Below are 57671 nucleotides of genomic sequence, written 5' to 3'. Positions count from 1 at the left end.
GTCGTCATGATGGAAACCCGCAACGCGTTCGAAGTGGACGTCGGCACGTTCGAGAACACGCTCGACTACCGCATCGACAAGTTCAGCGAATTCCCGGACGTCGTCGAGAAACACAAGGACGAACTGAAGGGCAAGACCGTCGTGACCTTTTGCACGGGCGGCATCCGCTGCGAAAAGGCGGCGATCCACATGCAGAACATCGGCTACGACCGCGTCTACCAGCTCGACGGCGGCATCCTGAAATACTTCGAGGAAGTGGGCGGCGACCACTACGCGGGCGACTGCTTCGTGTTCGACTACCGTACCGCGCTCAATCCCAAGCTGGAACCGACGGAAACCGTGCAGTGTTTTGCCTGCCGCGCCGTTGTCACGCCGCGGCAGCAACTGGCGCCGGAGTATGTGGTGGGGAAATCGTGTCCGCATTGCGCGGAGGGATAAACCAAGGGCCGCAAACGCGGCCCTTTTAACAGCCACCGGGCGTCGGTCGATAGCCGACGCGCGGACGCGATGCGTCACGCGCCACGTCTCCCTTGCGGGCCAAGCGCGCCTAGTTGCTTGGGCCATCAACTGCGCAAACACCGCATTTCTTGCTTCTACCCGGCCAGTGTGGCGAGCGCTATCAGCAGGTCGGCTCGAAAAAAGGACGGACGGCTGTTCTCGCCTGATTGACAGGCGGCTTAGCATCTTGAAGCGTCAGCGCGTTCGTGACATGCAAACCATGTCGCTGACACTTGATTACTACTCGTCAACGATTTCGCGCACCTGACCCGTCGCAACATTTCGCCCCCCCCATAACATCACTTCCTTTCCGACTGAGAGCTTCGGAAGGGCCAATCCGCGATAAAGGATTTTTACCGGGACTTAGTAGATTGAGCTTAATTCAAGGCGTTGCCCTTCCAGCAGCAATCGACAGTCGAATCCCTCGTTATCGACGAACAGCGGACAAGCGTAGCACGGTCCTTCAACCACCTTATTGCGACCGCCTTCCGCAGCCGTCGAGAAGCGAACATTAATAATGGCATCCGGTTTCATCGTAAGAATCTCATTGGAGGCAAGGCGGGTGATCCATTATATGTGGAAGCACGTAACCGATCCGTTGGAATTACCCAAGCCGGGATGCTAACCAGAACTGGGGATGGGCTTCATACGTGACGAACTGGCCGACAGACGCAGTATCCGCCCCATTCAACGCCATCAATGATATCGATCGGAAAACCTTGGGGATCGCGGTCGACTTCTCGCTACAATCCGAACGCGTCATCACATCGCTAGTTACAAGGTGACCCGACGAACGTGTCTGCTGACCCAGCAGGCGCGTGAAAACAGCTGATTTCGACTATCGTGAAATCCGGCGTTGATTTTATTCTGTCGGATCGACCGCACGACCTATCGGTTCAGTGCTTAATTAAGCAGCTTATAACACTGACGCTCCGTCCCCCGATAGTTTGCACGAACAACAATGTGCGTAGTCTTATCGGTTTCGTACCAATATGTACAACCCGGGTGAGGAGAGTCCACGAATTTATAAAGGATTATCGAATTACTCAAGACTTCTTTCACGCAGTTTCTGGGATGACACCAAGCCGGGTCAAAGTATTCCCCTATGCGACCATCGATGTACTCTCCAACAAATGCGGCATGACGGTGCTCCCAATTTGGCCTATCGTAAAAGTCATAGCCGTACTTCGACGCGCAACCCAACAGTGCGACCACAATAAGCAACGCGTACAGCGAGTTTCGACATAATTTTATCATTTTCTACCCCATAGCTTCCCTTCGTTTTGCAAATAAACACGGGAGTATAGCGATCACTAATGGCTGTGTATGTAAATGCAACCGGCGTCACCATTGCCCCCAATTATTAATTTCCGAAAATTCAATCAGTCCTCGATTAAATACTGAATAGTGCAACTGAGATACAGCGTTTATGCCGGGCATTTTATTTAGTGCCACGCTCAGCGAGCCACCTTGCGTGCTTGCATCAGCCGCGCCACATCCAGAATTCGATTCAAGCCAATTGTATTATTTCTGTACGAAGAAATTGGAATGCGACCGTCGCGGGCCGCGCCAGGTATATAACAGTTAGACCCGGGCCTCCCGCACGCGATATTCATTTCGCTAATATTTCGGCAAGAAGAATAAGCCGCCCTTGATCGCGCAACATCACCTGTACGAAGAACGGACGACCGTGCTCGCCTGGTGTCTTAATCGATGTTGGGCCTGGATGGCAGTGGGAGAATCGAGGTCTTCTTTATCGAGAAGCACTACCTATTCCGTTGACGACGATGGGAACCTGAATTAATGCAGGTTCCTTTAGCCAACTGCCTCGTACATACGAGACCTTATAGTGTAGCGGAATTTTGCAGAAGAAATTTCACCAATTATCGCTGGTGGTATTTCTAACTCAACCGTGATGGAAGGCCGAGGGCGCCGCGGCGGCCGCGCCCGTCAGGCCAGTTTTTTGACTGTCCCAATCGCGAATGCGATATGAAACGCTGGATCGTTCGGTGACGCCCGGTCAGGCCAGGTGATGCGGTACGTTGGTGCCGGTCGCGCTGCCGACGATCTCGGCGATCTTGGTGTCGATCACGCCCGGGTCGATCGCATAAGCCGCGCTCTGCAAGTCGACAATCGTGCCGATGAATGCCTTGGCCTGGACGTTCGCCGCCGTGCCCGAATAGGCTGCGATCTCGGCGGGCTGGTCGACGTGCGCCGTGAATGACGTCGCCACGGCCACGCGGCCGTCGTAGACGAGCTTGTCGCTGTTCTGCGCCCCGCTAGCGATGGTGGTGACGACGTTGTCGACGGTGATCGTGTGGTTGTTCAGCAAATTGACCCAGTAATCCACACCTGCCTGCTCGCCGGCCCGGCCGAACAGGTTGTGGTAGACAGCCTGCACGACGCCCGTGTTGTCCAGCCCCGCATACGTGTCCTTGTATTCCTGCGAGCCGGCAAATGCCGCGGAAATCTGCTGCACGCCATCGGGATTGGTCGTCAGCACGTTCTCCCAGTACGCCAGCCCCTTCGGATCCGCGGGGCGGCTGAAGTATGCAATATACAACTGTTCCACTGTCTGTTCGATCGTCGTTGCCATCATTGCCTCCATGTCAAAATGTGAGGAAATGGTACATGAATCGGCACAGCAGTGGCGCCACGAACACAGCTGTGCCAGCCCATGTTCCGCATGGATACTATTTCTTAGAGGAAGTGGTCACTTACTGCATTTTGGAAAATGTTAATTCCACGCAATTTGCATATGCGCAACGATTTTGCGACGTAAGTGGAGGCGGAGAGACGGCAGCGCCGGGATGGCGCCGCCGCGCACTCAGTGGAAGTAAGCGGCGACTTCGCGCACGGCGCCGCTGTCGAGCGTGCCGGCTGCGGCACGCAGGCGCAGGACGGCGATCAGGTACGTGTAGCGGGCCTGGGCCAGGTCGCGCTGGCTCGTGTACAGCTGCTGCTGGGCGTTCAGCAGGTCGAGGTTGATGCGTACGCCGCCCTTAATGCTCTGCTCGGTGGCCTTCATGAGCAGCTTGCCGGAGGCGACGGCTTTTTCCAGCGCCTCGATCTTGTGCACGCTGGACACCACCAGGCTGTGGGCCTTGCGCAGTTCCACCAGCACCTTGCTCGTGCGCACGTCCACGTCCGACTGGGCCTTGGCATAGTTCGCGGCCGCCTGGCGCGTAGCGGCATTGATCGCCCCGCCCTGATAGATGGGGATGTTGACCTGCAGGCCCACGGTGCGGTTCACCGAATTCTGCGTGTACGTGTTGATCGATTCCGCGTCGCCCCGGCTATAGGCCGCGACGAAGTCCACGCGCGGATAATGGCCGGCGCGGTTACGGCTGATGTCGAGACGGGCATTCTCGGCCGCCAGGCGCGCGGCTGCCAGTTCCGGATTGTGCTCGCGCGCGATCTTTTCCCAGTCCTCGAAGGTGCCGGGCGTGATCGTCACCGGATGGAATTCGTCGCGCAGATGATCGAGCGGCCCCGGATCCATGCCGATGATGGCGGCCAGCGTTTCGCGCGCCGCCACGGCATTGTCCTTCGCCTCCGTCAGCTGGGCCTCGGAGAGGTCGAGCCGCGCCTGGGTCTCCAGCATGTCCGTCTTGGTGCCCTCGCCTTTTTCGAACAGGCGTTGGTTTACATGCATCATTTCTTGATACATATTGCGCGAGACTTCGGACAGCGCAACCTGGTCGTCGGCGAACAGCACGTCCATGTAAGCGCTGACGGCGCGCACCGTGACTTCGTCGGTGCTCGCCTCGAACGCGGCCTCGCCCTGCTCCGCCTGGACCTTGCCCTGGCGGTAGCGCGCGATGCCTTCCAGGTTCAGGATCGGCTGGCGCAGCTGCACGACGTCCGAGCGGCTGATGTAGCGCGGGTGGTCGATCACCCGCACCTTCTGGCCGATGACGTTCTTTTCCAGCGTGTCCGTATCGGCGACGTTGCGGCTGGCCGAGAAACTGGCCGACACGCTGGGCAGCAGGTTGGAGCGACCGAGGATGCGGTTTTCCTTGGCCGCTTCCTTGTCGTAGAAGCTCATGCGGTAGGTCGGGTCGTTCTTCAGCGCGGCCTCGTACGCTTGCTGCAGCGTAACCGCACCGGCCTGGCCGGCCGCCAGCGCGGCGACCAGGGCAATGACACCGCGGCGCAACGCGCGTTCTGTGATCGTCGGGCGGTCCAAGCTCACTCCTCCGCCATCGACGACCGGGCGCGGTCGAAGATCGGTTTCAGCAGATAGTTGATCGGCGTACGCTCGCCCGTCTTGACGAACAGTTCCACCGGCATGCCGGGACGCACGTCCATGTGGTGCTCGGCGATCATCTTCTGGCCGGCCGGCGTCACCCGCACGCGCACCTTGTAGTAAGGCGCGCCGGTGCGCTCGTCGACGCTGCGGTCGGCCGCCACTTCCTCGACCTGGCCTTCGATGTGCGGGGTCTTGTTGACGTTGAACGCCGAGAAGATCAGCTCGGTCTTGAGGCCCCGGTGGACGCGGTCGACAAGGTTGACGGCCAGATTGCCTTCGATGACGAGCGGATCGTTCGTCGGAACGATTTCCATCATCTTGAAGCCGGGCTGGACCACGCCACCCTGGGTGAACACGGCCAGGCCCGTCACGGTGCCGTCGACGGGCGACTTGACCTCGACGTTGTCGACTTCGAATTTCTGGCCTTCCATGCGGGCGCCGAGCGCCTCGGCCTCCCGTTCGACGTCTGACAGCTGGGTCCGCACTTCCTTCTGGTAGTCCTGGGTACGCTGGGCCTTGCGCAGGCTCAGCTCGAGCACCTGGCGGCGCGAACGGCCGATGTTGCCGATGTCTTCCGAGATCTGGCCGCTCAGCTGGGCGTAGGTCCGTTCCAGGTCGAGCAGACGGTTACGCGCCACATAGCCTTCCTTGGCGAGGTCGCGCATGCCGTCCAGCTGCTCCTTGAGGTAGCCCATCTCGGCCTTCTTGCTGTCGCGCGCTTCTTCCAGGCTCTTGATCTGATCCTTGAGGCCGGCGATGTTTTCGTCCACACTGCCCAGCTCGTTCTGCAGCGACATCCGGCGCGACGTGAACAGCTGGCTCTGCAGGGCCATCAACTCGGCGATACGCGGCTCGTTCTTGCGCCGTTCCAATTCGTCCGGGAACGTGATCGTTTTCAGGCCGTCGCGTTCCGCAATCAGGCGCGCCTCGCTGGCGCGCGCCGTCAGGTATTGCGCTTCGCTCGTCTCGTAGGCCGACTTGGCCAGCACGCCATTCATGCGCACGAGCACCTGCCCCGCCTTGACGACGTCGCCGTCCTTGACGAGGATTTCCTTGACGATGCCGCCCATCTGGTGCTGGATCGCCTTGCGGTTCGATTCCTTGGCAACCGTACCCGACAGCGGTACGCCCTTGTCCAGCGGCGCGAACAAGGCCCAGGCGAGGAAGCCGCCGAGCCCAAGCACGACGATCAACCAGCCGATGCGGCTGAATGCGCGTGCATCCGTGTTTACTTCCAGCGGCGTCACGTCATGTGAGACGACTTCCGCCACGTCGTTTTTCAGCAATTTCATTGTTGTCCTTCTCGGGTCATCACCGCTACGCGTCAGGCTGCGGCAGTCGTGCCGCCCGGCTGGGCGCCGGCGGCGGCGCGCTGCTGCTGCGCCGCCTGCTGGGCCGCCAGGGCTTTCTGGTTCGCTTCGTTGAGCGCCGCCAGCACGTCCTTGGTGGGGCCGAACATCTGCACCGCGCCGTCGTTCATCAGCAGCAGCTTGGTCGTGGAACTGATCGCGCTCGGACGGTGCGTGATCAGCACGATCGTCTTGCCGCGCTGACGCAGGTCGAGCACGGCGTTCACGAGGGCCTGTTCGCCCACGTCGTCCAGGTTCGAGTTCGGCTCGTCCAGCACGATCAGGGCAGGATCGCCGTACATGGCACGCGCCAGGCCGAGGCGCTGCTTCTGGCCGCCGGACAGGCCGGCACCACCGTCGCCCAGCTTGGTGTCATAGCCTTCAGGGAAGTGCAGGATCAGGTCGTGCACGCCGGCGCGCTTGGCCGCCAGCACGACTTTTTCCGAATCGATCTCGCCGAAGCGGGCGATGTTCTCGGCGACCGTGCCGCTGAACAGCTCGATGTCCTGCGGCAGGTAGCCGACGTGAGGACCGAGCTCGGCCTTGTTCCAGGCATAGATGTCGGCGCCGTCCAGGCGCACCTTGCCCACCATCGTGGGCCACACGCCCACCATCAGCCGTGCCAGGGTCGACTTGCCCGAGCCGCTCGGCCCGATCACGCCCAGCACGTCGCCGGGCTGGATCGCGAACGAGACGCCCTTGACCACCGGGCTGCGCACGCCCGGCGGCGCGGCATGCACGCCTTCCACGCTCAGGCGACCTTCCGGCTTCGGCAATTCCATGCCGGCTTCGCGGGCCGGGTTGGTTTCCAGCAGCAAGGTCAGGCGATCGAACGCGCTGCGTGTGCTGCCCCAGCTCTTCCACACGCCGATCAACTGCTGCACCGGCGCCAGCGTGCGGCCCAGCAGGATCGAAGCGGCGATCATCATGCCGGAGGTGATCTTATTGTCGAGCACGAGCAGCGCGCCAAGGCCCAGCACCGACGACGACAGTCCCATCTGGAAGAACTTGGTAACGGCAGTGATGGTGCCGGCCTTCTGGCTGGCCTGCGCCTGCAGGGTCAAGAACTTGCCATGCAGCTTGAACCAGCGCGCCATCAGGTTCGGCAGCATGCCCATCGATTCGATGACCTCGGCGTTGCGCAGGTTGTTGGTGGCGGCCGTGTTGGACGCAATCGCCATGCTGTTGGCTTCCTTCAGCGGCTGGTAGGTCACGCGTTCGTTGACGATCGCCAGGATCACCAGCACGACGACGCCGCACGTCGCGAACACGCCCAGCCAGGGCTCGAAGAAGTAAATGACGATCAGGTAGATCGGGAACCAGGGCGCATCGAAGAAGGCAAACAGCGCGTTACCGGTGAGGAACTGGCGCAAGGTCGTCAAGTCGGACAATGCCTGGCCGGCGTTGCTGCCAGCCTGCTTGAGGTTTTGCTCGAAGGCGGCCGTGTACAGGCGCTTGTTGAGCCGCATGTCGAACTGCGCACCCACACGCACCAGCACGAACGAACGGATCAGCTCCAGCGCCGACGAGAACAGGTAACCGCCGAGCATCATCAACGTGAGCATCAGCAACGTGATCTCGTTGCGGCTCGACAGGACGCGGTCGTAGACCTGCAGCATGTAGAGCGAAGGAATCAGCGCGAGCAGGTTGATGATCGCGCTGAACGTCCCCACCGTGTAGAACGTGCCTTTGAAACTGAGCAGGATGCGCCCAATCTCGGTTTTTGGATTCAGGAATTTTTTCATGTATCTCGCGTGACAGGTCAAGGGCCGCCATTTCGACGCTTAGGCATAGAAAATGGCCTGCGTGCACATTATCCACGAAAAAACATAAAAAATGTGATCCACGTCACATTTTTTGACTCGAACATTCTAAAAGAGTCGCGTTCAGGGCACAAGACAACGGACGGTAAAGAAAAAACCCCGCCTTCTTGCGAAGGCGGGGTTCTCGGCTAACGACTTGCCCTTGCGGGCCGGTCAATTAGGCGGTGGTGCTCGACGTGATGATGCCGTTGCTGTCCAGGTGCAGGGACGAAGCGTCGACACCGGTCAGGATGATGGTGAAGACTTCGCCAGCGGTGCCAGCGACGTTCGAGCTGTAAGCGTGGTTTTCGATCTGCAGCTGGGCATCGCCACCTTGCTGGCTGACGAAGATTTCCAGTGCAGCGTCGTTGGCGGTCACGCCGTTGGCGCCGATTGCACCTTGAACCAGCGTAAAGCCTTTGCCGACGGCCAGTGCGTCCGTGCCTTGCAGGCCGAATGCGCCGATGGTCGCGTCGGTCTTGGCGGTCACGAAGACGTCCGAAGCAGCGGTACCGAACGAAGCGGCGTGAGCGGCGTCCAGCGTGACGACGCTATAGCCCTTGTCGGTCAGCAGCTTGGCGGCTGCGTCGCTGGTTGCTTGCAGGCCAGCCAGGGTGTTGACGTTGGCGGTAGCGGTCTGCAGGGCGGCGACGTCTTTTGCCAGGGCAGCGATCGCATCGCTGGCGGTTTTCGCGGTGCCCATGTCGGTAGCCAGCTTGGAGATCAGCGGGTTGAAGTCATCGCCCGAAGCGGTTTCAGCATCGACCAGGGCCTTGAAGCTGGTGTACGCATTCATGTCCGTCGCTTTCAGGACAGCCAGTTCGGTCTGGATCTGCGCGACGGTCGGGGTTGCGCTCGATGCCACGGTGTTCGGCGTGGTGGCGTTGATCTGGGCCGAGATGGCAGCGATCAGTTGCGCTTCGGTATCGCCGGTGGCGCCGACGACGCCAGTCGAATCCGGAGCGACGTCCAGCAGGTTGACGCCCAGGTGCGCATTGTCCACGTTCGTCTGTGCCTTCGACACGCCGATGGTAGCCGTGTTTTCGGTGTTGAACGAGGCGATCAGGTCGGTCAGGCCGGTGTACTTGGTTGCGTCGACGCCGTCAGCGATCGTGGCTTTGCCGTTGACATCGATGGTTGCCAGAACGACCGGCGTGCCACCCTTGACATACGACAGGCTGGTGCCATCGCTGGTCACGCTGGTGTTGGCGTCGCCGCCATTGTTCACGGAGAACGCGGCTTCCTTGGCGACCAGGTCAGCATGTGCCGAGGTTTCAGCCTTCTGAGCAGCCGTCAGGGCGGTCTGCGCGGCGGTCAGGGTCGACTCAGCGGAGGTCAGGCCGGTCACTTTCGAGATTGCGGTGTTGTCGTCCGACACGACCTTCTGAGCAGCGTTCAGAGCATCAGCGTTGGCCGATTCCTGCGAAGCGACCAGGGCGTCACGCACGGTCTGCGACGTGGTGTTGGTGAACAGGGTGGTCGATGCGCCCGAGGTGTCGGCGGTCAGGTCGGCGGCGATCTTGGTCACTGCGGTGGACTGAGCGGTTGCGACGCCGGCGGCGTCCAGCTTCAGGCCGCCCAGGAAGCTGTCCACGGCGGCGTGGGCGGCGTTCAGCGTGTTCAGTGCACCTGCGACGGTGAACGGGGTGCCGGCGGCCACTGCGGCGGCGACGCTGGTGTTCAGAGCGGCCGGAGCGGTCGCAGCTTGCAGCGAGGCGTTGTCGGTCACGCCAGCCAGGAAGGTCTTGGCGACCTTGTTGGCGTCGCCGCCGCTGTAGCCGGTTTTTTCCGCGTCGGTGTCGACGGCCGCGGTGAAGGCTGCAGCAGCGGTCACCTTGTTGTTGTAGGCGGTCATGTCGGAACCTTGTGCGCCTTGGGCGATTGCGGTCACGACTGCGTCGATGGTGAGGGTGCCCTTGTCCAGCAGGTCGGCCCAGTAAGCCTTGCCTGCGTCTTCGGCAGCGCGGCCGAACAGGTTCATGTAGACGGTGTTGACGATCTGTGCGTTGGTCTGGTTGGCGAAGGTAGCCTTGTATTCATCCGAACCAGCGAAAGCAGCCGACACGGCAGCGGTGCTACCAGCAGCTGCTTCGACGGTGGTTTCCCAGAAAGCCAGACCACCCGGGTCAGCCGGACGGTTGAAGTACGCCACGTACAGCTTTTGAATGTCGTTGTAGTAAGTCGTTGCCATTATTGCTCCAATGTAGATCGATCGATCAGTAGATGTATATCAAACAGCAGGCTCTGAAGTGTGTCTGCCGCCCAACGCTCCGCATCATGACAGATGCAACACACACGAAGATGTGACGATCATCACATTTGCGGACGATTGTGTTCTGTCGTGAAGTTTTGAACAGCCAATCAGGGACAACATTATCCGAGAGACTTGAATTGAATGCAAGAATACGGGTCTTTTAGCGCTTTGGAGCATAAAAACTCGCGAATACTCACGCCCATCGGCATGTTTTTTTATGAATTGATCAGCGAAATCGTATTTAATCGGATACGTTTTGAAACAAAATTCCGACAATCGTTTTGTTGCGATAAAACGTCAAAAAAAAACTCCGGCTTGACCGGAGTTTTTTTGTCCATATGGCGGCGCTCAGTGTGCGGGCCGTTCCCAATATGTCACGCCGTTGACCGTGCGCTTATCGTCCAGGCGCCCGTCGAAGATATAGGCCGCCGATCCGCCGTTCTGGCTGCTCAGCAGGCCCTGCACATTGATATAGCCGACCCGGCCCGCGGCGGCATCGCCAAACAGCCGGCCGTCCGCACCGACGACGCCCGTCGCCTGCAGTTTCGCGTTGCCGGCCTGGCTCGCCAGATCGGCACTCGTGGCAAAACTCTGTTTCCCGAAATCGACGCTCAGCGTGCCATTGCTCAGCGTCGCCGGCGTTTCCACGCGATACGTCGGCGTGTAATCCGTATAGACGAACGCTTCGCTGCTGCGCAACTGAAAGCCGATGCTGCCATTGTTCGGCGCCACATAGGTATCGGGGCCACGCGTGCGCAAGAGCGCATAATTGCCGCTCAATGCGAGCAAATCGTTGTCGTCCCGGATATTCGTCAAGTTGAAGTTGGGCGGCCTGCTCGCGACCACTTGCCAACGCCCCCACACGATGCCGCGGTCCGGCAATGCGATCGTTGCCGGTGCCGGCGTCGGCGTCGGCGTCACGACCGGAGGCGGCAATACGGGCGGCGCCGGGGTCTTGTTGATCGCATCGTTCAGGCTGACCGTCTTCTGCGCATCGAGATTCGGCTGTCCCGTCGCGGAATTGGCCCCGCCGCCCGTGCCATGGGCAAGCGGCTCGTCCGAGCGCGGCGGCGATACCTGATCGGGCGACAGCGGGCTGCTCTGCAGCAGTTGCGGCGTGACCTGGCCGCGCTGCAACTGCAGCAGCTGGCCACGCTGGGCCGCGCTCAGTTCGCGGCTGGCGCTACCCGTGCAGGGGCCCGCGCCGTCCCGACGGCAGCTGTCGGCGAAACCGCTCATCACGATGGCGCCGGAAATGACGGCCACGCGCGACGTGTCGTTGTCGGTGAACACGGTGAAGTCCGTGCCGCGCACGCCGATGGCCGCGACCGGGGTATTGAAACGGAAATTCTGGCGCGCCTGCTTGACGGCCGTACCCGACTTGCTGCGCGCCACGCCGCTCAGCAACTCCAATTTGACCTGGGTATTCGCCGGGTTCTTCGTGTCCACGTGATAGGTGACGATCCGGGCCTTCGTGTTCGGGCGCAGGATGAACAGGCCATTGTCGATCGTCTTCACGTACAGGAAGCCGTCGGCCCCCGTGCTCAGCATCTGCCCCTCGCCGACCGGCGCCCCGTCGACGGCCGGCTGCTCGGCCACGTTGGCCTTGCCGGCCACGAAAATGACCTTGCCGGCCTCAGCCGCCTGAGCCAGATGAGCCATGCAAGCAATTGCGCCAAGGATAATTACACGCCACATACATTTCCCCTTTTCGCCAAATTTAGCTTGCCTAACCGCGCAACATCTGTGATAACCGTCACATTGTAAGCCCTCTCGGCCATTTACCGTCAATTTTTAAGACGAGTTGTTGACAAAGAATAATGATATTCGTTAAGTTGTGACGCTATACTCCTTGCTTCCCCAAAAAAAAAGATAACAATTCGATCGTCCACGGCGCACCTTCCCCGATGTCTTTCTCTTCCGCCACGCCCGTGCCCGCGCGCGCCGGACGCGCTCGGCTGCGCTGGCTGATCGCCGCGGCGGCCGTCCTGCTGACCGTCGCGGCGCAATGGCTGCCGCTCCCCACTGGCGCGTTCCTGCCCGGCGAGTGGATGCGCGACGCCTTCATTCGGATGCGCGTCGTCATGGCCCCGGAACCGCGGGTGCTGGTGGTGGACATCGACGAAGCGAGCCTGAACAAGGTCGGCCCCTGGCCCTGGCCCCGCGCGCGCGTCGCCGACCTCGTCGAGATCCTGCTGACGACCTACCATGCGCGCGGCGTCGCGCTCGACATCCTGCTGCCCGAGGCGGCCGACGCCGAAGGCGACACCCGCCTTGCCCTGCTGGCCCGCCACGGTCCCGTCGTGCCGGCCCAGGCCTTCGATTTCAGCCGGACGCGTGCGTTACCGGTACGCGTGGGGACGCTCGGCGGCGCCGAGGCCGGCATCGCCGGCGGCGTACACGCCACAGGCTACATCGGCAATTATCCGACGCTGGCCGGCGCCGCCCGCGTGGGCGCCATCGGGTTCATTCCGGACCCGGACGGCGCGCTGCGCCGGCTGCCGTTGTACACGGAATATGAAGGCCGGCACTACCCGGCGCTGGCGCTGGCCCTCGTCGATTGCTGCGCCGGCAAGGGACCGATGGCGCTGCCGACCACCGGCATGATGCGCGTCGACTTCGCGCGCGACTGGAATGCCTATACGGTCGTGAGCGCGGCCGACATCCTCGACGGCACGCTCGATCCGGCCGGCGCAAGCGGCCGCCTCGTCATCGTCGGGTCGTCGTCGCTGGGCATGGCGGATCGCGTGTCCACGCCGCTCGCGGCGAACCGTCCCGGCCTGGGCGTGCACGCGACCATGCTGTCGACCCTGCTCGACATACAGGCCGGCCGCGCGCCCGGGCCCTGGCCCGGCAAGCTGCTGGCCTGTGCCTTCGCGCTCCTGAGCACGGCCGTGGCGACGTTCGCCTTCCCGCGCCTGGCCGCGGCGGCCGGCGTCGGCCTGTTGGCCGCCAGCACGGTGCTATGGCTGGCCATCGCGTACGCCGCCAGCCCGCACGATCCCGATTTCTCGCCCACCGGCCCGCTGGCCACCAACCTGTTCCTGCTGGCCGTGGCCGTGCCGTACCAATGGCAGCAAACCCAGCGCCGCTCGCGCCATTTGCTGTCGACCCTGCGCCAGTACGTCGCCCCGGCCGTCGTCGAGCAATTACTGCTCAGCGAAACCGAAGACCCCTTGAAGCCGCGCCAGCTCGACGTGACGACCCTCATCGCCGACATGGAAGGCTATACGAGCCAGGTGGAAGCGCTGCCCATCGAAGCGGCGGCACGCCTGACGCGCGACTTCCTCGATTGCCTGACCGGCCCCGTGATCGAAAAGATGGGGACGCTCGACAAATACACGGGCGACGGCCTCGTCGCGTTCTGGGGCGCCCCGCTGCCGATCGCCGACCACGCCGATCTGGCGCTGGACGCGGCGCGCGAGATCGAGCGGCGCGTGGCCGCGTTGAGCAGCCGGCACGAGGCCGCCGGATTCAAGCCGCTGCGCGTGCGCATCGGCATCGACAGCGGTCCCGCGATGGCCGGGGATTTTGGCACTTCGTTCCGCAGCATTTATACTGCGGTTGGCGACAGCGTTAACACCGCGTCCCGCCTGGAACAAGTGGCGCGCGAATTCCCCCACGACGTCATCATCGGCGCCGGCACGGTCGAGCGGGCCCTGCGCCATGCATTCATCCTGCTGGGCGAGCGCCGGCTGCGCGGCAAGGAACATCCAACCATTCTTTATACGTTTGCACCCAGCATGAAGCAGGAAGGCAGTACCCACGTTCCTCCCCGGCCGGTCGGCGGCCCAGTCGGATCCATCCAATGATGCGCCGCCCCATCGCGGCGCTGCTGGCGTCGCTCACGCTGGCGGGCGCGCATGCCGCCGAAGACCTTTCCGCCGACGCCCCGAATACGTCCCAGACCGAGCAGCAGAGCCTGTACCAGCAGGCATTGCAGGCGCTGTCCGAAGGCCGCCGCACGGATGCCTCGCAGCTGCTGCGGCGCCTGATCGGCGAAGCGCCGCGCCATGCGGGCGCCTGGCTGGACCTGGCCCTGATCCAGTGCAGCCTGGGCAATGCCGACGAGGCCGAGCGCCTGTTCGCCACCGTCGAGACGCGCTTCGCGCCGTCGCGCGAGATCCTGGAGCTGATCGCGCAGACGCGCGAGGATGGCTGCCATCCGTGGGTTGCGAACAGCACGATGTCGATCTCGTTCGGCCGCGGCCACGACCGCAACGTCAACCAGGGCGCGAGCACGTCCACGCTGCGCCTGGACGGCGGCGCCATCGAACTGCCGCTCGTGGACGACTTCCTGCCCAAGCACGACAGCTACACGACCGGCGGCCTGGACTACTTGCGCGACGTGACGCCGAACGGCACGATCGGCTTCGCCCAGGTGCAATGGCGCCGCAACGATCATTTGCACGCATGGGACACCAGCTCCCTCTTCGCCGGCGTGGAATCGCCCTGGCGCTTTGACCGCTGGGCCATGCGCCTCACGGGCGCGGGCGGCATGGTGAGCCTGGGCGGCCATTTGTACCAGCGCCAGGCGCAGGGCCAGATGCGCGTCGAGCCGCCGCTGTCGCTGCCGAACAACATGCTGCTCAACCTGATGGCGGGCGTGACGTTCAATAATTACCTGCGTCTGGACAATTTCGATTCGCGCACGTTCGAACTGCGCCCGGAATGGTCGTACCGCGCCGGCGGCCTGTCCGGCAGCGCCAGCCTGGGCCTGCTGGACGACCATGGCGATGCTCGGCGTCCGGGCGGCAACCGCCACGGCCAATTCCTGAATCTCGCCGTGCGCCGCGACTTGTGGCGAGCGACGAGCGGCGAGCTCGCCTATACGCGCCAGACATGGCGGAGCGCCCGTCCGTACTCGCCCGAACTGCTGATTCCGCAGATCCGCAACCAGGCGACCGAAGTCTTGCGCGGCAAGCTGACATATCTCATCGACAAGCACCAGAGCCTCCAGCTCGAGGCGCGCGCGGTACGAAACCGGGAAAATATCGAGATCTTTCAGTACAATAATCGGCAACTACAGTTGAGCTGGGTATGGCAACCTTGATGGCCACACTTGGCAATCCCGTCCGTCACCTGGCGCTCACATGAATTCCCCCAGCAAGGTCCCTCATTTCGATCCCATGTCCGGCGACGGCGCCGTACCGCCGCAGGACGTCCAGATCCAGGTCCACCTGCGCAAGATCCCGCTGCTGGCCGACCTGACGCCGGACGAGATCGCCCTCATCCGGCCCGAGCTGCGCTTTCGCCACTTCAACAAGCGCGAAGTCGTGCTGCACAAGGGCGGCAGCGGCGACGCCCTGCTGTTCCTGCTGTCCGGCCAGCTGCAGGTCGTCGACATCACGGAGGACGGCCGCGCGATCGGCCTGCGCATGCTGGCGCCGGGCGACTTCTTCGGCGAGATCGCCCTGATCAACGACTCGACGCGCTCGGCTTCGGTGGTGGCGACGTCGGACGTGCTCGTCGCCTTCCTGCCGGCCGCGACCGCCCTGCACCTGTTCTCGCATTCGCCCAGCGTGGCCCGGCAGATGCTCCGGCACCTCGCGCAAAAAATCCAGAGCGACTCGGAATTCCGCGCGGTCCTCAGCATCAACAACACGGCGCGCCGCATTTACACCTATCTGTCGCTCCTGCAAAAGCCGGACGGAAACAACCAGGCCGTGATCGACAACCTGCCCACGCACCAGGACATCGCGAACATGATCAACACGAGCCGCGAGACGGTCACGCGTGCCCTGCTGAGCCTCGTCCAGCAAGGCATCGTCCAGAAGGAATCGAACCGCCTCGTCATCCTCGATCCCGCCGCCCTGCAAAAACTCGTGCAGGGCGCTTGACACGGGCCACGCACGCTCGACCAAGCCACCGCCTCGCAGGGTACGTCCCCGAGACGGATCGACGGCAACCCGCGGGCTTACATCGGCGCTGAGTTTCGTTACAATTGTGCTAATTTGTGTGGCGAAACCGTAGAGTATAATCTCGTGCTCACTGGGCCTTGCCACTTATGAAGAAACACCCGACGTACTCTGCCGAGGCGCGGCCTGCCGGGGCCGCACCATGATCTCTCCCCTGATGCTGCGCGGCCTCTGGGCCTACCGCGGCTTCGTGCTGGGCAGCGTCAAGCGCGAATTCCAGTCGAAGTACAGCAATGCGGTGCTGGGCGCGCTGTGGTCCCTGCTGTCGCCGCTCGCGATGATCGTCGTGTACACCGTGATCTTTGCCGAGGTCATGCACAGCAAGCTGCCCGGCGCCGCCGCCGGCGCGCACTACGCCTACAGCATCTGGCTGTGCGCGGGCGTCCTCACGTGGGGACTGTTCGCCGAGATCGTCGCGCGCGCCCAGGGCATGTTCATCGAGCAGGCCAACCTGATCAAGAAGGTCAGCTTCCCGCGCATCTGCCTGCCCCTCATCGTCGTGCTGTCCGCCTTGCTCAACTTCGCCATCATCTTCGGCCTGTTCACCGTATTTCTCGTCGCGTCCGGCACCTTCCCGGGCTGGGTCTATTTTTCGATCCTGCCCGTGCTCGCCGTGCAGGTGCTGCTGGCGATCGGCCTCGGCATGGTCGCCGGCGTGCTGAACGTGTTCTTCCGCGACGTCGGCCAGTTCGTCACGATCGCCATGCAGTTCTGGTTCTGGCTCACGCCCATCGTGTACCCGGCCACGATCCTGCCGGCCGACGTGCGCGCGCTGCTCGGCTTCAATCCGATGGCGCGCGTCATTGGCGCCTACCAGGACGTGCTCGTGCAGGGCGCCGCGCCCGACTGGCGTTCGCTGTTCCCCGTGTTCGTGCTGGCCGCGGCCTTGTGCCTGTTCGGCCTGCGCCTGTTCCGCCGCCGCGCCGGCGAGATGGTGGACGAACTCTGATGGGCGCGATCGTCGTCAAGGACCTGGGCAAGGCCTACAAGCAGTACCCGACGCGCTGGTCGCGCCTGGCGGAATGGGTCTTCCCGGGCCGCCCGCGCCACAAGCTGAAATGGGTGCTGCGCGACGTCGGCTTTGCCGTCAAGCCGGGCGAAGCCGTGGGCCTCATCGGCATCAACGGCGCCGGCAAGAGCACCCTGCTCAAGCTGATCACCGGCACGACGCAGCCGACGACGGGCACCGTCTACATGGAAGGCCGCGTGGCCGCGCTGCTGGAGCTGGGCATGGGCTTCCACCCGGACTTTACCGGCCGCCAGAACGTCTACATGGCGGGCCAGCTGCTCGGCATGACGGTCGAGGAGATCACCGCCCTGATGCCGGAAATCGAGGCGTTCGCGGAGATCGGCGACTACATGGACCAGCCGGTGCGCGTGTACTCGAGCGGCATGCAGATGCGCGTGGCGTTCTCCGTCGCCACCGCGCGCCGGCCCGACATCCTCATCGTCGACGAAGCCCTGTCCGTCGGCGACGCCTATTTCCAGCACAAGAGCTTCGACCGCATCCGCCGCTACCGCCAGCAGGGCACGACCTTGCTGCTCGTCTCGCACGACAAGCAGGCGATCCAGTCCGTGTGCGACCGCGCCCTGCTGCTGGACGGCGGCAGGCTGACGAAGGAAGGCGCGCCCGAGGAGATCATGGACTACTACAACGCCCTGATCGCGGAACGGGAAAATGCCACCGTGCGCCTGCAGGCGACGGACACGGGCAAGGTGCAGACCGTGTCCGGCACCGGCGAGGCGACCGTCGCCGACATCGCCCTGCTCGACGAGCACGGCGAGCGCGTGGAAGTGGTCGACGTCGGCGCGCCCGTCACGCTGCAGGTGACGGTGCGCACGAAGGCCGCGATCCCGCGCATGGTGCTGGGCTACATGATCAAGGACCGCCTCGGCCAGCCGATGTACGGCACCAACACGCATTTGAAGGAGCTGCCGCTGGACGACGTGGCGGCCGGCGAGGAAGTCGTGTACCGCTTCGCGTTCCCGATGAACCTGGGGCCGGGCAGCTATTCGGTGGCGACGGCCATCGTCAGCACCGAGACCCACCTCGTCAACAACTATGAATGGCGCGACCTGGCGCTCGTGTTCACCGTCGTGAACATGCGCCGTCCGTATTTCGAAGGATCGGCCTGGCTCGACCCGGCCGTCGACATTCAACGCACATGAGATTCATCTCCTACGCCCAGAACAACGAGGACGTGCTGCTGTGGCGCGCGCTCGGCCACGTCCGGGACGGCTTCTACATCGACGTGGGCGCCAACGACCCGGTCGAGCACTCGGTCACCAAGGCCTTCTACGACGCCGGCTGGCGCGGCATCAACATCGAACCGCTGCCCGCGCACATTGCCGCCTTCGACGAACAGCGTCCCGGCGACGTCAACCTGGCCGTCGCCGCCGGCAGCGCGGCGGGCACGCTCACCCTGTACGATGTGCCGGCCGTGCGCGGCTGGGCGTCGCCCGAGCGCAGCGTCGCCGACCAGCACCGCGCCGAAGGCCACGCGGTGGCCGAACTGACGGTGCCCGTGCGCACCCTGGCCGACGTGTGCGAAGAACACGTGCGCGGCGACGTCCACTTCCTCAAGATCGACGTCGAAGGCTTCGAGGGCGAAGTCCTGCGCGGCATGGATTTCGAGCGCTGGCGGCCGTGGATCCTCGTGATCGAGGCGACCCTGCCGAACAGCCGCGAGACGAATCACGCGAGCTGGGAACACCTCGTCACGAGCCGGCGCTACCGCTACGCGTGGTTCGATGGCCTCAACCGCTACTACGTGGCCGAGGAACACGCGGAACTGCTGGACAGCTTCGGCATCCAGCCGAACGTGTTCGACGACTACATCTCGCACCACCTCGACAAGGCCTGGGCCGCGAACAAGGAAGCGACGCGCGCCCTGCGCGCCACGGAGCAGGAAGCGGACGCCGCGCGCGCGGAACTGCACGACATGATGCAGTTCGCGGAAAACCTTGAGCTGGAAAAGCAGGAGGCGCTGGCCGAGATCGCGCAGCTGCGCCACGACCTGGCCCAGGCCCACGCGAACGGCCAGCAGGCCACGCTGTGGGCACGCGACCTCGAGGCGCGCCTGACGGCCACCCACAACAGCACGTCGTGGAAGGTGACGCGGCCGCTGCGCGCGGTGGGCAGCTTCGTCATCCGCCTGCGCCGGCCCGGCCTCGCGCGCCGGCTGCTCACGCGCGTGACGCGCAGCGAGCGCATGCGCCAGACGTTGATCCCGTTCCTGCTGCGCCATCCGGCGCTGAACCGGCGAGTGTCGGGCATGCTGCAAGCCGTCAAGGGCAGCCTGCCGCAGCCGGCCGTGAACATCGACGTCCCCGAAGAACTCAGGGGCCTGCCGGTCTCGGTCCGCACGGTGCTGGCCGACCTGCAGCGCGCCCGCAAGCACACAGGCGGTTGAACCATGCGTATCGTGATCGACTTCGACGACAGCGCCGACCGCATCGAGTCCGCGGCCCTGCTGCTCGCCCAGGACCTGGTGCGCCTGGCCGACGGCCACGAGATCCGTCTCGCCGTCTCCAACCGCTCGCACGTGGCGGTGGAAACGCTGCGCGCCGCATTCGGCGAGCGCCTGCGCGTGTTCGAGTTGCCAAGCAATCCGCGCTACGCGGCGGCGGTGCGCATCCACGCCTTCGCCGGCCTCGCGGCCGACGTCGTCGTGACGCTGGCCCGGGCCGGCCGCGCCCGCGCCCTGCCCGGCGCGCCGTTCGCGCACGTCGTGTCCGCGCCCGGCACCGAGAACGCCGGCGCGCTGTGGACGCGCATCGCCGCCAGCGCGGCCGAACCCGCGCCTGCCCCGGCGCCGGCGCCGGCGGACCGTCCCCGGCTGGCCTACGTCTCGCCGCTGCCGCCCGTCAAATCGGGCATCGCCGACTACAGCGCGGAACTGCTGCCGGAACTGGCGCGGCATTACGAGATCGACCTCGTCGTCGACCAGCCGAACGTCGCCGACGCGCGCGTGGCGGACTTCCCGCAACGCAGCCCCGCCTGGCTGCGCGAGCACGCGCACCTGTTCGACCGCGTCCTTTACCACTTCGGCAATTCGCACGCGCACCAGCACATGTTCGAATTGATCCGCGACGTGCCGGGCATCGTCGTGCTGCACGACTTCTTCTTCTCGGGCGTGCTGGACAACCTGGAACGCGAAGCCTATCTGCCGCAGGCCTTCATGCAGGCGCTGTACGCATCGCACGGCTTTTCCGGCCTGCTCGACCACGCGAAGAACGGCCGCAATCCCGCGATCTGGAAATACCCCGTCAACAAGGACGTGCTGGATGCGGCGGCCGGCGTGATCGTGCACTCGGATTTTTCCAGGACCCTCGCCACGGCGTGGTACGGCGAGCAGGCCGCCGAGCACTGGCGCACGATTCCTCTCCTGCGCGGCCGGCCGGAAGGCAGCATCGGGCCGGACGCGCGCGCGCAAGCCCGCGCGCGCCTGGGCCTCGCCCAAGACGATTACGTCGTGTGCACGTTCGGCATGCTGGGCCGCACCAAGCTGAACGAGGAATTGCTGGACGCCTTCCTCGCCTCGCCGCTCGCGCGCGATGCGCACTGCAAGCTGGTGTTCGTCGGCGAGAACGACCCGGGCCCGTACGGCGGCGAACTGCTGCGCAAGGCGGGCGCCGGCGCGGCCAGTGACCGCATCCGCATCACGGGCTTCGTCGACGCGGCCACCTATGCGGACTACCTGGCCGCCGCCGACTGCGCCGTGCAGCTGCGCACGTCGACGCGCGGCGAGACGTCGGCCTCCGTGCTCGACTGCCTGCTGTACGCCCTGCCGACCATCGTCAACGCGCACGGCTCGACGGCATCCATCGACGACGCCCTGCTGGTCAAGCTGCGCGACGATTTCACGGTGCCCGAACTGGCCGGCGCGCTGGCGCGCCTGCACGGCGACGCCGACGCGCGCGCGCAACTCGGCGCGCGCGCCCTCGCCCACATGGACGCCGAGCACGCGCCGGCGCACGTCGGACGGATGTATGTCGAGGCCATCGAACATTTCACGCACCACGGCAGGCATGCGCTGTACCGCCAGGTCGTGCGCGCGTGCGCGCCCGTGTGCCCGGACAGCGAACTGGCGCCGCTCGCCGCCGCCATCGCGTTCAACCGCGCGCCCGTCGCGCCGCGCCAGCTGCTGGTCGACGTGTCGGCCCTCGTGCAGTCGGACCTCAAGACGGGCATCCAGCGCGTCGTGCGCAGCGTCCTGCTGGCGATGCTGGGCGATCCTCCGCCGGGCTTTCGCATCGAGCCCGTGTTTTCCCACGGCGGCGGCCACGCCTACCGCTACGCGCGCAAGTTCGCGCTCGGCCTGACCGGCACGACCGACCTCACGCTGGAAGACGCGCCCGTCGACCTGCGTCCCGGCGACGTGTTCCTCGGCCTGGACCTGTTCACGAACGGTACGTCGCAGAACGAGGCGTTGCTGCGATCGATGTCGGATCGCGGCGTCCACATCCACTTCGTCATGTACGACCTGCTGCCGATGCTGCGCCCGGACGTGTTCCCGTTCGGGACGGATCAATACTTCGGCGACTTCCTGCGCACCGTGCACGCGGTGGCCGACGGCGTGATCTGCATCTCGCGCGCCGTGGCCGACGAACTGGTGACCTGGTACGAGGAACAAGGCCTGCGCCGGCGCCAGCCGCTGCAACTGGGGTGGTTCCACCTGGGCGCCGACATCGACGCGAGCGCCCCGAGCACCGGCATGCCGCCGGACGCGCACGTGGTGCTGGACGCGCTCGCCGCGCGTCCCAGCTTCCTGATGGTCGGAACGGTGGAGCCGCGCAAGGGCCAGGCCCAGGCGCTGGCCGCGTTCGAGCAATTGTGGGAACGGGGCGTGGACGCGAACCTCGTCATCGTCGGCAAGGAAGGCTGGATGGTCGAGCAACTGGCCGCGCGCCTCGCGGATCACCCGGAAAAGCAGCGGCGGATGTTCTGGCTGGCCGGGATCTCGGACGAGATGCTGCTGAAACTGTATGCCGGTTCGTCGGCGCTGCTGGCCGCGTCCGAAGGCGAAGGCTTCGGCCTGCCGCTGATCGAGGCGGCGCAGCACGGCATCCCCATCGTCGCGCGCAGCCTGCCCGTGTTCCGCGAAGTCGCGGGGGAGCATGCGTATTACTTCGACGGTCTGGATCCGGCCGACCTGGCGCGCGCCATCGAGGATTGGCTGCTGCTTTGGCGCGACGGTAAGGCGCCGCCCTCCACCGGCATGCCGTGGCTGACGTGGGACCGCAGCGCGCGCCAGGTGGTCGATACGGTCATCGGCGGTGCGTGGTATCGCACGCTGCCCGGTACGGACGCCTGAGCCGGCCAACGGCATCAGTGCGGTCGCGAACAGTGTGCGGCGACCGCGCGCCCTACAATTTTCCCATCGAGCGCCAAAGGCTGGAGCGAAAGGATTGCACGATGGTGATGGGACCCGACACGAAAGACGCCCGCAATCAGGGCATGGAGGAGCAAGGCGGCGGCCAGAGCTTCGGCGTGCCCGCGGCCGGCGAAATCGAGGGCAACGCCTACGAACCGATGGGCAACCCGGGCGTCAACCACTGGCAGGCCAGCTACATCAAGCGCGACGGCCTGGACGACCGCGGCAACATCTTCTTTGCCGCCGTCGAAATGACGCGCATGCCGATGACCGTCACCGACCCGCGCCGGCCGGACAACCCGATCGTGTTCTGCAACGGCGCCTTCCTCGATCTCACGCTGTACAAGGAAGACGACGTCGTCGGCCGCAACTGCCGCTTCCTGCAGGGGCCGCAGACGGACCGCCGCACGGTGGACGAAGTGCGCCGTGCCATCGCCGAGCAGCGCGCCGTCGCCGTCGACATCCTGAACTACAAGGCCGACGGCACCCCGTTCTGGAACGCCCTGTTCATCGGCCCGATCTTCGACCAGGACGGCCAGCTGCTGTACTTCTTCGCGTCGCAGATGGACATCTCGGAACGCCGCCTGAGCCAGGAATCGCATCTGCAGGCGCAGAAGATGGAGGCGATCGGCCAGCTGACGGCCGGCATGGCGCACGACTTCAACAACCTGCTGCAGGTCATCAACGGCAACCTGGAAGTCGCCCTGATCGCCCTGGACCAGCCGGACATGGCGCGCCGGCAGGCTCACCCAGCAGCTGCTGACCTTCGCGCGCAAGCAGCGGCTGGAACCCAGGCCCGTCAACATCAACAACCTCGTCGTGGAATTTTCCGAGATGCTGGTGCGCACGCTGGGCGACAAGGTCGACCTGCGCCTCGACCTGCGTCCCGGCCTGCCGCTGTGCCACCTCGACCCGACGCACCTGGAGATGGCCCTGCTGAACGTGTTGATCAACGCGCGCGACGCGCTGCCGGACGGCGGCGAGGTGACGGTCGCGACGTCGATCGCGCGCGGCGACGGCCGCGTCATCCTGTGCGTGATCGACCGCGGCATCGGCATGCCGCCCGACGTCCTGCGCCGCGCGACCGAGCCCTTCTTCACGACCAAGGGCCCGGGCACGGGCCTCGGCCTGGCCATGGTGCACGGCTTCGTGCAGCAATCGCAGGGGCGCCTGGAAATCGACAGCAGGCCCGGCGAAGGCACGACGGTGCGCATGATCTTCCCCATCGTCGACAACGGCCAGCACGGCGCCGGCGGCAATGGCCCGGACCATGAGGCGGCGGCGGCGCCGGGCGCGGACGGCACGGCGGCCAGCAAGCCCTGCGTGCTCGTCGTCGAGGACAACGACGACGTGCGCGAACTGGCCGAGAGCGTGCTGGGCATGGCCGGCTACGCGGTGCTGGCGGCCGCCAGCGGCGAACAGGCGCTGGCCCTGCTGCGCCAGGGCGCGCGGGTCGACCTGCTGTTCACGGACGCGATCATGCCGGGCGGGATGAACGGCCTGCAGCTCGCCGACGAGGCCCGCCGGCTGCGCCCGCGGCTGCCCGTGCTCGTCACGACGGGGTATATGGACGAATTGCCGCGGCAGGACCAGGCGCGGCGGCTGAACGTTCTCGCCAAGCCGTACAAGCATGACGAGCTGCTGGCGCAGGTGGAGGCGGCGCTGGGGGCGTAGGGTGCGCGGATTCGATTGATGCCCCCGGCATCAATCGCCCTACGACTTCGGCAATCCGCCCAGCAGCGCCGCCAGCTTGGGCTTCGGCTTGCCCGACGCGGACGGCGCGGCCGTCGTTTCCTTGCGCGGGGCGGCAGCGGGTTCGTAAGGCTTGAGGAACCACGGATCGATCTTCTCGCGGCGCGGCGCGCCCATGCTGCGCGGGGCGCGTTCCGTGCGCTCCGGGCGCTCGGCGCGCGGGCTGTCCGATTCGCGGCGGCCGCCGCGGCGGTCGGCGCCGCGCTCGGCGCGGTCGAAGCCGCGCGCCGGCGCGAAGCCGGTCAGCTCGCCGCGCGTGATGGTCTGCTTGATCAGTTTCTCGATGTCGACCAGCAGGCGCTCGTCCTTGTCGGAGTACACGGACAGCGCATCGCCGGTGGCGCCGGCGCGGCCCGTGCGGCCGATGCGGTGCACGTAGTCCTCGGCGTTGTACGGCAGATCGTAGTTGATCACGCACGGCAGGTCGGTGATGTCGAGGCCGCGCGCCGCGACGTCGGTCGCGACGAGCACGTCGATCTCGCCATTCTTGAAGGCGTCCAGCGCGGCGATGCGTTCCTGCTGGGTCTTGTCGCCGTGGATGGCGGACGCCTTGATGCCGGCCTGCTCGAGGTAGCGCGCGAGACGCGAGGCGCCGATCTTGGTGTTCGAGAACACGAGCACCTGCTTCAGGTCGCGCGCGCGGATCAGGTGCTCGACGACGTTGCGCTTCTGCTCCTCGTCGACCTTGTACAGCACCTGGGTGATGGCGGTGTTGGTGGCATTGCTGCGCGCGACTTCGATCAGGAGCGGCTCGTTCAGGAAACTGGCCGCCAGCTTCTTGATCTCGGGCGAGAACGTGGCCGAGAACATCAGGTTCTGGCGCTTCTTCGGCAGCAGGTTGATGATGCGCTGCAGGTCGGGCAGGAAGCCCATGTCGAGCATGCGGTCGGCCTCGTCCATCACGAGCATCTGGACCTGGCCCAGGCTGATATTCTTCTGCTCCACGTGGTCGAGCAGGCGGCCCGGCGTGGCGATGACGATCTCGACGCCGCGGCGCAGGACCTCGGTCTGCGGCTTCATGTCCATGCCGCCGAAGACGACGGTGGAGCGCAGCGGCGTGTGCTGGGCGTAGGCCTTCACGTTCTCGGCGACCTGGATCGCCAGTTCGCGCGTCGGCGTCAGCACGAGGGCGCGCACGGCATGGCGCGCGGGCGACATGCTCGTGTTGGCGTGCGGGAGCAGCAACTGGATGATCGGCAGCGAGAAGCTCGCCGTCTTGCCGGTGCCGGTCTGGGCCGCGCCCATGACGTCGCGGCCCTGCAGGACGATGGGGATCGCCTGGGCCTGGATCGGGGTCGGGTGCACATAGCCCTGGTCCGACAGCGCACGCTGGATCTCTGGCGCCAGGCCGAAATCGGCGAAGCGCACGGTCGGTGCGCCGCCAGCTTCAATGGTGGTCGGTGTTTCAGACATTTTTTCTTTCGGGCAATGAATCGTTGCGTTCTACGGCCAGGCTGCTGCCCTGGCAGGGCCAACGCGGGAAAACCGGGGTGACGGGACGCGCCTCGCGCGGCTTGGCCGGGAGCGGCGGCTTTGGCTGGACGTAGAGAGTCAAAATCGCGCTCAAGGTTACCTCAAATCCTACCCCCTGTATATGAAATCCGCGTTTTTGGGGGTAAATTACAATATTGTCATTCAAGAGGTAATGAGCCCGTGCTCATCGAGCACATCGTGCAGCAGCTCCAGCCGGATCAGCGGATTGTCCAGCATGAGCATGCTCTGTTTCTGCTGATTGGGCAGCGGCAGCAATTCGCACCAGCGGTTGGCCACCCAGCCGCAATCGTCCAGGCGGAACGGCGGCTGCACGGGCCAGCGGCTCTGCGGCACGTCGTGCAGCGACGCCAGCACGCGGTCGAGCGCGTCGGCCGCGCCCTTGAGGTCGGACGGGATGCGCACGACGTGGTCCTCTTCCAGCAGTTCGGCCTCGGCCATCCACAGGCCGTTCGTGCGGCGGTCGCTGTCCAGCACGTTGAAGCGCGCGCCGCCGCGGCACACCACCTGCAGCAGGCCCGGCGTGGACGCCGTCGTGTCCTGCACGGACGCCAGCGTGCCCGCGGCCGCGAACTTTTCCTGCCCCTGCGGGGTGCGCACTTCCTGGCCGTGGGTGAGCAGCACGACGCCGAACGGCTCGTCCTCCGTCAGGCAATGGCTGATCATGTCGAGATAGCGCACCTCGAAAATCTGTAGCGGCAGCACGCCGTCCGGGAACAGGACCGTGCTCAGCGGGAACAGGGGTAACGTGATCGTGGCCATGCGCGCATGATGACAGATTCGCCGCGCGGGACGGAGCACGATTGCACCCGTCTTCAGTCCCCCGGTCCCTCGATCGGCAACGTGCGTACGGCCTCGGCCAGGACGCGCAGACGCCAGAGCAGACGCGTCCATCCGGGGTCCGGATGATCCTCGACCCGCACCGTGACGGCATGGCCCGGCGCCACGTCGCAGGCCAGCACATAGTCGCCGGGCCGTTCGAACGGCAGGCGGAACACGTGGCCCGGCAGCACGAGCACCTGGCCGAACACGTGCGGCACGGCGTCGCGGTTGCGCAGCAGCAGGACGTCGCGCACGCCCAGCGTCAGGCGCACCTCGGCCGGCACCGCGCCGGCGCCGCGCGGGAACACGAAGATCCGTTCGCGCGTCGGATAGCGCAGCGGCGCGAGCGCGGCCCACAGCGCGAACGCGACCAGGGCCAGCGCGGCGCCCCAGCGCACGCGGTGCAACAGGGTGTCGGCGGAAAATCGGGAATGCATGAGCATGGCATAAAACGCTCATTGTAGCCGGAGCACGGCGCGTGCCGGCCTGTTGTGCGCCCGCCCCGTCCAACCATGCGTATCCTATGCGGGACGGCGCGCTTGCCCTGCCGGCAACGGATCCCGACCACCACCGCCCTGTCGCGTACAGCTTCATGCCGCATCCAGACCCATCGCCCACGCCATCCAACCGCAACTCACCGCGCAGCCCCGCCCACCTCCCCTTCCTCCTGGCCGCGCTCGCGTTCCTCGCCGCGCTGATCGTGACTTATATGGTCGCCGGCAACGCCCAGCGGACGGCGGCCGGCGAACTGGCCGGCAATTTCAATTTCCGGGCGCGCGACCTCGCCGCCGGCATCGACCGGCGCCTGGACGTCTACGAGGAAGTGCTGCTCGCCACCTGCGGTTTCCTGCGCGGCTCGGTCGACGTCGGCCGCGCCGAATTCGCCGATTACTACGCCCTGCTGCACCTGAACGACCGCTTCCCCGGCATCGAAGCACTGGGCATCGCCACGATCGTCCCGCCCGGACGGCTGGACGCGCACGTGGCCGCCATGCGCGCCGAAGGCTTCCGCGACTACGCGATCAAGCCGCCGGGGACGCGTCCGGTCATCACGTCGATCACCCGCATCGAACCCTTTTCGGGCCGTAACCTGCGCGCCTTCGGCTACGACATGTTCAGCGAACCGGTGCGGCGCGCGGCAATGGCGGCGGCGCGCGACACCGGGCACGCCGTCGCCACCGGCAAGGTGGTGCTCGTGCAGGAGGGCCGGCGCGACGACCAGGCTGGCTTCCTGATGTACGTGCCGGTGTACCGCGCCGGCATGGCGCACGACACGGTCGCGGCCCGCCGCGCGGCCATCGTCGGCTGGGTGTATGCGCCGTTCCGCATGAACGACCTGATGCGGGGACTGGGCGGCGAGCACGCGGGCGACCTGCAGGTCGAGATCTACGACGGCCTGGCGCCCACCGCCGACGCCCTGCTGTATCGCTCGCCCGGCGCCGCGGCCGGCAGCCGCCGTCCCCTGCTGAGCTACCAGACGACGGTCGACAACGCCGGACGATCCTGGACCATCGTCCTGCATTCGGCGCCGGCCTTCGAGGCGGCGCGCGACCGCCGCGCGACGGTCGCGATCGCGCTGACGGGCATCGGCCTCGGCCTGCTGCTGGCGCTGGTCGTCTGGCTGCTGGCCTCCGAACGCCGCCGCGCGCTGCAGCTGGCGCAGGGCATGACGGTCGAACTGCGCACCTCGCGCGACCGCATCGACGCCGAGGGCGAACGCGTGCGCCTGATCCTGCAGACCGCGTACGACGCCTTCATCGCCATCGCCCCGGACGGCCGCATCACGGACTGGAACCTGCGGGCCTGCCAGCTGTTCGGCTGGAACGAGGGCGAGGCCGTCGGGCGCGACGTGCTCGAGCTCCTGGTCCCGGCGCCGCGGCGCGACGAGTGGCGCGGCTGCCTGGCGCAGTTCGCGCGCGACGGCGCCTGTCCGATGCTGACGGGTCCCACGGAGGCGACGGCGCTCACGCACGACGGCCACGAGATTCCGGTGGAGATCGCGATCACGCCGCTCGCGACGAAGCAGGGCTACGGCGTGACGGCGTTCGTGCGCGACATCCGCCCGCGCAAGGAAGCGGCCGAACGCGAGCATCAGCGCCAGCAGCGGCTGGAGGAAGCGCGGGCGGCGCTGCTGCGCTCCCAGAAGCTGGAGGCCGTGGGCAAGCTGACGGGCGGCGTGGCGCACGATTTCAACAACATCCTGCACATCATCAGCGCCAACGTCCAGCTGATGCTGCGCAGCGACGACAACGGCCGCAAGCGCCTGCTGAACATCCTCGACGCCGTGGAGCGGGGCAAGAAGCTGGCCGCCCAGCTGCTCGCCTTCGCGCGCCGCCAGCCGCTGCATCCGAGCGTCGTCAACCTGGCCCAGCTCATCGAACGCATGGACACCCTGCTGCACCGCGCGGCCGGCGACAGCGTCGCGATCCGCATGGTCATCCCGCCCGACCTGTGGAACGTCCTCGTCGATCCGAACCAGCTGGAAAACGTGCTGCTGAACCTCGTGATCAATGCGCGCGACGCGATGGAGGGCGGCGGCAGCGTCACCATCGCGCTTGCCAACGTCACGATCGAAGCGGCCGACGAGCTGGCGTATTCCGGCATCCGTCCCGGCAAATTCGTCACCGTCGCCGTCGGCGACACCGGCACCGGCATGCCGCCCGACGTGATGGAACGCGCCTTCGAACCGTTCTTCACGACCAAGCCGGAAGGCAAGGGCACGGGCCTCGGCCTGTCGATGGCGCACGGCTTCGTCAAGCAGAGCGGCGGCCATATCCGGCTGGCGAGCAAGCCGGGCGCGGGCACGACCGTCACGATCTACCTGCCGCGCGCCCGCCAGGACACGCCCGACCCGGTCTTCCTGCCGGTGCCGCACTGACCATGGCCGCCCCGCCCCGCCGCCCCGTCGAGGCCATCGACGCCGCACCGCGCGCGCCCGGTTTCGACCTGTCCCTCGCCTTCCTCGCGGAAGGCTACGACTTCATGCCGCGGCGTTACGCGGCCCTCGGCGGCGACATGTTCACGGCCCGGCTGATGCTGCGCCGCGCGCTGTGCGTGCGCGGCGAGGACGCGGCGCGCATGTTCTACCAGCCCGGCCGCTTCACGCGCCGCCACGCGCTGCCGGCGCCGACGCTGGCCCTGCTGCAGGACTTCGGCAGCGTGACGGCGCTGGACGGCGCCGCGCACCGCAAGCGCAAGGCCATGTTCATGTCGCTGTTCGGGCCCCTGGAACGGCAGCGCCTCGTGGGCCTGGCGGCGGCGGAATGGCGCACGCAGTTCGCGCGCTGGCCGTCGCGGCCGGAGGTGGTCGTGCACGCGGCCGCGCAGGAAGTGCTGTGCCGCGCCGTGTGCCGCTGGGCCGGCATTCCCGTCAATGCGGACGAAGCGGCCCAGCGCACGCGGGAATTCGCGCAGATGATCGCGGGCGCCGGTTCGGCCGGCCCGCGCAACTGGCGCGCCCTGCTCGTGCGCACCCGCACCGAATACTGGGCCCGCGCCCTCGTCGACGCCGTGCGCGCCGGGCAGATCCAGCCGCCGTTCGACAGCCCGCTGAACGTGGTCGCGCGCCACCGCGACGCAGACGGGGAACTCATGCACCGCAAGCACGCGGCCGTGGAACTCATCAACCTGCTGCGCCCGACGGTGGCTGTGGCGCGCTACATCGCCTTCGCGCTGCTGGCGCTGCACGAACATCCGCACTGCCGCGCGCGCATCGCCGCCCGCGACGACGACTACGCCGCCTGGTTCGTGCAGGAAGTGCGCCGCTTCTATCCGTTCATCCCGGCGATGGGCGGCCGCGCCCTGCACGCCTTCGACTGGCATGGACTGCACGTGGACAAGGGAACGTGGGTGCTGTTCGACCTGTACGGCACGAACCACCACCCGGCATTGTGGGGCGACCCGGAGGTGTTCCGGCCGGAGCGCTTCGAACGCCGCGAGAGCAGCGGCTTCGACTACGTGCCGCACGGCGGCGGCGATCCGTATTCGGGCCACCGCTGCCCGGGCGAATCCGTCACGGCCGACCTGGTGAGATCGGCGCTGCAGCTGTTCGTGGAAGACATCGCCTACGACGTGCCGCCGCAGGACTTGACGGTCGGCCTGCGCCGCATGCCGACCTTGCCGGCCAGCGGGTTCGTCATCGCGAACGTGCGGCCGGCCTGAAACGGCGACGGCCGATCAGCGCACCAGGCGCCCGTCCAGCACGCGCACGTGTTCGCCGTTGCGGAACCGCGGCGCGCCCTTTTCCGTGAAGGTGCGGTAGCCGCCGGTCGCCATCCGCACGCGCACGTCCGTATAGGTCTCGGCCTTGATATTGCGTTCGATGCGGTTGCCGGCATACGCGCCGCCCACCGCGCCGGCCACCGTGGCGAGGGTGCGGCCACGGCCGCTGCCGATCTGGTTGCCCAGCAGGCCGCCGACGACGGCGCCGCCCACGCCACCGACGCCGCTGGCGCGCGCCGGTTCACGCTTGTACGTATGGTTCGACACGACCGTGCCGCAGTTGCGGCATTCCGCTTGGGCGCGCGGATGGTGATCCGGCGCGGCCTGGGCCGCGAACGGCGCGACGCCGGTGGCGAGAATGGCGGCAGCCAGGACGGCATGGACGGTGGCGCGAATGGAAGTGCGTTGCATGGTATTCCCCTTCGATATCGTTGTAACAAACATGTGTACAGAGTAACGGCCATGCGTCAGACTTGAAAGCGAGAAACAGTATCAATTGCAAGCGAGTGTAACTGCTCACTTTTGGTGCGGTATGGAATGATACGGGTTCATAAATATACAATTCTGTCTTTTTGATGCAACTTTTGGTGTCAGCGCCCAAAAGTTTCTCTATAGTATTGATAAGTGATAATTTGAAATAATTTATAAGAGACGGGCCGTTACCGGCGGCCTTCGTCATCCCATGTCCAAACGTTTCTTGCCGCGTGCCCTGCCCGTCATCGTCTGCGCCGTCCTGCTGCACTGTGCCAGCGCGGCGCAGGCCGGCACGGACGCGGCCGACGGCGCCGCCATCCGCACGCTGAGCACCATTCCGCTCGAGGACCTGATGCAGATGCGGGTGGTGACGACCGCCTCGAAATTCGCCCAGCCGATCAGCGACGCGCCGTCGTCGGTGGTGGTGCTCACGGCTGCGGACATCCGCGACTTCGGCTGGCGCACGCTGGCCGACGCGCTGGCCACGCTGCCCGGCCTGTACGTGACGAACGACCGCAACTACGCCTACCTGGGCGCGCGCGGCTTCCTCCGTCCGGGCGACTACAACAGCCGCTTCCTGCTGCTGGTCGACGGCGTGCGCGTCAACGACGCGGTGTACGACCAGGCCCTCATCGGCACCGAAGGCCTGCTCGACATGGACATGGTCAAGCGCATCGAATTCGTGCCCGGCCCCGGGTCGGCCGTGTATGGCTCGAACGCCCTGTTCGGCGTGATCAACGTCGTCACCCGCGACGGCAGCGGCCTGTCCGGCCTGCAGGGGTCGCTCACCGGCGGCACCCAGGGCGAGCGCAGGGCCCGCACGAGCTACGGGTGGCACGGCCAGAACGGCGCCGACCTGCTGCTGTCGGCGAGCGCCTTCAACCGCACGGGCCGCGACCTGTATTTTCCGGAATTTGACACGCCCGACACGCCCGACACCCACCACGGCGTCGCCCGCCGCCTCGACTGGGACCGCGCGCAGAACTTCCTCGTCAAGGGCAGCTTTGGCGGCGTGACGCTGTCGGCCAGCCACGTGGCCCGCACCAAGGGCGTCCCGACCGGTTCGTTCGGCGCCGTGTTCGGCGCGCCCGACCGCACGCGCGACACCCAGACGAGCATCGGCCTGACGTGGAACGCCCGGGTCGCGCCCGCGCTGGCGCTGGCGGCCCAGCTGCAATCGGGCCAGGCCGATTACGTCGGCACGGGCTGGTATCCGGACGACGCCGGCCTGCCGCGCCTGAACATCGACGGCGCCCATGCGCGCTGGTACGGCGCGAGCCTGAACGCCACGCTGACGAACCTGCCGCACCAGAAGATCGTGCTCGGCGCCGAGCTGGGCAACGACGCACGCCGCGACCAGTACAACTACGACGCGCAACCTTACGCGCGCCTGCTGGACGACCGCCGCAGCGCCACGCGCCAGGCCGTGTTCGTGGAAGACGAGATCCAGCTGCCGGCCGGCTTCCTCGTCAACGCCGGCGTGCGCTTCGACAACCACGAGTCCCCGGACACGCATCGCTTCAGCCCGCGCGTGGCCGTCGTCTACAAGGCGACGTCCGCCGACACCGTCAAGCTGATCGCAGGCAGCGCTTTCCGCACGCCGAACGCCTACGAGATGTACTACGCGCTGCCGGGCAGCGACGGCCAGATCCCCAATCCCAACCTGCGCCGGGAACGCGTGACAACGCGCGAGCTGGTGCTGGAACACACGCTCGCGGGCGGCGGGCATGCGACGCTGTCGCTGTTCCGCTATCGCGTGGATGACTTGATCAGCCAGCAGGTCGACGCGGCCAGCGGCCTGCTCATCTTCCGCAACATCGACCAGGCCAACGCCCGCGGCCTCGAAGCGGCGCTCGACCGCGACTTCGGCCCCGTGCGCCTGCGCGCCAGCTATTCGTGGCAGCTCGCCCGCGGCACGGACGGCGTCCCGCTGATCGATTCGCCGCGCCACCTGGCCAAGGCCAACCTCACCGCGCCGCTGGGCTGGCGCGGCGGCCGCGTCGGCGCCGAACTGCTGTGCAGCGGCAAGCGCCTGGCCGACCAGGGCGCGGCGGGCGGCTATTGCGTGGCCAACGTCACCTTGTCCGCGCTGCGGCTGCTGCCGCGCGCGGAGCTGTCGCTGAGCGCGTACAACGCCTTCGACCGGCGCTACGCCGACGTGGGCGGCCCCGCCTTCGTCCAGCCGACGCTCGCGCGCGAGGGCCGCACGCTGGCCGCGAAACTGGACTGGCGGTTCTGACGATGGTGCGCGCCCTGGCCTTCCTCGCGATCGCCTCGACCCTGGGGCTGGCGGCAGACGTGTGCCTCGCCCAGGTCGACGGCAAGGACTTGAAGGCGGCGTACATCTTCAACTTCGCCCTGTTCACGACGTGGCCGGACGCGAATGCGAAAGCGCCGCTCGTCGTGTGCGCGAGCCCCGACAATCCGCTGTGGCCCGGCCTGCACGCCCTGAACGGCAAGCCCGTCAACGGCCGCCTCTGGACCATGACGGACATCGCGCATCCCAAGGCCCCGCACTGCGACATCGCCGTGCTGGCGCGCGGCGCGCAGCACCCGGCCGCGACTGCCGGCGTGCTCGTCGTGCGCGACGGCGCCGGCGGCAACGCCGCGATCACCCTCGTCGAGGACGACGAGCACATCCGCTTCGACATCGACACGCAGGAAGCGGCCAGGTGCGGCCTGCGCATTTCCTCCCACCTGCTGCGCCTCGCGAGGAACGTGCTATGAGACCGACGACGGCACGGCGTCCGGGAGAACTGAGCCGCATGCTCGGCGTGGGCCAATTGCTGGCCGCGGCCGCCGCGCTCGGCGTCGCCTGCTGCATCCTGCTCGCCTACCAGTTCGTCGCCCTGCGCCGCAGCCTCACCGACGACCTCGCGGTGCAGGCCGCGATCATCGCCGACAACGTGGCGGCCACGCTGATGTTCCACGACCAGGACGCGGCGCACGAGATGCTGCGCTCGTTCCGCCACTCCTCGTTCCTGGCCGCCGCCACGGTGTACGACCGCCAGGACGTCGAATTCGCCGCCTACCGCAACGGCGCCGTCGTCGAGACGCCGCCGCTGCTGCGCGACTGGACGCTGTTCGCGCCGCTGTCGGTGGTGCGGCCGATCCGCTACCGCGGCATGACGCTGGGCCGGGTCGTGCTCACGGCCGACACGGTCGGCATCCGCAACGGCCTGCTGCGCTACGGCGCCCTGCTGGCGCTGGCCTCGCTGGGCGCGCTGGTGACGACGTCGCTGCTCACGCGCCGCACCAAGGCCCGCATGCACCGCGCCGAATCCCAGCTGAAGCACCTGGCCTATACCGACACGGTCACGAGCCTGCCGAACCGCCGCTGCACCTACGAGGCGCTGGAGCTTGAAATCGCCATGCGCACCGAGTCGGGCAGCCGCATCGGGCTCCTGCTGATCGACCTGGACAACTTCAAGGTCGTCAACGACACGGCCGGCCACGCGGCCGGCGACCGCCTGCTGCGCCAGGTCGCCAGCGTGCTGCGCGCGACGGCCCGCCCCAGCGACCGCATCGGCCGCATCGGCGGCGACGAATTCGCCGTCATCGTCGCGCCGCTCGACGATCCGGCCGAACTGGAACGCGTGGGCCGGCGCATCGTCGCCGGCCTGCGCCAGCCGATGCAGATCGAGGGCCTGGAAGTGACGCCCACCGCGAGCGTCGGCGCCTGCGTGTTCCCGGACGACGCGCACACGATGAGCGAATTGCTCAGCAACGCCGACGCCGCCCTGTACCGCGCCAAAGCCAACGGCCGCGACACCGTGGCCGTGTTCGAGCGCGAGATGATCCTCGCCACGCAGCGGCGCGCGCGCCTGGACCGCGACCTGCGCCGCCACCTCGAGGCGGGCCTGCTGGAACTGTGCTACCAGCCGCAATACGCCTGCGGCACGCGCAAGATGGTCGGCGTGGAAGCGCTGCTGCGCTGGCCGCATCCCGAACAGGGCTATATCTCGCCGGCCGAATTCATCCCCGTGGCCGAGGAGAGCGGCCTGATCGTCGACATCGGCAAATGGGTGCTGGAGCGGGCCTGCCTGGACGCCGTCGCCCTGTACCGCCAGACCGGCACGTGGCTCAGCATGGCCGTGAACGTCTCGGCGCGCCAGCTGCGCGACAAGGATTTCATCCGCGTCGTCGAGCACACGCTGGCGGCGACGGGCATGCTGCCGGAGCGCCTGGAGCTGGAGCTCACCGAGAGCATGCTGATGGAAGACCTGGACCTGGCCGTCGAGTTCATGCACAACGTGCGTGCGCTGGGCGTGCGCCTGTCGATCGACGACTTCGGCACCGGCTACTCGTCGCTCGCCTACCTGCAGTCCTTCCCGATCAACCACCTCAAGATCGACCGCAGCTTCGTGCGCCTGCTGCCGACGTCCGGCACGACGATCGCCGGCGCCGTGATCGCCCTCGCGCACGGTTTCAACCTGACGGTGGTGGCCGAGGGCGTCGAAGAAACCGAGCAGTTCGAGTGGCTGCGCCAGGCCGGCTGCGACTACGTGCAGGGCTATCTGCTGGCGCGCCCGCTGCCGCTGACCGCGCTGCGCGCGCGCATGCTCGAGGAGCGGGTGCCGGCGGCCTGAGACGGCTGGTCCGGCAACAAACCATGCCGAACATCAAGCCTTACGGGGCCCGTGCGTCGATGGTATCTTGTCGAGGCAAGTCCACGGAACCCTTGAAGGAGAACCCACGATGGCAGCGAAAAAAATCCTGTTGTTGACCGGCGATTTTGCGGAAGATTACGAAACCATGGTGCCGTTCCAGGCGCTGCAGGCGGTGGGGCACACCGTGCACGCCGTCTGTCCCGGCAAGAAGAAGGGCGACAAGGTCAAGACCGCGATCCACGATTTCGAAGGCGACCAGACCTACACGGAAAAGCCCGGCCACCAGTTCGCGCTGAACGCCGATTTTGCGGAGGCGGACGCCGACGACTACGACGCCCTGGTCATCGCGGGCGGCCGCGCCCCCGAGTACCTGCGCCTGGATCCTCAAGTAATCGCGCTGGTGCGCGGCTTCGCCCACGCCGGCAAGCCGATCGCCGCCGTCTGCCACGGTGCCCAGTTGCTGGCGGCCGCCGACGTCATCCGCGGCAAGCGCGTATCCGCCTACCCCGCCTGCGCGCCCGAGGTCCGCCTGGCCGGCGGCGAATACGCCGACATCCCGGTCGACGCGGCCGTCACGGACGGCAACCTCGTCACCGCACCGGCCTGGCCCGCGCATCCGCAATGGATCGCGCAATTCCTCAAGCGGCTCGGCACCGAGATCGCCCTGTAAGGGGCATTGAGGCCCGGTGGGCCTCAATGCGGGCCCGGTGGGCCTCAATGCGCCAGGTTCTTGTCGAGGAAGGCCTCGACGCGCTTCCAGAAGTCGATGCTGTCCTCTTCGTGGCGCCAGCCGTGGCCTTCCTCCGGATAGACAACGTATTCGACGTTGGCGTTCTTGGCCTGGATGGCGTCGTGCATCTTCGCCGCGTGGACGATGGGCACGCGGCGGTCCTGGGCGCCATGCGCCATCAGCAGCGGCTGGTGGATGCGGCCGGCCTGCTCCAGCGGCGACACGGCGGCGAAGGCGGCCGGATCCTTGAGCGGGTCGCCGATCAGCGTCTTCAGGCCGTACCGGCGCAGATCCTCGGAAGCGTCGCTCTCCACGGCGGTGAACAGCAGTCCGATGTCGGTCACGCCGGCCCACTCCACGCCGGCGCGAAAGATGTCCGGATTGCGCACGAGACCCATCAACGTCGCGTAGCCGCCGTAGCTCGCGCCCATGATGCCGATCCGCTTGGGATCGGCCCAGCCCTGCTTGACCGCCCAGGCGGCGGCGTCGGCCAGGTCGTCCTGCATCGTCCGGCCCCATTGCTGCCAGCCGGCGCGGAACAGCTTGCTGCCGAAGCCCGTGCTGCCGCGGAATTCCGGCTGCAGCACGACATAGCCGCGCGACGCCAGGAACTGCGCCTCCGCATCCCATTCCCACGATCCGCCGCGCACATAAGGGCCGCCATGCACGAGCACGATCGCCGGACGCGGCCCGTCGGCCTTGCCCGGCGGCGTGGTCACGTAGATGGGGATCTGCAGGCCGTCGCGCGCGGCATAGTGGAAGAAGTCGCGCTTGCCCATCTGCTTGGGCTGGATGTCCGGATGGCTGCTGCCAAATCCGACGATATGCCCATCTGACGGCGTGTACAGGAAATAGGCCGGCGGCATTCGATCGGACTCGGCGGTGATGACGACGGCGGGCGGATTACGACAGTCCCGCGGGCACGAGACACGATTGATCGTGCCCGGCAACAACGCGTCGACTTTTTTCTGGATTGCCTTCATGGTCGGATCGAGCCAGACCGTGGAGGCGGCGTCGGCCTGGAAACGTACCCCGAGGATTTTCTTGGAACCATAGTCCCGTTCCAGATCGCCATCGAAATCGAAACCGTCGATATCCACGAACGGTTGCTTGTCCAGCGTTTTCTTGGCCAGGTCGAACGCGAACAGGGCCGTGCGTTCCTTGTAGCCGGCACGCACGTACAGCGTGTTGCGGTCGTCGAACATCAGCGGCCGGAACGCGTCATCCTCGAGGCAGTCCCGATTGCTGATCTCGTCCCACGGTCCGGCGGCCTCGGCGCGGTAATAGACGACGCACCGGCCCTTGCCCTCGGTCACGGCCAAGCGCGGCCGGTCGGACGCATCGAGCAACCACCACCGCACATGTTCCGGCTGCGGGCCCACCACCATGTCGGTCAGGACGCGCGTGCGCGTGTTCAGGCGAAAAGGATGGACGGACTGCGGTTGCAGATCGACGTTGTTCCAGCTGAGCTTGCCAACGACGATGTCGTCGGAACCGTCATGGGTCACGCCCTCGAAGATGTAATCGGCCGTCAGCACCCGGTCCTTGATCAGCGTGCCCAGGGTTTGCTGTTCGTGGTTCCAGTTCCCCGAGATCAGGTGCGTCAGGTGCGTACCGTCGCGGTCGACGGCGAACTGGTCGTAGTTGCCTTCGAATTCGATTCGCACATCCTTCAACGTGAGGGTCAGCCGGTCGTCGTTGACCCATTCGAGATCCTGCAGTCGCGCGCTTTCGAACGTCGCGACGGTGTTGACCTTTGTCGGGTCCGCCGTTTCGCGCACCACCAGCGCCTGGTGGCCGCCGTCCAGGCGGTTGAGGAGCGCGACATAGCGCCCGCTCGGCGACAGCCTCACGAAGCCGACGTCGGGGTGACGGAAAAAGCTCTCGACGGAAGGACGCTCGACAGGCTGGACGCCGGCATGCGCGGCCGGGAGCGGCAACGCCGCGAGCAAGGATAGCAGAAGGGTTGACAGTCGGTTCATGGCGACAATTGCAGATTAACAATCGCCTATAGTTGCCCCAGAAACAACTCTTGTCAATACGAAATCTTTGATTTGCGTAAAGATAATGGCGATATCAAGCCGCAGCAGCAGCGATCACGTCTTCCGGATTGTGGGCACACACGCGGTCGCGGCCGGTCTGCTTGGCGCGATACAGTGCCTCGTCGGCATGCTTGATGACGACGCCGACCTCGTCCTGCTGGTGATGCTGTGCGACGCCGAACGATGCCGTCACGCGCAGATCCGCCGGCCACGCATGCTGGTGCAGCGCGTGGCGCAGGTTGTCCGCCAGGATCCGTCCCTGATACACATTGGTCATCGGGCAGACGATCAGGAATTCCTCGCCGCCCCAGCGCACGAGCCGGTCGGACGAGCGGATGCCGGACGCGATGACGTTGGCGAATTTGCGCAGGACGTCGTCGCCCACGCCATGGCCGTGCGTATCGTTGATGGACTTGAAGTGGTCGATGTCGATGAAGATCACGGCCATCGGCTCGCTCAGCAGGCTTGACGTGCTCATCAGCGCCGCGCGCAAGCCCTGCCGGTTCAGCACGCCCGTGAGCGGATCGATGTGCGCCTGGCCGGCCAGGTCGCGCGCCTCGAGCTCGAGCGCCTTGTTGACCTCCCTGAGCAGTGCGATGGCCGCCTTGCTCTCCTGAAGCTGCGTGCGCAACGACAACGTCAGGATCGCCAGCCAGCCGACCGTGCACAGCACCCACAGGGCCACCAGCCCCATCAGCAAGTCCGCCCGATTGATCAACTTGCCGTGCAGGCGCAGGCTGTGTATGGTGAACACGTGCTCGCCTTCGACCCCGCCAAAATTGAATGCCAGGTTAGCGTACACGATATTATCGAGATTGACGGCCGCGTGCTCGACCGGCGGCTTGGCCATGTCCTTCCACCATTGCGCCACGCTGAACCAATCCAGCGGGACCAGCACACGGCCACTGGACGGCAATCCGAGTGATTCAACCTGCTCGATCTTGTAGGTTTGCCATTGGTCGAGCCGGGTAAAGCCGTCTTCCACCTCGGACACGGCGAGACCGAATTTCGGAACGCCCGGCCCCTCGTAGTGCGCCTCAATGACGATGTTCTCGAAGCGCGACATGTCGACGCCCTTCGCGCCCTTGAGGAAATCGAAGTCCAGCTTGCAATATGGCCAACTGGCCTTCTTGACGATGTGGCAATGTATGACGAGATCCTGCCCCTTCCGCTCGAGCCGCCCCTGGGACGCGCCGCCTTCGCTGCGGTCGTCCTCGAGTTTCACAGGATAATGATTGCCGGCCAACTCAACCACTTTCTCCATGCCGAAATGCTGCCAGACGAGCAAAGCGATGGTCACGACCAGCAAGCCGCCAAATACATAGCGGGCATAGCCCAGGAGCCGGACCACAGGCTGGAGCGAAGATTCTGCTGAAGACGCCGACATAGTTGACCTAAACAAATTTTCCTTGTTGAGTAGCAAGATACCTCACCAATTCGGGGCGGGCAAGCCAACTATCACACTTTGTATCAGTTTGTTGTCTTTTGGTATTGCGGGAAGAATCATTCCGCCGTGCGGCATCGCGTAGTCTATTGCTGTTCTGCCAGCAAATGACGGAGGGGCCGCGCATGGACAAGCGACCATTCGTCATTGGCGTGGCCCGTGCTGGCTATGTGCGAGCAGGTCGGTGTGAAGAATCCTCGCTGCGTTCGAACTCCATGATCCAGTTGGTTTCCCACGTCGCGCCGCCGTCCCTTGAAAACGCCTGCTGCCAGCGCGCGCTCACGGGGGTGATGTCCGTCCAGAGGAAGCGCACGCGGATGGGTTGGCCGTCGCAGACGTCGTCGGCGAAAAAGGTGCCGGTGCCGTCCTTGAACGCGCCGACGACCGGGGCGCCGAGGTCATGCGGGCGGCGGCTATCGAGCCACCAGATGGACCATTGCTTCGTCACCGGATCGTAGGCGCGGATGGATGCCGCGCGATAGGTTCCCGACGCCATTTCCAACACGTTGTCGTCCACGTTCGCCTGGCCGTCCAGCAACGGCCGCAGGGAACACGTCCCGCGAAATTCCTCCCATTCGGTGCATCCGGCGAGGCGTTCCTTGAGACGCCGATGGCGGACTGTCCAGTCGCCGACGAGGAAATCGAAATCGGACCGGCCGTCGAGGATATGTTCGTTCATGGTGTGCTCCTTATGCATGGATGGCCGAGCGGGCTGTCGGCATCAGTTTCATGGAATGCGGCGGCTGTGCGAGCCACTGCGACAATGCCGGCGCCACGTCGCGTTGCCAGTCCTCCTGGAGGACGTCGTGGACGGCAGGATCCTCGAACACGGCCACGCCGACGAGCACGCTTTCTCCTTCGCGCACGGGCAGCCGCGGAAAATTGTTCGGACCGGGTTCGGTGACATACCAACCCTGCGCCAGCGCACCGCCCCGCCGCAGCACCGGCACCATGCGCGCGCGGCAGAAGTCGAGCAGCGCCGGGCCAGCGGCATCTTTCAGGCTGAACACGGTCACGTCGACCGCACCCGGCGGCACCGCGCAGGCCCCGGGCTCCGCCCGGCGCGCGGGATCGTGCGCGAGACCGGCACCATCCCACGCCGGGCGCAACAGCAGGACATCGTCGGAATCGATCATGGTCGCGTTCGCCGCATCGCGATGGGCCGCCCATACCGGACCGCCGTAAAAGCCTTGCAATCCATGTGCGCGCGCCGCCATGTCGGCAAAGCCGCGCAGCCAGACGAAGCGGTCCGGATCGTCCAGATCGCGGAACTGCCCCATCACGCTCATGCCTTCCGCCTCCTGGGACTCGACGAATTCCCTGTCGAACAAGTCGATCAGCGCGTCGCGCCGCCCCGGATGCAGCGTGTATCGGCGCAGCTCGACGACCTGGGGGTGGTGCGGCGGCAGAGGTTGATTCGACATGGTGGTCTCCGGTTTGATCTCGATGCCATGCAGTATCGAATAGAATATCTGCCATCTGATGTCATATATTTCGCCCGATCATGCGCGCCAGCCGCCTGCTTTCCATCCAAATGATGCTCGAGACGCGCGGTCCCATGAGCGCCGCCGCCCTGGCCGAAGCACTGGAGATCTCGGTGCGCACCCTGCATCGCGACATCGACCAGCTCACCGCCGCCGGCGTGCCGATCTATGCCGAACGGGGACGCGCGGGCGGCTTCCGCCTGCTCGACGGCTGGAACACGCGGCTGACGGGGCTGACGCCCTCCGAAGCGCAAGTCGTGTTCCTCAGCGGCCTGGCCGGCCCCGCAGCCGACCTCGGCCTCGACAAGCCGCTGCAGGGCGCCCAGCTCAAGCTGCTGACGTCGTTGCCGGAATCGTCGCGCACGGAAGCGCAGAAGATCCAGTCGCGCTTCCACCTCGACCCGGTCGACTGGTATCGCGAACCGGACGCGGTGCCGCACCTGACGGTCGTCGCCGACGCGGTCTGGTCGGACAGGCAGCTGAGCATGTCCTACGAGAGCTGGCGCGACGAGGCCGAGCGGGTCGTGCATCCGCTGGGGCTGGTGCTGAAGGCGGGGGTCTGGTATCTCGTCGCCGCGTCGGACGGCAAGCCGCGCACCTATCGGATCTCGAATATCAAGCGCGCCGCGCTGCTGGAGCCGCGCGCACGGCGGCCGGCGCGGTTTGACCTGGCTTCATATTGGGGTCAATCCGTCGCGCGCTTCGAGGCGGATCTGTACACGGATCATGCGGACGTGCTGGCGACGCCGGTTGGGCTCAAGGACCTGCGTTACCTGAACGCCGCGGCTGCGCGTGCCGTTGCGGGAGCGAAGCCGTCGCGCCGGCGCGATGGGCGGGTGGCGCTACGGATTCCCGTCGAGTCGGTCGAGCACGGGGCCGGGCAGTTGTTGCGGCTGGCGCCGGAGGTGGAGGTGACGGGGCCGGGCAGGCTCAGGAAGGCGATGGTGTTGCGGCTGAAGCGGGTGGCGGCGTTGTATGGCTGCTGACGGCCACGAACAAACTGGGAGCATTGATGTCGACGCCCCAGTTTCACATAAGTACTCAGCGCAAGGCGATGACAGCGGGGTCATCAATAACGCAAAACTTCTTATTATTTCGGGAAACGTGCAAAGTGCCGAGCACCAAAATATAGCTACCGGAAAAGTCTTCCTCTTCTTCTAGCCGAAACCGCTGCATTACCTCGGGTCTATGTTCGGGTGGCAAACAAAAGCTCATTTCAGCACGTCCTCCGCTATTCAGCCACAATACGCCGTCGGCGCCTTCCCGAGCATCCGTCAATTGACCCCAGAAACCTCTAAATTGGCCGATATGTAGAGGTGTCACATCACTCAAGTGAACAAAAAAATCTCGAGCCGGAAGTTCGGGTTGATTGGTAACTGCGATGATCTGATCGGAATAGCGAAAGTTAGGAGCGGTGACAAGCAATCGAAGCAATGTGCTGAGGCGCCGATGCATTTGCGCCGCGTGCGGTCCCCCTTCACCAATATGTCTTCCGCCACGTGGGCGCCTCGGGCCACGCTCATCGCGATCTAAGTGAACCTCACCGTCTTGGCCACCGAACGTGAGCTCAACAATAATTCTATCTCCGGGATTAAAAGCTTCATCCTGATCATCTCCCGTGCCGGGCACTCTGATCTCATTGTCGGTAGCGGCGAGGTTGCAACCTTCACGATGTGGACGTGCACCGAAACATGCACCTCGTCCGCTACGCGACGGTTTCCTGAAGAATGCTGCTAAACCGCATTCTTCACAGATCAAATGCCGTCGCTTGCGCTCCAATTGCAGCGGATCGAGTCGTGAAAACTCCACTGCAGTGTATGTAAGTCCATCTTCTGTACAAATTGCGGTATCCATGGCGCTAATTGGGGAGTTGGGGAACTAAATTTTGCTCAATGAGAATTAATATGTAAACAAGGAAATATTGACGTAAATCAAGTGACGTGTTTAATATACCGTTGGCGTGGTTGGCGGCCCGCGAGGCGGACCGGGCTCCGCTGAGTGAGTCAGCCTATAAGGACTGAGAACACTTCCAGACGGCTTTCAAGATCACTATTCGTCGCTTTCCCAGGACTTGAAGATATCTCTGGGTCGGCGATAACATGTTCAGTCTATTGAACAGTTTTTAAGATTGAGATCATGCAACTTCGCGAAGTCGGCATGCACGTCCATGACAGGCGGAAGGAGATCGGGCTCAGCCAGGCCCAGTTGGCGAAGCTGGCAGGCCTGTCACGCACCACCGTCAACCAGCTCGAGAGGGGCGCCCTCGAAGATCTGGGCTATACGAAGCTGAACCATCTGCTGGGCATCCTCGGCCTGAGCTTTGACGCCAAGGAGAGGTTGAAGAAGTCGCCGGCGCTCAAGATGGCCGCACAGACGGCGAGTACGAGCTACAAGAAGATCCTCACATCCGACGTGCTGAAGAATATTTTGAAGTCGGGTGCGGTTCCTGACGACTTCAAGCCGCATGTGATGACGCTGCTGGACGAAACGCCCCTGCAACTGGTCGTCAGTGCAATTCACGAAGCCTCGATCGAGACCAACACGCCAGCGAAGACGGTCATGAAACACGTCTCCGCGATGGCAAAGGCGCTTCACACCCATAGAACTGTTTGGTAATGGCCGACGAAAAGACCCGGGAAGGCCTCTTCCAGAACGCCTTGTGCTTGGTGGATGAGATCTATGCCCACGGCACTAAACATCTCAATTGGACCTTCGGTGGCGGGACAGTGCTGATGCGCAAGTATCAGCACCGCCTTAGCAAAGATATCGATATTTTTGTACCGGATCCACAGGCACTGAACTATGTGTCAAGACTAGGCTAGTTGCGTGCATCGCCGCCTTCAATCGACATCCATAAGACACCAATAATCTGAGAATATATGGACCTTACTGCGAAGGGGCTTGCTCTTCACGATTCGCAAATGTATACAGCAGCGCACCAAATTGATGATAGTCAAGCTTGTGCTCAGTCAAGTCGACCATATAGTCATCCAATCGAAGTTCAAGCGGGATATCGATACCTTGCATAACCAAATATGCCAGCGCCGTAACCAGTCCAGTACGCTTATTGGCGTCAAGAAAAGCATGACCACAAGCCAGTGCTAATGCGTAAAGAGCAGCTATTTCAAACACGTCATTGACGTTGTCGTACTCCACAGTCATATCGACGCGCGCCAAAGCGCCGAGTAGCTTTTCTTCGCCGTAGTCCCCCTTCAACCCAGGCTCTGTCGACAGAATAAGATCATGAATTTCACGTACTAATTCTGGCGTCATTAGCGAAGAACTCATCGATTCGCCAATGCCTTTATCACATCGGCATGTGTCGTCATTACCCGCTTAACGGCATTCTGTACAAGACGAGAACTATTCGGATCAGTAAGTGGCAACGCAAGCGGAGGAACCACGGCCCGCTTAATCGCAGCGGAGACCCCATATGCATCTTTTAAGGCGTTTAGTGACTCCTGGGCCAACGTAACTTCTTTTAGATCTCGACGAAATTCATTTGCCAATTCTGTATTTCTCTGAAAAGAGTTTAATCTCTCAACTTCGCTCTGCATTCGTTTCAAGGAGCTAGCATCCTCAGCCGCCTTCCATGCCTCGCGAACATCCTGCATCACGTTCAGCTTTTCAATTTTGGCATAAACTTCTTTGAACTTATTCATTTCTTGGACAATCCGCAGAACGCTACTGTCCGGCTGAAAACGCTTGAGGTTTTCGATATCACGCTGCATGCGATCAACCGCTTCGAGTTTTTTTTGAAAAGCGGTTACAAGCTCATATTCTCGCAGCAACGCTTGTGCCTTTGACACTTCAGTTATTTCCCTCGCAGCAATCGCTTCAGAGTAGGAATCAGTGTCTTTACGCAGTTGCTCAAGCAACGATCTTTGCTTGGCGCGTTCCATCTTCATTCGAAGAGTCTTTGTTTTGGACAACATATTTACCTCAACTGCCGTCGCAAAAATGGTTAGTAAACGGCGAACTGATTTCTGTGGAAGTCAAGTGAAATTCACACTTAGACTATAGGGCATCAGAGCAAAGGGAGCAAGTCAACCTTGCCATCGATGCACGGCTCCTTCGGACTATAGGGCTGTAAACGCTACGGACGCGCAAACGACGGTCCAATTTTAACAGTCCCGGCCGGCCGGCATCATCTGGAACAGGATCAACGTCTTGGCTCCCGCTTGGAGATACCACACAGGTAGCGCGTCACACCTTCGCCAGCCAATTCGTCATCAATGGCGTCAACAATCCTCGTCCCACAGAAGATTCCCGTCTACAGCTTACTGACAATGACACTGCGCTACTAACTGGGCACTAGATCATTGACCGAAACGAGAACGGTTAATCCATCAACTAGATAGAGAAATACTAGACAGAAAATGGACAGCGTTTCTTAAAGCAAAATTGAAAAAGGGCCAGCCTCAAACTAATCCCTTTGTTTTCACTAGACAATTTGGTGGGCCTCCCGTGAGTCGAACACGGCACCAACGGATTATGAGTCCGCTGCTCTAACCAGGCATGAGCTAGAGGCCCGAAACTGGTACATCCGAAGACGCTAAAAACGCGCCACTTGCGGAGATCAGGTCAGCGCCTGAATGTCCGAAGTGGCGAGAGGATATTGTTTTAGCGTAGGTCCGTCAAGTCTCAGCCGCTGTTGTTCTCGAGGAAGCTCTTCAGCTTGTCGGAGCGTGACGGGTGGCGCAGCTTGCGCAGCGCCTTGGCTTCGATCTGGCGGATGCGCTCGCGGGTGACGTCGAATTGCTTGCCGACCTCTTCCAGCGTGTGATCCGTCGACATTTCGATGCCAAAGCGCATGCGCAGCACCTTGGCTTCGCGCGGCGTCAGCGAGTCGAGCACGTCCTTGACCACGCCGCGCATCGACGCATGCAGCGCGGCGTCCGAAGGCGCCAGCGTGTTGTTGTCCTCGATAAAGTCGCCCAGATGGGAATCGTCGTCGTCGCCGATCGGCGTTTCCATCGAGATCGGCTCTTTCGCGATCTTCATGATCTTCCGGATCTTATCTTCCGGCATTTCCATCTTGACCGCGAGCGTCGCCGGATCGGGCTCGGCGCCCGTTTCCTGCAGGATCTGGCGCGAGATCCGGTTCATCTTGTTGATCGTTTCGATCATGTGCACCGGGATACGGATCGTGCGCGCCTGGTCCGCGATCGAGCGGGTAATGGCCTGGCGGATCCACCACGTCGCATAGGTCGAGAATTTATAGCCGCGACGGTATTCGAACTTGTCCACCGCCTTCATCAGGCCGATATTGCCTTCCTGGATCAGGTCGAGGAATTGCAGGCCGCGGTTCGTGTACTTTTTCGCGATCGAGATGACCAGACGCAAGTTTGCTTCCGTCATTTCGCGCTTGGCCTTGCGCGCCTTCATTTCACCGGCCGCCATCTGGCGGTTGATGTTGCGCAGGTCCGGCAGCGGCAGGACGACGCGGGCTTGCAGGTCGATGAGGCGTTGCTGCAGTTCCTTGATCGTCGGGATATTGCGGCCGAGGATGGCGCTGTAGGCGTGGCCGGCGTTCACTTCGCCGTCGACCCAGTCGAGGTTCGTCTCGTTGCCCGGAAAGACCTTGATGAAGTGGGCGCGCGGCATGCCGCAGCGGTTCACGGCCACGTCCAGGATCTGCTTTTCGATGTGGCGGACTTCGTCGACCTGGCCGCGCAGGGTATCGCACAGCTTTTCGACGACCTTGGCCGTGAAGCGGATGCCGAGCAGTTCGTTCGAGATCGATTCCTGGGCCTTGACATAGCCATCGGAATTGTAGCCCTGCTTTTCGTAGGCCTTGCGCATCTTGTCGAACTGCTGTTCGATGAGGCTGAATTTTTCGAGGGCAGAATTCTTCAGCTGCTCGAGCTGCTCGGCGGAATAGCCGGCCGCGCCGGAGCTCGCGTTGGCTTCTTCTTCCTCTTCCTCTTCTTCCTCGTCGGCTTCCTCGTCCTCGTCATCGTCGCCGTCGGAGGCCGCCGGGGCGACCGCGGTCGGCGACGTGTCCTCGGATTCATCCGGGTCGACCATGCCGTCGACGATTTCGTCGATCTTGATCTCGTCCTGCTCGATGCGGCGGGCGGCGTCGATGATCTCGGCGATCGTGACCGGGCAGGCGGAAATCGCCTGGATCATGTCGCGCAAGCCGTCTTCGATGCGTTTGGCGATCTCGATCTCGCCTTCGCGGGTCAGCAGTTCGACGGAGCCCATCTCGCGCATGTACATGCGGACGGGGTCGGTGGTGCGGCCGAAATCGGAGTCGACGGTCGACAGCGCCGCTTCGGCGGCAGCCTCGGCTTCGTCGTCGCTGGTGACGGTGGCGACGTTATCGGACAGCAGCAGCGTTTCGGCATCGGGCGCGTGCTCGTAGACGGCAATGCCCATGTCGTTGAACGTGCCGATGATGCCTTCGATCGCTTCCGGATCGACGATGTTGTCCGGCAGATGATCGTTGATCTCGGAATACGTGAGGAAGCCGCGCTCCTTGCCCGACTTGATCAGGGCCTTGAGCTTCTGGCGGCGGATTTCCAGTTCCTCTTCGCTCGCTTCCGTGTCCGAGGAGAACGCGTCTTTCAGCAGCGCTTTTTCCTTGGCCTTGCGGTCCTTGGCCTTGGCCTTGTCGACCGCTTTCAGCTCGGCGCGCTCGACCGCGTTCAGGGCGGCGACTTCGTCGTTCTCGGGCGTGAATTCCTTGGGCTTGCGGCCACGCCGGCCTGGTACCTTGACGGCCGGCAGCACGTAGCCCGACGTGTCGATCGCGGCGAGGGCTTCCGCGTCGGTCGTCTGGCTGACAGGCGCAACACCCGCGACGCGGGCTTCCGCCTTGTCTTGCGAATTGTCCACTTTAGCGGACATCCTGGTGGATTTGGTAGCCACTTTGGTTTCGGGTTTCTTGGTTGGCACAGGCGCTTTCGAAGTCACAACGACCACTTTACTGTAGTTAAAGATAAAGTTTTGTTACCTTACATCACGCTGCAGGCACACTCTGTTGCCCTGCTAACTGAAACACCCAGCCCGGATTGATACGAAAAATCGTTTCAATGCTTGCAATAGTTAGCGTTTTATTATAGCACGCGCCCCTGTTCTTTCCAGTCGAGAACGCCGCCGTGGCGACCGCCCTCCGTCAGCCGAATTTCGCAGGGGTGTCGTTTGCTGCCTCCCGGGCCAAGAGGTCCTGCTGAGCTGTGATTTCGCGATAGCGGGCACTCACCTGATCTGGGGTCAATCCGGAAGAAAACAACTGGTTCAACTCCTGTTTCAACACGTCCATCTTGACTTGCCTCACAGCACTTGTTAGCCAGACACGGTCAGCTTCGCTATCCGATTCGGGTTCCACGGCGATGGCCGCGATCAGCTTGTCGTACTCGCTGCTCGTTTCCTTCAATTGCTCGGACAACGCCGCGAACGTACCGTTCGCACCCAATGCCTGCGCCATCGCCACGAGCTGGCGCAACCGCTCGGCCTGCTCGGGGCCGAAGTGATCGAAGGCGCGCAACGCCGATTCGTCCAGGCCCAGCGCCAACGCCGGATGCGCAACGAGGATGCGCGACATCTGCAATTCCAGGCCGACCGGTTCCGGACGCCCCTGGCGCGGCGGCGCTTTGCGCGCCACCGCAACCGGCTTGGACAATTCAAACAACGCTTCGATCTCCGCCGGCGTTGACGCCGTCAGGTTCGCCAGCCCGCGCACGATCTGCAGGCGCAGGGCCGTCGGCGTCATGGCCTGCAACATCGGTTTCGCATCGAACTGGACGCGTGCCCGGCCTTCCGGCGTGTCGAGATCATGTTCCGTCGTCACCTCGCGCAGCAGGAATTGCGACAGCGGCATCGCTTCGTTGATTTCCTGGGCGAAAGCTTCCGCGCCGAATTCGCGCACATAGCTGTCCGGATCATGTTCTTGCGGCAAGAACAGGAATCTGATCGTCTTGTTGTCCGTCACTTGCGGCAGACAGGCTTCCAGCGCGCGGCGGGCGGCGCGACGGCCGGCCTTGTCGCCGTCGAAGCTGAAGATGACGTTGTCCGTCTGGCGCAGCAACTTTTGCACGTGGGTACTTGTGCACGCCGTGCCGAGGGTCGCGACAGCTTGCGGGAAGCCGAGTTGGGCCAGGGCGACGACGTCCATATACCCTTCCGTCACCAGCACATAGCCGGCGTCGCGGATGGCCTGGCGCGCCTCGAACAGGCCGTACAGCTCGTGGCCTTTCTGGAACAACGGCGTTTCCGGCGAGTTCAGGTATTTCGGCTCGCCGCCGTCGAGCACGCGGCCGCCGAAGCCGATCACCTGCCCTTTCGTGTTTCTGATCGGGAACATGATGCGTTCGCGGAAACGGTCGTAGCGCTTTTTATTGTTGCCGTCCTCGTCCACTTTATCGATGACGAGGCCGGATTCGACGAGCGCGAGCGCGTCGTAGTCGCGGAACACGGACCGCAGATTGTCCCAGCCGCCGGGCGCGTAGCCGAGTCCGAAGCGGGCCGCCACTTCGCCCGTCAAGCCGCGGCCTTTTAAATAGGCGATGGCGTTCGGTGCCGTGCGCAACTGGGCGCGGTAGTAATCGCAGGCCTGGTTCAGCGCATCCGTCAGGGCCAGGGTCTGGGCCTGCTGGGCGGCGCGCTGGGCCGGCGGGATCTTGTCGTCGGCCTCGGGCACGATCATGCCGACGCTTTGCGCCAGGTCCTTGACGGCGTCGACGAAACCCATGCCCGAGTACTCGATCATGAAGCCGATGGCCGTGCCGTGGGCACCGCAGCCGAAGCAGTGATAAAACTGCTTGGTCGGGCTGACGGTGAAACTGGGAGACTTTTCGTTATGAAACGGACAGAGCCCCATGTAATTGGCGCCGCCCTTTTTCAGCTGCACATAACGCCCCACCACGTCGACGATGTCAACGCGATTGAGCAAGTCGGTAATGAATGATTGCGGAATCACTTGATCTAACTAACAGTATTTGTCTCAGGTCAGACTATACCGCAGGGCTCGTTACAAGTTGATTTGCAACAATGCAACATGGCGTTGCCGCTCCGGTGCATCAAAAACAGGCACGGCCGTGGCATCGACGCCGCAGCCGTGCCAAGCCAGGTCAGCCGCCCGCCAGGGCTTTCTTGACCTGGGCCGACACGGCCGTCATGTCGGCGCGGCCGGCCAGTTTCGGTTTCAGGATGCCCATCACCTTGCCCATGTCCTGCGGACCGGCGGCGCCCGATGCGGCGACGGCGGCCGCCACTTCGGCGGCGACTTCTTCATCCGACAGGCCGGCCGGCATGTACGCGGCCAGCACGGCGAGTTCGGACTTTTCCTTGTCGGCCAGGTCCTGGCGGCCACCGCTTTCGAACTGGGTGATCGAATCCTTGCGCTGCTTGATCATCTTCTCGACGACGGCCAGCACCTGCGCATCGTTCAGCTCGATGCGTTCGTCCACTTCCTTGCGCTTGATCTCGGCGATCAGCAGGCGGATGGTGGAGAGACGCTCGCTGTCCTTGGCGCGCATGGCGGCTTTCATGTCGTCGGTGATTTGGTCTTTCAAGCTCATGGAGACTCCATTCGAGAGGGGCAAAAGGCAAAACCCGCTGCGGCACAACCGGAGCGGGCTTCGTCGGATTCAGGCCTTGCACATCCGGGACTGGCAGTGGCCGTCGCCGGAGAAGGCGTGAATGTAAATCAGTACAGCTTCTTCGGCAGTTGCTGGCTGCGGATGCGCTTGTAGTGACGCTTCACGGCAGCGGCCAGCTTGCGCTTGCGCTCTGCAGTCGGCTTCTCGTAAAACTCGCGTGCGCGAAGTTCCGTCAGCAGACCGGTTTTTTCGATAGTGCGCTTGAAGCGACGCATAGCGACTTCGAACGGCTCGTTTTCTTTAAGGCGGATAGTGGTCATGTAAAAATGAAACCGTTGGATTTAGGGAAGAACGAAATTCTAACAGCTTTTCAAGATCTGTGCGATGTTTTTCATCAGTGTGCAAAGTTGCCACATGGCAGAAGTCTTACTCGATCGCCCTGCCCGCCGCGACGCCGGACGCCCATGCCCACTGGAAGTTGTAGCCGCCGAGCCAGCCCGTGACGTCGACCGTTTCGCCAATGAAATACAGGCCCAGGACATGGTTCGCCATCATGGTTTGCTGCGACAGTTCGCGCGTGTCGACGCCGCCCAGCGTCACCTCCGCCTTCTTATAGCCTTCCGAGCCGGTCGGCACGATGGCCCAGCGGTTGATCGCGTCGCCCAGCTTGCGCAGTTTCGCGTCCGCCATGTCCGGCAGGCGCGCATCCGGTGCGAAACCGTTGCCGATGAGCAGCCCTTCTGCCAGCCGCGCGGGCAGCCATTGCGACAGGATATTCCCCAGCTGCTTTTTCACCGTCGTCTTCATGCCGATCAGCTCGTCCGCTACATCCATTTCGGGCAGCAGATTCAGCACGATGGGCGTGCCCGGCTGCCAATAGCTGGAAATTTGCAGGATGGCGGGGCCGGACAAGCCGCGGTGCGTGAACAACAGATCTTCGCGGAAATAGCCATACTTCGCGTTCTTGCCCTTCTTCGAGCCGGTCTCGACGTCGACTTCCAGCGCGATGCCGGCCAACGGGACGAACGGCTGCCAGCTCGGGCCGTCGAACGTCAGCGGCACGAGGCCGGGGCGCGTCTCGACGATCTTCAAGTCGAAATGCTTGGCGATGCGGTAGCCCAGGTCGGTGGCGCCGATCTTCGGGATCGACAGGCCGCCCGTTGCCACGACCACATTGGTTGCGAGGATGGGCTCGCCGTCCGTGTCGATGCGGAACCCTTCAGCTTGCTTCGTGACGCCGGCCACCTTGCACGGCATGCGCCAGTGCACGCCGCCCGCATCGCATTCGGCCTTGAGCATGGCGATGATCTGTTCGGACGAGTCGTCGCAGAACAGCTGGCCGCGGTGTTTTTCGTGGTACGCGATGCGATGTTTCTTGACGAGTGCGAGGAAATCCTGCGGCGTGTAGCGCGACAGGGCGCTGCGGCAGAAATGCGGGTTCTCGGACAGGAAATTCTGCGGACCGGCGTTGACGTTGGTGAAATTGCAGCGGCCGCCGCCGGAGATGCGGATTTTTTCGGCCAGCTTGCCGGCGTGGTCGACCAGCAGGACACGCTTGCCGCGCTGGGCTGCGGTGGCGGCGCACATCATGCCGGCGGCGCCGGCGCCGATGATCGCCACGTCGTAGTGTTTTGCCATGCGTGTTCCGTATTTGCTGCGCGCAAAACGTGTGATTGTACGCGACGGTACCGGCTTATGTGTGGTGGGCACGGGGTGCCCACCCTACGGCTATCCGCGCAACATCCTGGCGACGTTGACGCACTGCGCCACCTGCGCCGCGATCGGCGGCGGCACCGGCTGCTCGCCCCGCAGCGCGCGGGCGATCCAGTCGGCCGTGGCGGCCGCGTCGCGGCCTTCCGGGGCGGGCGCCAGCGCGTCGGCCGGGGCGTCGCGCTCGACCAGCAGCGTCTTCTGGCCGGCATGGAACCAGTTGATTTCCTGGGCGCGGTTGGCGTTCGCCACCGTCTCGCCCTCGGTGCCGCGCATGAGGAAGGCGTCGCCGCGGGCGTGCGGGGCGGCGGTCTGAAAATAGTCGGTCAGCATCGCCAGGTATTCCGGATGCGTGTACGACACGAGGCGCAGCGCCGGTCCCTCGAACGGCTGCAGGATTTTCACGATCGTGTGCGTGGAATTGCGCACGCCGAGGATGCGGCGCAGCGACAGCTGGTGCGCCAGCTCCGGCGCCAGCAATTCGATCGGCATGAAGCACGGTTTATGGTCGGCGAAGGCGTCCAGCATCTCGGCCGTGGAGCCCACGGGGCCGATGCCCATCTCGGCGAAGATCTCGGCCGTCGTCACGCGGCCCGGGTCTTCCCGCACGCCGTGCACGAGCACCGGCACGCCCGCGCGCGCGAGCAGCAGGGCCAGCAGCGGCGTGAGGTTGGCCAGCTTGCGCGCGCCGTTATAGCTGGGGATCAGCACGGGCGCGAAGTCGCCGGGCGGCGCGGGCAGCGGCGCGAACGAGGCCTCGGCCGCGTCCATGAAGCCGGCGATTTCTTCCACGGATTCGCCCTTGATGCGCATCGCGAGCAGGATGCCGCCCAGTTCCAGGTCGGACACCCGCCCGTCGAGCATCGCGCCGTACAGCAGCTTGGCATCGTCGCGCGTCATGCTGCGCGCGCCTTTCACGCCGCGGCCGATCTCCTTGATGAAGCGGGCGGCCGGGAACGGGTTCTGGGGAGTGTTGGTCGTGTCCATGATGACAGGATACCATCGCCGCGCCGGCCGTTATAGATGCGACATTTTTGAGCAAGGAGATGCACGGTGTAAGATTTCGGGCTAGACTCATTGATCCCTCCGGAATAAATACGAATGCCATGCTGATCACGCCCGATATCGAAAACACCAACGTCACCTCGTTCGCGACCATGCCGACGCCCAGCGAACTGCACAAGAAGCTGCCGCTGACGGACAAGGCCTTCACCACGGTGATGAAGGGCCGCGAGACCCTGCGCAACATCCTCGACCGCAAGGACAAGCGCCTGTTCGTCGTCGTCGGCCCCTGCTCGATCCACGACCCCGTCGCGGGCCTCGACTATGCGCGCCGCCTGAAGGCGCTGCAGGCCGAAGTGGAAGACACGATGGTGCTCGTGATGCGCGTGTATTTCGAAAAACCGCGCACGACGACCGGCTGGAAAGGCTATATCAACGATCCGTTCATGGACGATTCGTTCCGCGTCGACGTCGGCATGGAGCGCGCTCGCCAGTTCCTGCTCGACGTGTGCGAACTGGGCCTGCCGACCGCCACCGAGGCGCTCGATCCGATTTCGCCGCAATACCTGGGCGACCTGATCGCCTGGACCGCGATCGGCGCGCGCACGACGGAATCGCAGACGCACCGCGAGATGTCCTCGGGCCTGTCGACGCCCGTCGGCTTCAAGAACGGCACCGACGGCGACGTCGGCATCGCCATCAACGCCGTGCTGTCGTCGTCCAGCCCGCACTCCTTCCTGGGCATCAACGACCAGGGCAGCGTGTCCATCGTGCGCACGCGCGGCAACGCCTACGGCCACGTCGTGCTGCGCGGCGGCGGCGGGCGGCCGAACTACGATTCCGTCTCGGTCGCCATCGCCGAACAGGCGCTCAAGAAGGCCGGCCTGCCCGCGAACCTCGTCGTCGACTGCTCGCACGCCAACAGCTATAAAAAGCCGGAGCTGCAGCCGCTCGTGATGTCGGACGTGATCCAACAGATCAAGCACGGCAACCAGTCGCTCGTCGGCGTGATGATCGAGTCGAACATCGTCGGCGGCAGCCAGCCGATCCCGAGCGATCTGTCGCAACTGAAGTACGGCTGCTCCGTCACCGACGGCTGCATCGCCTGGGACGACACCGAGGCCATGCTGCGCAGCGCGCACAAGGAATTGCTGCAGCGGCCTTGATGCGCTAGCCGGCCGCGCCGGCCGCGAGTTCCGCGAGGGCGGCGGCCACGTCCCGCATCACCTCGTCCCACGCGCCGTCGCGGCGCTGGCGGAACAGGCGCATCACGTGCGGATACCAGGGCGTGTCCGTGCGGTCCGCGAGCCAGCGCCAGTCCGGCATCCACGCCGGCAGCAGCACCCAGCACCGCTTGCCGAGCGCCCCCGCCAGGTGGGCGCAGGCCGTGTCGACCGTGATGACGAGATCCAGTCCCGCGATCAGCGCCGCCGTGTCGGCGAAGTCGCCGATCGCGCCCGCCAGGTCGGTCACGCCATCCTTTGCCTCGTCCTCGCCCGGCCCCTTCTGCAGGCTGAACCACCGCACGCCCGGCACCTGCCGCAGCGGCGCCAAGGTCGCGAAGCCCGGCAACGAGCGCGCGGCATCGTTCTCGAAGCGGGGATTGCCCTTCCATACGAGGCCCACCTTCAACGCGTCCGTTGCGTCCCCCAGCAGCGGCGCCAGGCGCGCCACGCGCGCGGGATCGGGCGCCAGGTAAGGCAGCGCGGCCGGCACCGAGTCGACCGTCGTCCCTAAATGCAGAGGAAGACTGAGCGGCGCGGCCCACGCGTCCCAATCGGCGCGGTCGAAGTCCTGGTCCAGCGAGATGACCTCGTCGACGCCGCGCAGGCTGCCGAACAGCGCGGCCAGCCCCGGATGACACAGCACGCCCACGCGCGCGGCGCCGGCGGCCTTCAGCTGGTCGCAGTAGCGGCAGAACTGGATCATGTCGCCATGGCCCGCTTCCACGCCGACGAGGATGCGTCGCCCGGCCAGCGGCGCGCCGTCCCAGCGCGGCAGGCGCATGAAGTCCTGCATGGCCGCGAGCCAGTCGCGCGCTTCCAGGCGTTGCCACCCTTCCGCCCAGCGGCCCTGGCGCAGCAGCACATAGGCCAGGTTGAACGCGGCCTTGCGGTAGCCGGGGTCGAGGGCCAGCGCGCGGCGGTAGCAGGTTTCCGCCTCGCTCTCGCTGCCCAGGCCGACGAGCGCCATGCCGCGGTTCGACAGCAGCGCGGGCGAATCCTGCGCAAAGGCCGGGGCGGCGGCGTAGACGGCCAGCGCGGCGTCAGCACGGTGCCGCGCCGTGAGCATGGCGCCGAGGTTCAGGTAGGTCTGCGGTTCATGCGGCGCGAGCGCGATGGCGCGGCGGTAGTGGGTCTCGGCGGCGTCGGTGTCGCCGCCGGCGGCGAGCGCGAAGGCGAGGTTGGCGTGGATCGCCGCCGCATCGGGGTCGAGCGCCAGCGCGGCGCGCAGGAGCGCGGCGGCGGCGGGATGGTCGCCCGCGTCGAGGCGGGTGCGGGCCGCGTGGAACAGGGATTCGGCGTGCGTCATGCGGAAAGTAGCTGGCGGTATTCGATTTTAGCCGATGCAAGGTACAATGGCGGATTGCGCGCCGTCCTGGCGCGGCGATTTGTCTTCTGCCCACTCTTCCTGCTTGCCCATGATTGTCCTCGGCGTCGAATCCTCCTGCGATGAAACCGGCCTGGCTCTGTACGACACGGAGCGCGGCCTGCTGGCCCACGCACTGCACTCGCAGGTCGCGATGCACGAGGAGTACGGCGGCGTCGTGCCGGAACTGGCGTCGCGCGACCACATCCGGCGCGCGCTACCGCTGCTGGAACAGGTGCTCGCGAAAGCCGACCTGCCCATGGAGCGCATCGACGCCATCGCCTACACGCAGGGCCCGGGCCTCGCGGGCGCGCTGCTGGTCGGATCGTCCGTCGCCTGCAGCCTGGCACTCGCACTCGATAAACCCGTGCTGGGCGTGCACCACCTGGAGGGTCATTTGCTGTCGCCGCTCTTGGCCAGCGAGCGGCCGGAATTCCCGTTTGTCGCCCTGCTCGTCTCCGGCGGCCACACGCAGCTGATGCGTGTGGACGGCGTCGGCCGCTACACGCTGCTGGGCGAAACGCTGGACGACGCGGCCGGCGAAGCGTTCGACAAGTCGGCCAAGCTGCTGGGCCTCGGCTATCCGGGCGGGCCGGCGATCTCGCGCCTGGCGGAATTCGGCGATCCGGAAGCGTACAAGCTGCCGCGCCCGATGCTGCACTCGAAGGATTTCAACTTCAGCTTCTCGGGCCTGAAGACGGCCGTGCTGACGGTCGTGAGGAACCAGGGCGCGGACCTCGCCAACGTGTGCGAGCAGGACAAGGCCAACATCGCGCGCGGCTTCGTCGACGCCATCGTGGACGTGCTGACCGCGAAGTGCGTGCTGGCGCTCAAGCACACGGGCCTGAAGCGCCTCGTGATCGCGGGCGGCGTGGGCGCGAACCGCCAGCTGCGCGCGTCGCTGAACGCGGCGGCGGCCAAGAAACGCTTCAAGGTGTATTACCCGGAGCTGGAATTCTGCACGGACAACGGCGCGATGATCGCGTTCGCGGGCGCGCTGCGGCTGGAGCGCAATCCGGACGCGGCGCAGCGCGATTACGCGTTCAACGTGCGGCCGCGCTGGCCGCTGGACGAGATCGAGGCGGCTTGACGTGCATGGTGGGCGTTTGATGCCGGGGGCATCAAACGCGGGTGCCCACCCTTGTATCTTGATAGAGTTGATGGTTAGCTACCACCAACTGAGGTGAAGAGCAGCTTGAGCCCACCCTTAAGGCATAGACCTTCGAGTGTAGATTAAGCCCTTCACCTCTCCCACCCCATTGCTGAACACTGGACGGTATCCGAGGGCGCTGACCCTGCATG

The 57671-nt window shown here is 64.7% G+C and carries 45 protein-coding genes, 1 tRNA gene and 1 pseudogene (1 of these 47 running past the window's edge); 21 read left to right on the top strand and 26 right to left on the bottom strand.

The features are described 5' to 3' along the window. Nucleotides 1-438 carry the 3' portion of a sulfurtransferase gene (locus ISF28_RS12520; RefSeq protein WP_441295207.1) on the top strand. It extends 393 nt beyond the left edge of the window, so 438 of the gene's 831 nt are visible here — the last part of the coding sequence; the start codon falls outside the window, past its left edge; the stop codon is at nucleotides 436-438. A gap of 423 nt (nucleotides 439-861) precedes the next feature. On the opposite strand, the gene ISF28_RS12515 is transcribed toward ISF28_RS12520, so the two are convergent. The 7 genes from ISF28_RS12515 to ISF28_RS12485 all read right to left on the bottom strand — a co-directional run bounded on the left by ISF28_RS12515 (nucleotide 862) and on the right by ISF28_RS12485 (nucleotide 11817). Beyond that, on the bottom strand, nucleotides 862-1032 hold the full coding sequence (locus ISF28_RS12515) for a hypothetical protein (RefSeq protein ID WP_198117514.1): 171 nt from the start codon (nucleotides 1030-1032) through the stop codon (nucleotides 862-864). 1486 nt (nucleotides 1033-2518) lie between these two features. Continuing rightward, entirely contained in the window at nucleotides 2519-3124 is a 606-nt protein-coding gene (locus tag ISF28_RS12510; protein ID WP_370663429.1) for a DUF4214 domain-containing protein, read from the bottom strand. A gap of 201 nt (nucleotides 3125-3325) precedes the next feature. Beyond that, a complete protein-coding gene (locus ISF28_RS12505) occupies nucleotides 3326-4687 on the bottom strand; it encodes a TolC family outer membrane protein (protein ID WP_229519051.1) in 1362 nt (453 codons plus the stop codon). Between the two features lie 2 nt (nucleotides 4688-4689). Next, nucleotides 4690-6042 carry an HlyD family type I secretion periplasmic adaptor subunit gene (locus ISF28_RS12500; RefSeq protein WP_198117512.1) on the bottom strand — a complete coding sequence of 451 codons (1353 nt, stop codon included), beginning with the start codon at nucleotides 6040-6042 and terminating at the stop codon, nucleotides 4690-4692. A 32-nt stretch (nucleotides 6043-6074) separates the two neighbouring features. Next, nucleotides 6075-7844, bottom strand: a complete 1770-nt coding sequence (locus ISF28_RS12495) for a type I secretion system permease/ATPase (protein ID WP_198117511.1) — start codon at nucleotides 7842-7844, stop codon at nucleotides 6075-6077. A 235-nt stretch (nucleotides 7845-8079) separates the two neighbouring features. After that, nucleotides 8080-10092 (bottom strand): DUF4214 domain-containing protein, encoded by a 2013-nt coding sequence (locus ISF28_RS12490; RefSeq protein WP_198117510.1) that lies wholly within the window; start codon nucleotides 10090-10092, stop codon nucleotides 8080-8082. Nucleotides 10093-10503: 411 nt separating this feature from the next. After that, a complete protein-coding gene (locus tag ISF28_RS12485) occupies nucleotides 10504-11817 on the bottom strand; it encodes a FecR family protein (RefSeq protein WP_229519050.1) in 1314 nt (437 codons plus the stop codon). A 245-nt stretch (nucleotides 11818-12062) separates the two neighbouring features. Between ISF28_RS12485 and ISF28_RS12480 the strand changes: the two genes are divergently transcribed. The 9 genes and pseudogenes from ISF28_RS12480 (at nucleotide 12063) to ISF28_RS30495 (ending at nucleotide 24124) form a co-directional block, all read left to right on the top strand. Next, a complete protein-coding gene (locus ISF28_RS12480; protein WP_198117508.1) occupies nucleotides 12063-13967 on the top strand; it encodes a CHASE2 domain-containing protein in 1905 nt (634 codons plus the stop codon). Next, nucleotides 13964-15208: a tetratricopeptide repeat protein gene (locus ISF28_RS12475; RefSeq protein ID WP_229519049.1), complete on the top strand. Its 1245-nt coding sequence runs from the start codon at nucleotides 13964-13966 to the stop codon at nucleotides 15206-15208. Before ISF28_RS12480 ends, ISF28_RS12475 begins: the two co-directional genes overlap by 4 nt. 40 nt (nucleotides 15209-15248) lie before the next feature. Then, nucleotides 15249-15995 (top strand): Crp/Fnr family transcriptional regulator, encoded by a 747-nt coding sequence (locus ISF28_RS12470; RefSeq protein ID WP_229519048.1) that lies wholly within the window; start codon nucleotides 15249-15251, stop codon nucleotides 15993-15995. A 220-nt stretch (nucleotides 15996-16215) separates the two neighbouring features. Then, entirely contained in the window at nucleotides 16216-17022 is an 807-nt protein-coding gene (locus ISF28_RS12465; RefSeq protein ID WP_307727437.1) for an ABC transporter permease, read from the top strand. Next, a complete protein-coding gene (locus ISF28_RS12460) occupies nucleotides 17022-18242 on the top strand; it encodes an ABC transporter ATP-binding protein (RefSeq protein WP_198117507.1) in 1221 nt (406 codons plus the stop codon). The genes ISF28_RS12465 and ISF28_RS12460 overlap by 1 nt, the downstream gene beginning before the upstream one ends. Continuing rightward, nucleotides 18239-19486: an FkbM family methyltransferase gene (locus tag ISF28_RS12455; protein ID WP_198117506.1), complete on the top strand. Its 1248-nt coding sequence runs from the start codon at nucleotides 18239-18241 to the stop codon at nucleotides 19484-19486. Before ISF28_RS12460 ends, ISF28_RS12455 begins: the two co-directional genes overlap by 4 nt. Nucleotides 19487-19489: 3 nt before the next feature. Next, complete coding sequence (locus ISF28_RS12450; protein WP_198117505.1) at nucleotides 19490-22390, top strand: glycosyltransferase; 2901 nt, start codon at nucleotides 19490-19492, stop codon at nucleotides 22388-22390. A 101-nt stretch (nucleotides 22391-22491) separates the two neighbouring features. Continuing rightward, nucleotides 22492-22986 (top strand): annotated as a pseudogene (locus ISF28_RS31050) (PAS domain-containing protein); the annotation flags it as partial. 283 nt (nucleotides 22987-23269) lie between these two features. Beyond that, complete coding sequence (locus tag ISF28_RS30495; RefSeq protein ID WP_370663424.1) at nucleotides 23270-24124, top strand: ATP-binding protein; 855 nt, start codon at nucleotides 23270-23272, stop codon at nucleotides 24122-24124. A gap of 39 nt (nucleotides 24125-24163) precedes the next feature. Here the strand turns inward: ISF28_RS30495 and ISF28_RS12440 are convergent, their stop codons facing one another. From ISF28_RS12440 to ISF28_RS12430, 3 genes are all read right to left on the bottom strand, one after another. Then, nucleotides 24164-25615 carry a DEAD/DEAH box helicase gene (locus ISF28_RS12440; RefSeq protein ID WP_198117504.1) on the bottom strand — a complete coding sequence of 484 codons (1452 nt, stop codon included), beginning with the start codon at nucleotides 25613-25615 and terminating at the stop codon, nucleotides 24164-24166. 222 nt (nucleotides 25616-25837) lie between these two features. Then, nucleotides 25838-26455, bottom strand: a complete 618-nt coding sequence (locus ISF28_RS12435; protein ID WP_198117503.1) for an LON peptidase substrate-binding domain-containing protein — start codon at nucleotides 26453-26455, stop codon at nucleotides 25838-25840. A gap of 53 nt (nucleotides 26456-26508) precedes the next feature. Further along, the gene (locus ISF28_RS12430) at nucleotides 26509-26952 is read right to left on the bottom strand and encodes a cupredoxin domain-containing protein (RefSeq protein WP_198117502.1); all 444 of its coding nucleotides are present in this window, start codon (nucleotides 26950-26952) and stop codon (nucleotides 26509-26511) included. 155 nt (nucleotides 26953-27107) lie between these two features. On the opposite strand from ISF28_RS12430, the gene ISF28_RS12425 reads away from it, so the two are divergent. Beyond that, on the top strand, nucleotides 27108-29393 hold the full coding sequence (locus tag ISF28_RS12425) for a CHASE domain-containing protein (RefSeq protein ID WP_198117501.1): 2286 nt from the start codon (nucleotides 27108-27110) through the stop codon (nucleotides 29391-29393). A 2-nt stretch (nucleotides 29394-29395) separates the two neighbouring features. Further along, nucleotides 29396-30676: a cytochrome P450 gene (locus ISF28_RS12420; RefSeq protein WP_198117500.1), complete on the top strand. Its 1281-nt coding sequence runs from the start codon at nucleotides 29396-29398 to the stop codon at nucleotides 30674-30676. A gap of 15 nt (nucleotides 30677-30691) precedes the next feature. Here ISF28_RS12420 and ISF28_RS12415 read toward each other — a convergent pair whose 3' ends face one another. Further along, entirely contained in the window at nucleotides 30692-31147 is a 456-nt protein-coding gene (locus ISF28_RS12415) for a glycine zipper 2TM domain-containing protein (RefSeq protein ID WP_229519047.1), read from the bottom strand. A 271-nt stretch (nucleotides 31148-31418) separates the two neighbouring features. Here ISF28_RS12415 and ISF28_RS12410 point away from each other — a divergent pair, with 271 nt between their 5' ends. From ISF28_RS12410 to ISF28_RS12395, 4 genes are all read left to right on the top strand, one after another. Then, nucleotides 31419-33449, top strand: a complete 2031-nt coding sequence (locus tag ISF28_RS12410) for a TonB-dependent receptor plug domain-containing protein (RefSeq protein ID WP_229519046.1) — start codon at nucleotides 31419-31421, stop codon at nucleotides 33447-33449. 2 nt (nucleotides 33450-33451) lie between these two features. After that, complete coding sequence (locus ISF28_RS12405) at nucleotides 33452-33937, top strand: YfiR family protein (RefSeq protein ID WP_198117498.1); 486 nt, start codon at nucleotides 33452-33454, stop codon at nucleotides 33935-33937. Further along, complete coding sequence (locus tag ISF28_RS12400) at nucleotides 33934-35799, top strand: putative bifunctional diguanylate cyclase/phosphodiesterase (RefSeq protein ID WP_198117497.1); 1866 nt, start codon at nucleotides 33934-33936, stop codon at nucleotides 35797-35799. Before ISF28_RS12405 ends, ISF28_RS12400 begins: the two co-directional genes overlap by 4 nt. Nucleotides 35800-35908: 109 nt before the next feature. After that, entirely contained in the window at nucleotides 35909-36490 is a 582-nt protein-coding gene (locus tag ISF28_RS12395; RefSeq protein ID WP_198117496.1) for a DJ-1/PfpI family protein, read from the top strand. A 44-nt stretch (nucleotides 36491-36534) separates the two neighbouring features. Here the strand turns inward: ISF28_RS12395 and ISF28_RS12390 are convergent, their stop codons facing one another. The 4 genes from ISF28_RS12390 to ISF28_RS12375 form a co-directional block, all read right to left on the bottom strand. Continuing rightward, nucleotides 36535-38532, bottom strand: a complete 1998-nt coding sequence (locus ISF28_RS12390; RefSeq protein ID WP_198117495.1) for an alpha/beta hydrolase family protein — start codon at nucleotides 38530-38532, stop codon at nucleotides 36535-36537. 94 nt (nucleotides 38533-38626) lie between these two features. Further along, nucleotides 38627-39943, bottom strand: coding sequence for a GGDEF domain-containing protein (locus tag ISF28_RS31180; protein ID WP_198117494.1), 1317 nt, complete (start codon nucleotides 39941-39943; stop codon nucleotides 38627-38629). 259 nt (nucleotides 39944-40202) lie between these two features. Continuing rightward, complete coding sequence (locus tag ISF28_RS12380; protein ID WP_198117493.1) at nucleotides 40203-40715, bottom strand: DUF1579 family protein; 513 nt, start codon at nucleotides 40713-40715, stop codon at nucleotides 40203-40205. Between the two features lie 10 nt (nucleotides 40716-40725). Continuing rightward, nucleotides 40726-41460, bottom strand: a complete 735-nt coding sequence (locus ISF28_RS12375; protein ID WP_198117492.1) for an NIPSNAP family protein — start codon at nucleotides 41458-41460, stop codon at nucleotides 40726-40728. A gap of 80 nt (nucleotides 41461-41540) precedes the next feature. Between ISF28_RS12375 and ISF28_RS12370 the strand changes: the two genes are divergently transcribed. Further along, a complete protein-coding gene (locus ISF28_RS12370) occupies nucleotides 41541-42506 on the top strand; it encodes a helix-turn-helix transcriptional regulator (RefSeq protein ID WP_198117491.1) in 966 nt (321 codons plus the stop codon). 55 nt (nucleotides 42507-42561) lie between these two features. Here the strand turns inward: ISF28_RS12370 and ISF28_RS12365 are convergent, their stop codons facing one another. After that, entirely contained in the window at nucleotides 42562-43374 is an 813-nt protein-coding gene (locus tag ISF28_RS12365) for a hypothetical protein (RefSeq protein ID WP_198117490.1), read from the bottom strand. Nucleotides 43375-43656: 282 nt separating this feature from the next. On the opposite strand from ISF28_RS12365, the gene ISF28_RS12360 reads away from it, so the two are divergent. Then, nucleotides 43657-44136 carry a helix-turn-helix domain-containing protein gene (locus tag ISF28_RS12360; protein ID WP_198117489.1) on the top strand — a complete coding sequence of 160 codons (480 nt, stop codon included), beginning with the start codon at nucleotides 43657-43659 and terminating at the stop codon, nucleotides 44134-44136. Then, a complete protein-coding gene (locus tag ISF28_RS12355; protein WP_198117488.1) occupies nucleotides 44136-44342 on the top strand; it encodes a nucleotidyl transferase AbiEii/AbiGii toxin family protein in 207 nt (68 codons plus the stop codon). Before ISF28_RS12360 ends, ISF28_RS12355 begins: the two co-directional genes overlap by 1 nt. Before the next feature lie 64 nt (nucleotides 44343-44406). Here the strand turns inward: ISF28_RS12355 and ISF28_RS12350 are convergent, their stop codons facing one another. The 9 genes from ISF28_RS12350 to ybiB all read right to left on the bottom strand — a co-directional run bounded on the left by ISF28_RS12350 (nucleotide 44407) and on the right by ybiB (nucleotide 53765). Next, a complete protein-coding gene (locus ISF28_RS12350) occupies nucleotides 44407-44808 on the bottom strand; it encodes a type II toxin-antitoxin system death-on-curing family toxin (RefSeq protein ID WP_198117487.1) in 402 nt (133 codons plus the stop codon). Next, on the bottom strand, nucleotides 44805-45422 hold the full coding sequence (locus ISF28_RS12345) for a hypothetical protein (protein ID WP_198117486.1): 618 nt from the start codon (nucleotides 45420-45422) through the stop codon (nucleotides 44805-44807). Before ISF28_RS12345 ends, ISF28_RS12350 begins: the two co-directional genes overlap by 4 nt. 552 nt (nucleotides 45423-45974) lie before the next feature. Beyond that, nucleotides 45975-46053, bottom strand: a tRNA-Ile gene (locus ISF28_RS12340). A gap of 111 nt (nucleotides 46054-46164) precedes the next feature. Further along, nucleotides 46165-48375, bottom strand: a complete 2211-nt coding sequence (gene rpoD, locus ISF28_RS12335) for an RNA polymerase sigma factor RpoD (protein ID WP_198117675.1) — start codon at nucleotides 48373-48375, stop codon at nucleotides 46165-46167. Nucleotides 48376-48643: 268 nt separating this feature from the next. Further along, complete coding sequence (dnaG, locus tag ISF28_RS12330; RefSeq protein ID WP_198117485.1) at nucleotides 48644-50446, bottom strand: DNA primase; 1803 nt, start codon at nucleotides 50444-50446, stop codon at nucleotides 48644-48646. A gap of 151 nt (nucleotides 50447-50597) precedes the next feature. Next, nucleotides 50598-51047 carry a GatB/YqeY domain-containing protein gene (locus ISF28_RS12325; protein ID WP_198117484.1) on the bottom strand — a complete coding sequence of 150 codons (450 nt, stop codon included), beginning with the start codon at nucleotides 51045-51047 and terminating at the stop codon, nucleotides 50598-50600. A gap of 128 nt (nucleotides 51048-51175) precedes the next feature. Beyond that, complete coding sequence (gene rpsU / locus ISF28_RS12320; protein ID WP_005665410.1) at nucleotides 51176-51388, bottom strand: 30S ribosomal protein S21; 213 nt, start codon at nucleotides 51386-51388, stop codon at nucleotides 51176-51178. 106 nt (nucleotides 51389-51494) lie between these two features. Then, entirely contained in the window at nucleotides 51495-52706 is a 1212-nt protein-coding gene (locus ISF28_RS12315; RefSeq protein WP_198117483.1) for a BaiN/RdsA family NAD(P)/FAD-dependent oxidoreductase, read from the bottom strand. A 90-nt stretch (nucleotides 52707-52796) separates the two neighbouring features. Then, the gene (ybiB, locus tag ISF28_RS12310; RefSeq protein WP_198117482.1) at nucleotides 52797-53765 is read right to left on the bottom strand and encodes a DNA-binding protein YbiB; all 969 of its coding nucleotides are present in this window, start codon (nucleotides 53763-53765) and stop codon (nucleotides 52797-52799) included. 122 nt (nucleotides 53766-53887) lie between these two features. On the opposite strand from ybiB, the gene ISF28_RS12305 reads away from it, so the two are divergent. Next, on the top strand, nucleotides 53888-54946 hold the full coding sequence (locus ISF28_RS12305; protein ID WP_198117674.1) for a 3-deoxy-7-phosphoheptulonate synthase: 1059 nt from the start codon (nucleotides 53888-53890) through the stop codon (nucleotides 54944-54946). A 4-nt stretch (nucleotides 54947-54950) separates the two neighbouring features. Here ISF28_RS12305 and ISF28_RS12300 read toward each other — a convergent pair whose 3' ends face one another. Next, a complete protein-coding gene (locus ISF28_RS12300) occupies nucleotides 54951-56312 on the bottom strand; it encodes a tetratricopeptide repeat protein (protein WP_198117481.1) in 1362 nt (453 codons plus the stop codon). 109 nt (nucleotides 56313-56421) lie between these two features. On the opposite strand from ISF28_RS12300, the gene tsaD reads away from it, so the two are divergent. Then, complete coding sequence (gene tsaD, locus ISF28_RS12295) at nucleotides 56422-57459, top strand: tRNA (adenosine(37)-N6)-threonylcarbamoyltransferase complex transferase subunit TsaD (protein WP_198117480.1); 1038 nt, start codon at nucleotides 56422-56424, stop codon at nucleotides 57457-57459. The last annotated feature ends 212 nt before the right edge of the window (nucleotides 57460-57671 follow it).

Origin of the sequence: Massilia rhizosphaerae, assembly GCF_016093545.1 — a bacterium.
GTDB classification, from domain to species: domain Bacteria; phylum Pseudomonadota; class Gammaproteobacteria; order Burkholderiales; family Burkholderiaceae_D; genus Telluria; species Telluria rhizosphaerae.
Note: the sequence above shows the minus strand (reverse complement) of the source record. Positions and strands in the feature narration are given on the sequence as shown.

Bases quoted from the DNA above. Each gene is read 5' to 3' on its own strand.
- ISF28_RS12515 (WP_198117514.1), bottom strand. From the start codon at position 1,032: ATGAAACCGGATGCCATTATTAATGTTCGCTTCTCGACGGCTGCGGAA.
- ISF28_RS12500 (WP_198117512.1), bottom strand. From the start codon at position 6,042: ATGAAATTGCTGAAAAACGACGTGGCGGAAGTCGTCTCACATGACGTG.
- ISF28_RS12495 (WP_198117511.1), bottom strand. From the start codon at position 7,844: ATGAAAAAATTCCTGAATCCAAAAACCGAGATTGGGCGCATCCTGCTC.
- ISF28_RS12490 (WP_198117510.1), bottom strand. From the start codon at position 10,092: ATGGCAACGACTTACTACAACGACATTCAAAAGCTGTACGTGGCGTAC.
- ISF28_RS12485 (WP_229519050.1), bottom strand. From the start codon at position 11,817: ATGGCTCATCTGGCTCAGGCGGCTGAGGCCGGCAAGGTCATTTTCGTG.
- ISF28_RS12480 (WP_198117508.1), top strand. From the start codon at position 12,063: ATGTCTTTCTCTTCCGCCACGCCCGTGCCCGCGCGCGCCGGACGCGCT.
- ISF28_RS12475 (WP_229519049.1), top strand. From the start codon at position 13,964: ATGATGCGCCGCCCCATCGCGGCGCTGCTGGCGTCGCTCACGCTGGCG.
- ISF28_RS12470 (WP_229519048.1), top strand. From the start codon at position 15,249: ATGAATTCCCCCAGCAAGGTCCCTCATTTCGATCCCATGTCCGGCGAC.
- ISF28_RS12465 (WP_307727437.1), top strand. From the start codon at position 16,216: ATGATCTCTCCCCTGATGCTGCGCGGCCTCTGGGCCTACCGCGGCTTC.
- ISF28_RS12460 (WP_198117507.1), top strand. From the start codon at position 17,022: ATGGGCGCGATCGTCGTCAAGGACCTGGGCAAGGCCTACAAGCAGTAC.
- ISF28_RS12455 (WP_198117506.1), top strand. From the start codon at position 18,239: ATGAGATTCATCTCCTACGCCCAGAACAACGAGGACGTGCTGCTGTGG.
- ISF28_RS12450 (WP_198117505.1), top strand. From the start codon at position 19,490: ATGCGTATCGTGATCGACTTCGACGACAGCGCCGACCGCATCGAGTCC.
- ISF28_RS12440 (WP_198117504.1), bottom strand. From the start codon at position 25,615: ATGTCTGAAACACCGACCACCATTGAAGCTGGCGGCGCACCGACCGTG.
- ISF28_RS12435 (WP_198117503.1), bottom strand. From the start codon at position 26,455: ATGGCCACGATCACGTTACCCCTGTTCCCGCTGAGCACGGTCCTGTTC.
- ISF28_RS12430 (WP_198117502.1), bottom strand. From the start codon at position 26,952: ATGCATTCCCGATTTTCCGCCGACACCCTGTTGCACCGCGTGCGCTGG.
- ISF28_RS12425 (WP_198117501.1), top strand. From the start codon at position 27,108: ATGCCGCATCCAGACCCATCGCCCACGCCATCCAACCGCAACTCACCG.
- ISF28_RS12420 (WP_198117500.1), top strand. From the start codon at position 29,396: ATGGCCGCCCCGCCCCGCCGCCCCGTCGAGGCCATCGACGCCGCACCG.
- ISF28_RS12415 (WP_229519047.1), bottom strand. From the start codon at position 31,147: ATGCAACGCACTTCCATTCGCGCCACCGTCCATGCCGTCCTGGCTGCC.
- ISF28_RS12410 (WP_229519046.1), top strand. From the start codon at position 31,419: ATGTCCAAACGTTTCTTGCCGCGTGCCCTGCCCGTCATCGTCTGCGCC.
- ISF28_RS12405 (WP_198117498.1), top strand. From the start codon at position 33,452: ATGGTGCGCGCCCTGGCCTTCCTCGCGATCGCCTCGACCCTGGGGCTG.
- ISF28_RS12400 (WP_198117497.1), top strand. From the start codon at position 33,934: ATGAGACCGACGACGGCACGGCGTCCGGGAGAACTGAGCCGCATGCTC.
- ISF28_RS12395 (WP_198117496.1), top strand. From the start codon at position 35,909: ATGGCAGCGAAAAAAATCCTGTTGTTGACCGGCGATTTTGCGGAAGAT.
- ISF28_RS12390 (WP_198117495.1), bottom strand. From the start codon at position 38,532: ATGAACCGACTGTCAACCCTTCTGCTATCCTTGCTCGCGGCGTTGCCG.
- ISF28_RS12380 (WP_198117493.1), bottom strand. From the start codon at position 40,715: ATGAACGAACATATCCTCGACGGCCGGTCCGATTTCGATTTCCTCGTC.
- ISF28_RS12375 (WP_198117492.1), bottom strand. From the start codon at position 41,460: ATGTCGAATCAACCTCTGCCGCCGCACCACCCCCAGGTCGTCGAGCTG.
- ISF28_RS12370 (WP_198117491.1), top strand. From the start codon at position 41,541: ATGCGCGCCAGCCGCCTGCTTTCCATCCAAATGATGCTCGAGACGCGC.
- ISF28_RS12365 (WP_198117490.1), bottom strand. From the start codon at position 43,374: ATGGATACCGCAATTTGTACAGAAGATGGACTTACATACACTGCAGTG.
- ISF28_RS12360 (WP_198117489.1), top strand. From the start codon at position 43,657: ATGCAACTTCGCGAAGTCGGCATGCACGTCCATGACAGGCGGAAGGAG.
- ISF28_RS12355 (WP_198117488.1), top strand. From the start codon at position 44,136: ATGGCCGACGAAAAGACCCGGGAAGGCCTCTTCCAGAACGCCTTGTGC.
- ISF28_RS12350 (WP_198117487.1), bottom strand. From the start codon at position 44,808: ATGAGTTCTTCGCTAATGACGCCAGAATTAGTACGTGAAATTCATGAT.
- ISF28_RS12345 (WP_198117486.1), bottom strand. From the start codon at position 45,422: ATGGAACGCGCCAAGCAAAGATCGTTGCTTGAGCAACTGCGTAAAGAC.
- rpoD (WP_198117675.1), bottom strand. From the start codon at position 48,375: ATGTCCGCTAAAGTGGACAATTCGCAAGACAAGGCGGAAGCCCGCGTC.
- ISF28_RS12325 (WP_198117484.1), bottom strand. From the start codon at position 51,047: ATGAGCTTGAAAGACCAAATCACCGACGACATGAAAGCCGCCATGCGC.
- rpsU (WP_005665410.1), bottom strand. From the start codon at position 51,388: ATGACCACTATCCGCCTTAAAGAAAACGAGCCGTTCGAAGTCGCTATG.
- ISF28_RS12315 (WP_198117483.1), bottom strand. From the start codon at position 52,706: ATGGCAAAACACTACGACGTGGCGATCATCGGCGCCGGCGCCGCCGGC.
- ybiB (WP_198117482.1), bottom strand. From the start codon at position 53,765: ATGGACACGACCAACACTCCCCAGAACCCGTTCCCGGCCGCCCGCTTC.
- ISF28_RS12300 (WP_198117481.1), bottom strand. From the start codon at position 56,312: ATGACGCACGCCGAATCCCTGTTCCACGCGGCCCGCACCCGCCTCGAC.
- tsaD (WP_198117480.1), top strand. From the start codon at position 56,422: ATGATTGTCCTCGGCGTCGAATCCTCCTGCGATGAAACCGGCCTGGCT.